The following is a 55,719-nucleotide window of genomic DNA, read 5'->3' on the forward strand; positions in this document are numbered from 1 at the left end:
GGGCTGCAGAGCAGCCCCGGCGATTTCTGCTTTCACGCTGAAATCCTGGGGCCGCGCTGCGGCCCTTTCGCGACACAAGGCCGCTCCTACAAAGACAGTCGCTCCGACGCTGCCCATTCATGCGTGGGAGCGGGCTTGCCCCGCGATTGGCTCATGCACCGAGAGAGGGACCGACGCACCAACGGGTGGCACGCCTTGACTGTTTCGACATATGATTCATATACGTTTCATATATACGGATGACTTAGCCATGGGCATCGTCAAGATCAACGACGAACTCCACGAAGACCTGCGCATCGCCAGCGCCGCCCTGTCGCGCTCGATCAACGCCCAGGCCGAACACTGGATCCGCCTCGGCATGCTCGCCGAGCTGCACCCCCAGGCCACTTACCAGGAACTGCTGCGCCAGCTGCTGCGTCAGGAACAAGCCAACCTCAAGGAATTGCTGCAATGAGCAAGGTGATACTCAAGGACGCCGCCCAGCTGGCACTGATGCGCCGCGCCGGGCAATTGCTGGCCCAGGTGTTCGCCGACCTCGACGGGTTCATCCGCCCTGGCGTGACCACGATGCAGATCAACGACCGCGCCGAAGCCTTCATCGTCGAAACCCTCAAGGCACGCCCGGCGAGCAAGGGCCAGTACGACTTCCCCTATGCGCTGAACACCTCGGTGGACCATGTGGTGTGCCACGGCATGCCCAAGGTCGACGAGGTGCTCAAGGAAGGCTCTATCGTCAACGTCGACATCACCCTGGAACAGGGCGGCTATATCGCCGACTCGTCGAAAATGTACTGCCTGGGGCAGATCAGCGCAGACGCCCGGCGGCTGGTCGACACCACCTACGCCGCGCTCTGGAAAGGCATCGAACAGGTCCGCCCGGGCGCGACCCTGGGCGATATCGGCCACGCCATCCAGGCCCATGCCGAGGCCGCTGGCTACAGCGTGGTGCGCGAATACTGCGGGCATGGCATCGGCCAGCAGATGCACGAGGCGCCCGAGGTGCTGCACTTCGGCCAGCCCGGTTTTGGCCTGAAGCTGCAGCCCGGGATGGTGTTCACCATCGAGCCGATGATCAACCAGGGCGGGCGCGGCACCCGCAGCCTGCGCGATGGCTGGACGGTGATCACCCGCGACCACAGCTTGTCGGCGCAGTGGGAACATACCGTGGCGGTGACCGAGAGTGGCTATGAAGTCTTGACCCTGCGCGCGGAAGAACAGCGCCACTGAGCCCTCAAGTCAACGCTCCTACAAGGGACTGCACAGGCCTGAAAGCGCAACCCCACGCCGCCAGCCATTGCATTACAATCCGCGCCAGTTCCCCCGAGCCTCAGGACCGACTTTCATGGAAGAATCCGCACAGCGCTGGCTGTTTGCCCTCTCTGCGCCCATGGCCGCGCTCAACGGCGCCAGCTACACTGCCGCCGAATACTACGAAGGCGAGGACCAGTCCGACCTGGAACGCTGGTGGGGCATCAGCAACCGTGCGCAACTGCTGGACATGCTCGGCATGGCCGACACCGGCCACGCCACCGAGGTGAGCGAGGCCTATTGGCAATACCAGCGCTGCCTGCCCAGCCAGTGGCAGGCGCTGCTCGACGGGCTCAGCCCACGTGAGCGCATCCGCCACGAATTCGCCGCACGCACCTTCCCCGACTGCGGCCCCGGCGGCACCCGCGCCTGGGACCTGGGGCGCATGAGCTTTTTGCTACGTGCCGGGGTCAAGAACGACTTGGTCAGCCGCGACGAAAGCCTCTACCTGCACTACCGCCTGGCCCTGCGCGCCCGTCATTATTACAACCGCTGGGACACCTACCTGGCCGGCTACCTGTTCGGCAAGGCGTTGTGGAACGTCAGCGACAGCAGCGACGAGACCTTCGCCGCCAACCTCGAACGCCAGGGCAGCGAGCACTGGAACCGCTGCATCCTGCTCAACCTGCGCCACGGCGCCCATGAACTGCTCGCCGGCCTGCCCTGGGACCTGCAACTGCCCGAACCGGAACGCCCCAACACGCTGGAAGAGGATTGCTGGTCATGAGCTGCTGGATTCGTCTGGGAATCGACCCCACCAACGACCTCGACGCCATCCGCCTGGCCTACCGTGGCCGGCTGCCAGCCCACCACCCCGAAACCGACCCGGAAGGTTTCAAGGCCCTGCGCGCGGCCTATGACGAAGCCTTGCGCCTGGCCCGCGAGCAAGAGGCCACGGCAGTTGATGACAGCGAGCAGCCGGCCGAGGAAGCCGCCGCGCACCCGGCGCTGCTCAGCTTCCACACCCTGCTCGAGGAGCCGGCCCTGCGCTTCGACCCGCAGGCCTGGCAGCGCTACATCGCCGAGCTGGACGAGCTGCCGCTGGACGAGCTGGACGAGCTGAGCTGGCAATTGCTGCGTGCCCTGTACGATTGCGGCCCGCTGTCACACCAGTGCGCAGGCATGCTGGCCCGCCGCCTGGCCTGGGACCAGCAGCTGCTGCGCCTGGAAAACCCGCAACCGGTGGAAGCCTTCCTGCGCCGGCTGGACGAACCGGATCCGTTCGATACCGGGCTGATGCGTGACTGGCCACCGACTGCGCAAATGGAAACCCTGTGGTACCTGCGCAGCCTGGAGCACTGCTTCACCCAGCGCCCGCTGTTCGAATACGAGCAGTTCGCCAGTGTGCACACCTGCCTGGCGATGCCCAATGACCAAGCCCTGGTAGAACGCCTGATGGTGCAGTTCAGCCAGGCCGGCATTGCCAGCAGCACCTTCCATGGCCTGCTGCAGGAGCGCTTGCAGCAAGCGCCCGACGACGCCGACCTGCTCTACCTGCTGGCCCGCCAGGCCGATGCCCTGGGCGCCGAACAACAGGCCCTGTACTGCTGGCTGCGGCTGTACCGTGAGCATCGGCATCCACAGGCCGAACGCTGGTTGCTCGACCTGTGCGCGCGCCATCAACCCCAGCGCCTGCCGCTGCTGATCCAGGCCTTCGACCTGCAACACACGCCTGCCGCCTGGCCCGCCGAGCTGGCCGACCCGGCCCAGGCCTGGGGAAGCCCGGGGCAAGCGCCGCAGACGTTGGCGCGCTGGGCCGAAGCGGCGCGCCTTGAGCTGGGCGGCATCGCCGCCACCTTCGTCGACTGGCGCCTGGACGGCGACGACGAGCTGCCATTGCTGGCCTGGCTACTGCAAGAGCAGCCCGAGCGCGAACTGCACCGCCTGTACTGGCAGGCCTGGGCCCTGCAACGCGGTGAGGCCGGGCTGTTGCGCCTGATCGTTGACCAACCGATCAGCGCAGACCCCCTCGACGCGTTGATTCTCGAAGGTTTCCAGCGCCAGGCCAGGCAACAACTGCACTGGCTGGAGCACTCGCCGGTGGTCCAGGCGCTGGTGCAGTTCTGCGCCAGCGACGACCCGGCGGTAACGCTGCCATATGCCTTGAGCGAGGCCGCTGTGCACCCGGTATGCCGCGAATGGTTGCGGCGCATGCGCGTGTATTCGGCCCAGTCGCTGCATGAGCTGAACAGCCATTTCGAACTGCGGCGCATGTTCACCGTGCCGTTCGCCGTGCAACTGCAGGCCAACCTGGCCGAGGACGGCGTGCTGTTACCGCCGCAACCGCAAGGCGAGGAGCTGTGGGACTGGCACCGTCAGCAGCTGTTCATGCTGGCCCTGGTCGACCAGCCCGCGCGCTGGCTGGCCCTGATCGACCCGGCGCTGCCTAGGCAGTTGCAGTACCCGAGTGAGCACCCGTTCGCCCAACTGCACGCCTTGCTGCAAGCCAGCGCCGAAGGCGGCAGTGGCCTGCTCGGCAGCCTGGATACCCGCGACCCGCTGCAACGCGCCGTGGCCAGCCGCCTGCTCAGCCTCAAGCAGGCGCTCGACAGCGCCCGCCTGCCCAGCGCCGCGCAACTGGCGGCCTGCCTGGACAACGACGACGGCGACCTGCTCAACGACTCCACCCTGGGCTACCTGCTGTTCTGCGCGGTGCTCTACCACGACCGCTCACTGGATGAGGAACAGCGCACGCGCCTGCGCAACCGCCTGGAGGCCGTGGACCTGCACGGTGCGTGGTTCGAGCCGCTGCGCCGCGGCCTGGTGGACGGTAAGGTCAAGTCGCCAGCCGCCGAGTACGTGGCCGCGCAAGGCGTCGAGAGCCGCGCCTTCAAGCAGGCGCTGGATGCCCTCGACAGCCTGCTCAATGATTGCACCCCGCCCAAGGTTCGGGTGCTGCGCGCATTGCAAAAGGTCAAGGACGACCCGCAGCAGGATCTCGGCCTGCGCTGCGCGACCACCGCGCTGCTGGGCTGGTCCGAGCGCATGCTGCGCAACGATCTGCAGCAGAAGCCGGCGCCGTTCTGGGCGGTGTGGAAACTCAACAGCCGGCTGAACCGCTCAGGCTTCGGCCTGCACCTGGTCGCCATCACCCTGTGCTACAGCCTCATGCTGACGATGCCGGCGCTGATCCTGGTAGTCATCGGGCTGGTGATCAGCGCCCTGCTCAGGCGCCTGCACGACCTCAATCGCGGCATCCCCTCGCTGATCATGCTGGTGGTGATCAGCCGCCTGCTGCCGATCCTGCCCCTGCTGCTGCTGGGCCTGCCCGGCGACCGGCTGCCGAACCGCTATGGCTCGGCGCCGGGGCAGCCGGGGCTGCTGGACGACAGCCTGCAGGCCACCCTGCGGCGCCTCAACGGTCAGTAGCGCAGTTCGTCGAGCGCCTGGCTCAAGGCCTGGCGCTCGCGGTTGATCTCACTGGCCTGCTGGCGGGCCAGCACGTTGTTGAAGGCATCCAGCCAGCCGCCAATCAGCTCGCGTTCATCGCCCAGGCTCTGCATCCAGGCGCGCTCAAGGCGAGCCAGCAGGGTGCGGTTGGGCAGGGTGTCGCGCGGGTGGATCTTCAGCTTGACCAGGCGCTCCTGGCTGGCCTGGCGTGCGTCAGCATCTAGCCCGGTGGGGCTGCGGTCGATGCTGTGGCTGTGCTTCTGGCCGCTTTCGAGGAAGGTCACGTCCACTTCCAGCAGGCCATTGATGTCGTAGCTGAAACGCACGTCCAGCGACTGGATCTGGCCGGTCTGCTGCAGCGGGATTTCGAAACTGTCGACCAGGATGTTGTCGCGCACCCACGGCCGCTCGCCCTGGTACACGGCAATACGGACGAATTTCTGCTCGGCATGGCTACTGTAGAAGCGCTGCACCTTGGAGGTGGGGATCACCGTATTGCGTTCGATGATCGGCGAGAACGCGCCGGTGACGTCTTCGCCGCGTGAAGAAGCAATACCCAGGGTGTAGGGGCATACATCGGTCAGGATCAGTTCGTCGATGGCCGCGTCACGGGCCTTGCAGGCGGCCTGGCTGGCGGCGCCGAGGGCGACGATGGTATCCGGGTCCAGGTGCCGGTACGGCAGGCGGCCGAACAGCTTGGCCACCAGTTGCTGCACCTGCGGCATGCGCGTGGCGCCGCCGACCAGCACCAGGCTGTCCAGCTCGCGCGGGCTCAGCCGGGCATCGCGCAGGGCCTGCTCGATGGGGGTACGCACCCGCGCCAGCAACGGCGCCCAGATGGCTTGCAGCTTGAGTTCGTCGAGCACCCATTCGCGGGCCTGGCCGTCACCATTCCAGTTCAGTGTGCAGCTGCCCTCGCCCGCTTCGCGTTTGAGCTGTTCGATGGCGTCGCGCAGGCTGGCCAGGGCCTGGCCTTCGAGGTCTTCGAGGGCGAGGTTCCAGTCGCGCAGGCAGGCCAGCAGCAAGGCCTCGGTGAAGTCTTCACCGCCCAGGTAGTTGTCGCCGGTGGAAGCATGCACCTCGATCAGCGGCAGCGCGTACTCCAGCACGGTGACGTCGAAGGTGCCGCCGCCCAGGTCGAACACCAGGGTGCGCTCGAATTTCTGCTCGTGCAGGCCGTAGGCCATGGCGGCGGCTGTCGGCTCGTTGATCAGGCGTTGCACGGTCAAACCGGCCAGCTCGGCGGCGAACAGCGTGCGCTTGCGTTGCTCGTCGCTGAAATAGGCTGGCACCGAGATCACCGCCTCGCTCACCGGGCAACCCAGGTAGGCTTCGGCATCCTGCTTCAGTGCGCCCAGCACCAGGGCCGACAACTCTTCCGGGGTGAAGTGGTGCTCGCCGAGCGCATAGCGCTTGTCACTGCCCATGAAGCGCTTGAACGCTGCGGCGGTCAGCTGTGGGTGAGTGGTCAGGCGCGCCCGCGCGGCCTGCCCGACAAGGATGCTGCCATCCTCATCGATGCTCACCACCGACGGGGTCAGCACATCGCCAAGGGCGTTGGGGATCAGTTGTGCGGCACCATCGCGCCAGACGGCAATCAGGCTGTTGGTGGTACCAAGGTCGATACCGAGTAGGGGCGCGGCTTGGGTCGCGGAGGGAGAGAGGCTGGCATCCTGCATGGTCGGTCTCGTGCTGGCGATAAGAACCGGCGCACGGCCTGCTGGCCACTTGCGGCGGACAGGGGATTCTGACCGGTCCGGCGCACCGGCGAAGGCCAGAAACAAAAAAAGCGACCCTAAGGTCGCTTTCTCTGTTGCTTCAGGGTGTTCAGTGGGCCCTGAAGCTAAATATGGCGCGGCGGACGGGACTCGAACCCGCGACCCCCGGCGTGACAGGCCGGTATTCTAACCGACTGAACTACCGCCGCGCTATACATCGAGTGGTGGGTGATGACGGGATCGAACCGCCGACCCTCTGCTTGTAAGGCAGATGCTCTCCCGGCTGAGCTAATCACCCTTCGTCTCGGTGTGGTGCGCATTCTACGGAGGAGCCTGTACCCTGGCAAGCACTTTTTTAATTTTTTTTGAATAATTTTCAAGGACCTAGCGCAGCCGCTGTTTTCTTCCTTTATAGGGTCGTGCTGGCCCTCTGACAGGGTTGGCCTGAACCCACCGCTCGGAGAATAATGCCCGCCTTATGTATTGAGGAGAGATTGCCCCCCATGTGGTTCAAGAACCTGCTGACCTACCGCCTGACCCAGGATGTCCCGTTCGAGCCTGAAGCACTGGAAGCTGCCCTGGCCAGCAAGCCGGCCCGCCCCTGCGCCAGCCAGGAACTGACCACTTATGGTTTCGTCGCCCCGTTCGGCAAGGGCGAGGACGCACCACTGGTGCACGTCAGCGGCGAGTTCATGCTGATCGCCGCGCGTAAAGAAGAACGCATCCTGCCCAGCAGCGTGGTCAACGATGCGGTGAAGGAGAAAGTCGAAGAGATCGAGACCGAGCAAATGCGCAAGGTCTACAAGAAGGAACGCGACCAGATCAAGGACGAGATCATCCAGGCCTTCCTGCCGCGCGCCTTTATCCGACGCTCGATGATCTTCGCCGCCATCGCCCCGCGCCAGGGCCTGATCCTGGTCAACTCGGCCAGCGCCAAGCGCGCCGAAGACCTGCTGTCGACCCTGCGTGAAGTGATGGGCTCGCTGCCGGTGCGCCCCGTGAGCGTCAAGATCGCCCCGGTCGCGACCATGACCGACTGGGTCAAGGCCCAGGCGCCGGCTGCGGACTTCTATGTGCTCGACGAATGCGAGCTGCGCGACCAGGCCGAGGACGGCGGCATCGTGCGGTGCAAACGCCAGGACCTGACCGGCGAGGAAATCCAGCTGCACCTGAGCACCGGCAAGGTGGTCACGCAACTGGCCCTGGCCTGGCAGGACAAGCTGTCGTTCGTGCTCGACGACAAGACCGTGATCAAGCGCCTGAAGTTCGAGGAGCTGCTGCAGGAGCAGGCCGAGCAGGACGGCGGTGACGAAGCCCAGCAACAGTTCGATGCCAGCTTCCTGCTGATGATGATGACCTTCAACGAGTTCCTGCCGGCGCTGTTCGAGGCGCTGGGTGGCGAGGAGATTCCGCAGGGGGTCTAAGCTATCCCGCATGCCGGTGCGGGTCCGGAGACGATCCCGATCTGCACCGCTCGACAACCTGCTACTTAGCCTTTTCACGGCCTTTCCCCCTCTGCAACACCGTTGCCGGGTGCGCAGCTGGATGCCTTCCATGTCAGCGTCAACCTGCGGCACGCAAGCACCGCTCCAATCCTGACGGTTTATCCTCCTTTCTCGCTCATCCAAGAAGGTAACGCCCCCATCAGAGGACGAGCTTCCTACTGCGCCCGCTCGACACCACTACGTAGGCTGACCTCACTTGAACGTGCCATACAACTACACCTTCAGAGGGCATAACCATGAGTAGTCCTACACTCGTCAACGAAAAATCATTTACCGCCCAAGTCTATATTCTCGACGGCGACATCAAACGCCCGATACGCATCGACGATGCCGGCTGGCTGTCGGTGCTCAATGGCAGCATCTTGCCCACAACCCTTTGGTTCGCATGCTATGAGGAAAACGGCCAACAGACCTACCTCATCAAGGAGCACACCAACGGCGCAAGCTCGAATGGTCCTGCCCTCAGCCTCAGTGCCAATGATTACCTGGGCCTTTACAAGAATGCGACGAGGCGCTGGATGGTACTTAAAGCAGACGGAAGCACGCTGCAAAAACAAGACCCAGCAGACGTCCAGGTGACGATCCGTACAATTGGTGGCAGGAACTGGAAGGTCAACGACAACTTCCTTAAGGTGCGTGAGGGCACAGGCAGTCGTATCCAGCTACACATCCTCAAATGGGGTGTCAGTCAGTTCTAGGTGTTCGGTGCCGCGCCTCGCGGTCGAGGGTTGTGGTGCTTTGACAGGCGGCTTGCCCGTCAGCCTTGATATGTGCATTATAGTGCGCACTGTGAGGACGACCTCACGACGCTGCGCGTGATCGTATCGGGGACGGCCCCATCATTAATAGATGGAGACACACCATGTCCTGGATCATCCTGTTCTTCGCCGGCCTGTTCGAAGTTGGCTGGGCTGTCGGCCTCAAGTACACCGACGGCTTTACCCGCCCCCTGCCCACCGTGCTGACCGTCGGCGCCATGGTCATCAGCCTCGGCTTGCTGGGCCTGGCCATGAAAGAGCTGCCGCTGGGTACCGCCTACGCCATCTGGACCGGCGTTGGCGCCGTGGGTACCGTCATCGCCGGGATCATCCTGTTCGGTGAATCCATGGCGTTGATCCGCCTAGCCAGTGTTGCCCTGATCATCACCGGCCTGGTCGGCCTGAAGGTCAGCGCCAGCTGACCTTGCGCCTTATCCCTTCCTAACGCACATCGCCGCGCAGCAGGCTCACCTGCTCGCGCAGCGCTTCAGGCTGCGCCGCTTCCACCGGGATGGCGGCGCCTGCCACGAGGGTCACCCGCGACCACAGGCGCTTGAAAAAGCCCTTGTTCGGGTCGCGACTGAAGAAACTGCCCCACAGCCCCTGCAATGCCAGCGGTATCACCGGCACTGGCGTTTCCGAAAGGATCCGGCTGACCCCACCCTTGAACACATCGATCTCGCCGTCGGCACTGAGCTTGCCCTCGGGGAAGATGCACACCAGCTCGCCCTCGGCCAGGTACTGCTTGATGCGGGCGAAGGCACGTTCATAGATCGCCTCATCCTCGCCACGCCCGGCGATGGGGATGGTGCCGGCGGTGCGGAAGATGAAATTGAGCACCGGCAGGTTGTAGATCTTGTAGTACATGACGAAGCGGATCGGCCGGCGAATGGCGCCGCCAATCAGCAGCGCATCGACAAACGACACGTGGTTGCACACCAGCAATGCCGCCCCTTCATCGGGAATACGCTCAAGCTCGCGGTGCTGCACCCGGTACATCGAGTGGCTGAGCAGCCAGATCAGGAAGCGCATGGTGAATTCCGGCACGATGCGGAAGATGTAGGCGTTGACCGCGATGTTGAGCAGCGACACCACCAGGAACAGCTGCGGGATGCTCAGCTTGGCCAGGCTCAACAGGACGATGGTGACGATCGCCGACACCACCATGAACAACGCATTGAGGATGTTGTTGGCGGCGATCACCCGGGCCCGCTCGCCTTCGGCGGTACGCGCCTGGATCAAGGCATACAGCGGCACGATATAGAAGCCGCCGAAGATACCCAGGCCGACGATCGAGGCCATGATCCACCAGGCCTGGCTCATGCCCAGCAAGTCCAGCCAACTGTGCGGCGCCGCGCCTGCCGGCACATCGCCCGAATGCCACCACCAGAGCAGGCCGAACAAGGTCAGGCCGAACGAGCCGAACGGCACCAGGCCGATTTCCACCTTGCGCCCGCTGAGGCGTTCGCACAGCAGCGAGCCCACCGCGATGCCCACCGAGAACAGGGTCAGCACCAGGGTTACCACGGTCTCGTCGCCGTGCAGCCAGTCCTTGGCGTAGGCCGGGATCTGCGTGAGGTAGATGGCGCCGACGAACCAGAACCACGAGTTGCCGACGATCGAGCGCGACACCGCCGGGGTCTGCCCCAGGCCCAAGCGCAGGGTGGCCCAGGACTGCTTGAAGATGTTCCAGTCGAGTTTCATTTCCGGTGCCGCTGCCGCCGCCCGGGGGATCCAGCGGCTGGCCAGGTAGCCGAGCACGGCAGTGCCGACCACCCCGCCGGCCACCACCGTGGCGTAGCTGGAAGCCGACATCATCACCCCGGCGCCGATGGTGCCGGCGAGGATCGCCAGGAAGGTGCCCATCTCCACCAGGCCGTTGCCGCCCACCAGTTCTTCTTCACGCAGGGCCTGGGGCAGGATCGAGTACTTCACCGGGCCGAACAGCGCCGAGTGGGTACCCATGGCGAACAGCGTCAGCAGCATGAGCTCCAGATGGCTGGTGATGAAACCGACGGCACCGATGGCCATGATCACGATCTCGGCCAGCTTGATCGCGCGGATCAGCCGGTCCTTGGCGAACTTCTCGCCGAACTGCCCCGCCAGCGCCGAGAACAGGAAGAACGGCAGGATGAACAGCAAGGCGCAGAGGTTGACCCAGATCGAGCGGTCGCCTTCCAGGCTCAGCTTATAGAGGATCGCCAGGATCAACGACTGCTTGAACAGGTTGTCGTTGAACGCGCCCAGCGACTGGGTAATGAAGAACGGCAAAAAGCGCCGCTTGCCGAGCAGGGTGAATTGCGAGGGGTGACTCATCGTCCGTGTACCTGTTTGGGCTTTGTCATTGGAGGCACGTTCAGCGCATAAAGCCACAAATCTGCACGGGAATGGACGATGAAGGCAAGCCCGTTGGCCGGCACGATGGAACGGCAACCGCGAAGCTGGCAGACTGCCGCCCCTCACCAACACGGAAGGTGCGCCCCTTGGGGCCGAACTGAACAGGGATGAAGGCCAGCCATTGATTCAATTGAATACCCACAACGCCCGGCTCAAGCGCACGCTGCAGGCGGCCAGCCACACCGCACGCACGGCCACGACCAAGCAGCAACTGCTGGCCGCCGTGGACGCCATGGCCGCCTTTTACGGCAACATGCAGTTCGACAACCGCTTGCCCTGGCTGATTGCCCTGCTCTGTGGGCCCCTGGCCATTGCCAGCATCGCAGGCTACTTGCAGGCCTACGAGCCGCTGCTGGCGCCGCTGGCCAAGCTGCTGGGCCAGAGCCTGCCGCAGCTGGCGTCCAACCTCACGCTCGGCCTGCTCGGCGCCGCTGCGTTCAGCCTGATCGTCCTTTACCAGCGCAGGAAGCTCATCCCTAATCTTGCCCACGACCTGGCCGAGCGCTCCAGCCTGATCACCGCCGGCCTGCAGGAAATCCCGGTGACCGACAGCCAGTTGCTTGAGGGCCTGCAAGCCGAGTTTCGCGACTATGTGCGCGGCAACCACAAACGCTTCCTGCGCCGCGCCGTGCAGGGCCACTATCAAGGCCGGCTGCACAGCTTCGACTACCGCTGGTACCACCTGCATTACGTGGACAAGCAGACCCACCAGGAAACCGAGTCCGATGGCAAAGGCGGCACTACCTCGAAAACCGTGACCACCTATCAGGAATACGATCGCTACAGCCTGGTGATCGACTTCCCTTGGGTGCAGGGCATCGCCCTGGGCGGCGGTAGCGGCGGCCGCTCATCCATGGTCGACATGGAGTACCCCTTCAAGACCGCATCGAGCGACTTCGACAGCGCCTTCAGCCTCACCGGCAGCTCGGCCATGGCCTGCGCCCGCTTCGCCAAGCCGGTGACGGTGCTGCACCTGCTCGACCTGCATCGCCAGCTTGATACGCCCAACCTGGAGTTTTCGCAGCACGGGCGCCTGTGCCTGAGCAGCAACGACAACCCGCTCGCTTTCAAGCTCACATGCGAGCTGACCCGCGCGAGCGATTTTCGCTTGCTGATCGACCACGGCGTGCACCTGCCACAGCTCAGCGCCCTGCTCGACGCCGTGCACACCCTGGCCGAGCAGCACGACGACAACTTCACAATGCCTACCCCGGCACAGCTACAGACGGAGCACTGACATGGACCTTTTCGCCCTTATCCTGTTGGCCGTGCTGATCGGCGTGCCGCTGATCGTCATCAGCCTGTACAACGGCATCGTCGGCAACCATAACCGGGTCAAACGCGCCTGGGCCGATGTGCTGACCTATGAAAGGCAGAAGACCAAGCTGCTCGATGCGCTGCAAGAGCAGGCCGGCCTGTACCGCGACCATGAACAAGGCGTGCTGGCTGGGATCACCCGCCTGCGCAGCGCCATTGCCGAGCTGCCTGTCGAGGCGGACGGCAAGCCCCTGGCCAAGGCCGAGGACGCCACCCGCTCGCTGCTCGGTGGGCTGCGCGTGGCCTTCGAGGCCTACCCCGAGCTCAAGGCCTCGGAGCTGATGAACAACCTCATGCGTGAAATCGCCGAGCAGCAACAGAACGTCGGCGCGGCCATCGTGATCTTCAACGGCGAAGTGGAGCGCTTCAACAACGGCATCCAGATGTTCCCAGGCTCCTTGGTCAACAGCGTGATGAACAAGCATGCGGCCGTCACCCCGTTCACCGATATCCAGGCCGCCGGCGCCTTCGACTACACACCCAACCTGTAAGACCGGTCAGCGCTGGGCAATGCACGGCGACACGAACAGCTCGCCGCGCCACGCCCCGCGCAAGGTGCGGCTGGCCACCAGGGCCCAGAGCATGGCCAGCGCCACCACCAGCACCTGACCGAACACGCTGAAGAAGCCGAGCTGCAGCCAGGCCGCCAGTTTCAACGTGGCCAGGCAATACACCCCCAGCGGGAAGGTGAAGCCCCACCAGCCCAGGTTGAACGGCATGCCCTGGCGCATGTAGCGCAGGGTGATCAGCACCGCCGTCAGCAACCACCACAACCCCGCGCCCCACAGCACGATACCGGCCACCAGCCCCAGGCCACGGGCCACCTCGCCCAGGCTGCCCAGGCCATTGGCGGCGAACACCGCCGGCGCGTCACCACCGAGCACCAGCATGCCCAGCGCACCGGTGCCGATCGGGCCCAGGGCCAGCCAGCTGGAGGCCGCCATGTTGGCCGGCGGCAGTTTGTGCAAGGCCATGCGCAGCATGAGGATGGTGAGGATGCTGAACGCTACCGGCAGCGACACCGCCCACATCACATAGCTGGTGATGACCACCAGGTACTGTGCGTGAGCGTCCGCCAGGTGCGGCGCCAGCAGCCCGCCGCTGGCGGCGGCGACTTCGGCAGCCACCACCGGCAGCAGCCACACCGCGGTCATCTGGTCGATGCTGTGCTCCTGGCGGGTGAACATCAGGTAGGGGATGGCCACCCCGCACAGCAGCGCCAGGCCCACATCCAACCACCACAGGCCCTCGACCCACGGCACCACCGCCTCGCCCCAACGCGCCAGGCCGAACACCAGCGCGCCATTGAGGATGGTGGCCAGCCCCATGGGGATGGTGCCGAAGAACATCGACACGGTGGAGTGGGCGAAAATCCGCCGGGCCTCGTCGAAGAACAGCACCCAGCGGGCGCCATACAAGACACAGAACAAGACGAACAGGCCAATGGTCAGCCACCACAGCCCTTCGGCCAGGCTGTCCAGCAGCGGGATGTGCAACTGGTGAAAGGCCAGTGCCAGCACGCCGGTACCCATGGTCGCGGCGAACCAGTTGGGGGTGAACTGGCGGATCACCTCGCGAGGATGGGCCAATTGGCTGAACGGGCGCCATGAAGGTGCGCGGGTCTGGGTGCATGGCATGGGCTGTCTCCTGGCCTTGTGTAAGGTGGATTCATCTTATGCCTTTGAAGAATATCTATATAACGGGTAATTTCTCTATCTGTTATCGATTTTAAAGATATAGCCCATGGCATGCCGCCTGGCATATGCTTGGCCGCTAACAAAGACAAGGATCCGTCGATGCTGCGCGCCCTTAAAAGCTACCCTGCCGCCGTCCGCCTGCTGCTGTTCACCACCTTCACCCTGACCACGGCCCGGGCGATCACCCTGCCCTACCTGGTGGTTTACCTGTCCGCGCACATGGCCCTGTCGATCGGCCAGACGGGCCTGCTGGTCGGTGGCGCGATGTTCCTGGCCTCGTTGCTGAGCCTGTATGGCGGACACCTGGTCGACACCCTGCGCAGCCACACGCTGATCGTGGCGAGCGCGCTGGTGTTCGCCCTGGCCATCGCGGGGATGGTGGCGAGTACCTCGGCAGTGCTGTTCTTCTGTTTCCTGGTGGTGGCCAACCTGGCCCAGACCGTGGTCGACATTGCCGCCAAGGCGGGGTTCTGCGCCTTGCTGCCCGAAGACCAGCGTGGCGAGGTGTTCGCCATCAAATACACCTTCAACAACATTGCCTGGGCCGCCGGGCCCATGCTCGGGGTGCTGCTGATCGAGGCCGACGACCACCTGCCGTTCCTGGTATCGGCACTGGTTGGCCTGGGCCTGAGCCTGGTTTATCAGCGCCTGGGCGAACGCGGCCTGTCGAGCCAGGGTGAGCACGCGCCGGCGACAGGCTTCATCCAGGTCGCCCTGGGCATGCTGCGCGACCGGCGTTTGGTGTGCTTCACCCTGGGCGGCGTGCTCAGCGCCGTGGTGTTCGGGCAGTTCACCGCCTACCTGTCGCAGTACCTGGTGGTGAGCATCCACGACCCCGCCGAAGTGGCGCGGCTGGTGGGCTACCTGGTGACCACCAACGCCCTCACGGTGATCGCCCTGCAGTACCTGATCGGCCGGCGCATGGCCCGCCAGCACCTGATGCCCTGGTTGATGGCCGGCATGGCCATGTTCATCGCCGGGCTGCTGGGTTTTTCCCTGGCCGGCTCGGCAGCGGCCTGGTGCCTGGCCATGCTGGTGTTCACCTTGGGCGAAATCATCGTCATTCCCGCCGAATTCATGTTCATCGACCTGATCGCGCCGGAACATCTGCGTGGGATCTACTACGGCGCGCAGAACCTCTCCAACCTGGGCGCGGGGCTGGGGCCGATGCTGGTGGGCCTGGCCCTGGGGTACATGGCGCCGGCGTCGGTGTTCTATCTGCTGATCGGGTCTGTGCTGCTGGCGGCGGTGTTCTACTGGTTGGGCACGCGCGGGGCGCAACAGCTGTAGGAGCGGCCTTGTGTCGCGATAGGGCTGCAAAGCAGCCCCAGAAATTCGCATGTGACACACAAGGCCGCTCCTACAAGGACCGAGCTGGGCGTGAGCCTGCGACGTCCTGCCACTGCGACCAACGTCGGCGCTGACGAACCCGCCCCTGCGTGCCAGACTGATTGATCGTGACCGCGTTTCATTTTTTGCTCCGGAGTTTGCATGTCGTTGTCCAGCGGGCTGATCGCCGTGGTCGCCCTGGCCTATATGGCCATCATGTTCGCCATCGCCTTCTACGGCGACCGCCGCAGCACCCCGTTGCCGCCGAAGCTGCGTGCCTGGGTGTACAGCCTGTCGCTGGCGGTGTACTGCACCAGCTGGACCTTCTTCGGCGCGGTCGGCCAGGCCGCCGAGCAACTGTGGGCGTTCCTGCCGATCTACCTGGGCCCGGTGCTGCTGCTGATCTTCGCGCCCTGGGTGCTGCAGAAGATGGTGCTGATCAGCAAGCAGCAGAACATCACCTCGATCGCCGACTTCATCGCCGCCCGCTACGGCAAGTCGCAAACCCTCGCCGTGGTGGTGGCGCTGATCTGCCTGGTCGGGGTGCTGCCCTACATTGCCCTGCAGCTCAAGGGCATCGTGCTGGGGGTCAACCTTCTGATCGGCGCCAATGCCGATGCCACCGGCAGCCGGGTGCAGGACACCGCGCTGGTGGTGTCGCTGGTGCTGGCGCTGTTCGCCATCGTCTTCGGCACGCGCAGCCTTGACGTCACCGAGCACCACCGTGGCATGGTCCTGGCGATCGCCTTCGAGTCGCTGGTCAAGCTGCTGGCGTTCCTCGCCGTGGGCGCCTTCGTGGTGTTCAACCTGTATGACGGTTTCGACGACCTGTTCACCCAGGCGCGCCAATCGGTACACCTGGAAAGCTACTGGCAGGAGACCATCAACTGGCCGTCGATGGTGGTGCAGACCGCCGTGGCGATGATGGCGATCATCTGCCTGCCCCGGCAGTTCCACGTCACCGTGGTGGAGAATATCGAGCCCCAGGACATGCGCCTGGCACGCTGGGTGTTCCCGCTGTACCTGGCCCTGGCCGCGCTGTTCGTCGTACCCATCGCCCTGGCCGGGCAGATGCTGCTGCCGGGCACGGTGATCTCCGACTCGTTCGTGATCAGCCTGCCGTTGGCCGAAGCCCACCCAAGCCTGGCGCTGCTGGCCTTCATCGGCGGCGCCTCGGCGGCCACCGGCATGGTCATCGTCGAGGCCGTGGCGCTGTCGACCATGGTCTCCAACGACATGCTGCTGCCTTGGCTGCTGCGCCGCAACAACGCCGAGCGGCCGTTCGAAGCGTTCCGCCACTGGATGCTCTCGGTGCGCCGGGTGACCATCGTGGTGATCCTGCTACTGGCCTATGTGAGCTACCGCTTGCTCGGCTCCACCGCCAGCCTGGCGACCATCGGCCAGATCGCCTTCGCCGCCGTGACCCAGCTCACCCCGGCCATGCTCGGCGCGCTGTACTGGAAACAGGCCAACCGCCGCGGCGTGTTTGCAGGCCTGGCCGCCGGCATCTTCCTGTGGTTCTACACCCTGGTGCTGCCGATCGCCGCCCACAGCCTGGGCTGGTCGCTGTCGCTGTTCCCGGGGCTGGCCTGGCTGCACGGCAACCCGCTGGACCTGCCGATCACCCCGCTCACCCAAGGCGTGGTGCTGTCGCTGGCGGGCAACTTCACCCTGTTCGCCTGGGTCTCGATCCTGTCGCGCACGCGGGTCTCGGAACACTGGCAGGCCGGGCGCTTCATCGGCCAGCAGACCAGCGCCCGCCCCAGCAGCAAACCGCTGCTGGCCGTGCAGATCGACGACCTGCTCAACCTGGCCGCGCGCTTCGTCGGCGAAGAGCGTGCCCGGCAGAGCTTCATCCGCTTCGCCTACCGCCAGGGCAAGGGCTTCAACCCCAACCAGAACGCCGACGGTGACTGGATCGAACACACCGAGCGCCTGCTCGCCGGGGTACTCGGCAGCTCTTCGACCCGCGCAGTGGTCAAGGCGGCCATCGAAGGCCGCGAGATGCAGCTCGAGGATGTGGTGCGCATCGCCGACGAGGCCAGCGAGGTGCTGCAGTTCAACCGTGCGCTGCTGCAGGGCGCCATCGAGAACATCAACCAGGGCATCAGCGTGGTCGACCAGAACCTGCACCTGGTGGCCTGGAACCGGCGCTACCTGGAGCTGTTCAACTACCCTGACGGGCTGATCAGCGTCGGCCGGCCGATTGCCGACATCATCCGCTACAACGCCGAGCGTGGCCTGTGCGGCCCGGGCGAAGCGCAGGTCCATGTGGCCCGGCGCCTGCACTGGATGCGCCAGGGCCGCGCGCACTCCTCCGAGCGGCTGTTCCCCAATGGCCGGGTGATCGAGCTGATCGGCAACCCGATGCCCGGCGGTGGTTTCGTCATGAGCTTCACCGACATCACCCCGTTCCGCGAAGCCGAGCAGGCCCTGCGTGACGCCAACGAAGGCCTGGAGCAGCGGGTGGCCGAGCGCACCCACGAGCTGTCGCAGCTCAACCAGGCGCTCACCGAGGCCAAGAGCCGCGCTGAGGCCGTCAGCCAGTCCAAGACCCGCTTCCTCGCTGCCGTCAGCCACGACCTGATGCAGCCGCTCAATGCCGCGCGGCTGTTCTCCGCCGCGCTGTCGCAGCAGGCCGAGGGCATGAACGATGAAGCCCGACAACTGGTGCAGCACATGGACAGCTCGCTGCGCTCGGCCGAAGAGCTGATCAGCGACCTGCTGGACATCTCGCGCCTGGAAAACGGCAAGGTCACCCCCGACGTCAAAGCCTTTGCCCTCAACGAGCTGTTCGACACCCTCGGTGCCGAGTTCAAGCTGCTGGCCGCCGAAAAAGGCCTGGCGTTCCGCCTGCGCGGCAGCCGCCTGCGGGTGGAAAGCGACATGAAGCTGCTGCGCCGGGTGCTGCAGAACTTCCTCACCAACGCCCTGCGCTATGGCAAGGGCCCGATCCTGCTGGGCGTGCGGCGCCAGGGCGAGCGCCTGTGGCTGGAGGTGTGGGACCGCGGCCCGGGCATCGCCGACGACAAGCTGGCGGTGATCTTCCAGGAATTCAAACGCCTGGACAGCCACCAGACCCGCGCCGAAAAAGGCCTGGGCCTGGGCCTGGCGATTGCCGATGGCTTGTGCCGGGTACTGGGCCATCGGCTGGAAGTCCGCTCCTGGCCGGGCAAGGGCAGCGTGTTCCGGGTCAGCGTGCCGATTGCCCGCAGCGCCGCACCGGCGACGCCGGCACCGATGGAGCAGCCAGGCCAACCACTGGCCGGGCTGCAGGTGCTGTGCGTGGACAACGAAGACAGCATCCTGATCGGCATGAACAGCCTGCTCAGCCGCTGGGGCTGCCAGGTGTGGACCGCCCGCAACCAGGCCGAATGCGAGGCGCTGCTGACCAAGGGACTGCGCCCGCACCTGGCGCTGGTGGACTACCACCTGGACGATGGCGAGACCGGCACCGGGCTGATGGGCTGGCTACGGGCGCGCCTGGGCGAGCCGGTACCGGGGGTGGTGATCAGTGCCGACGGGCGCAACGAGACCATCGCCATGGTCCATGCCGCCGGCCTGGACTACCTGGCAAAGCCGGTCAAGCCCGCAGCGCTGCGCGCCCTGCTCAATCGGCATCTGAGCCTGGTTCAGTAACGGCTTCGTCGCTTAAGGCGCGCTCGATCAATTCGGCCGGCAGGCTCTTGCTGGTCCGGGCGCCGAGCAGCTTGAGCTGCTCGCTGCGGCTGACCAGGTTGCCGCGCCCTTCGCAGAGCTTGTTGCGCGCTGCGGCGTAGGCCTTGTCGACCTGTTGCAGGCGGGCGCCGAGTTCGTCCAGGTCCTGGATGAACAACACGAACTTGTCGTACAGCCAGCCAGCGCGCTCGGCGATCTCGCGGGCGTTCTGGGTTTGCCGCTCTTGCTTCCACAGGCTGTCGATCACCCGCAGGGTGGCCAGCAGGGTGGTCGGGCTGACGATCACGATCTGCCGGTCGAAGGCTTCCTGGAACAGGTTCGGCTCAGCCTGCAGCGCCGCCGAGAACGCTGCCTCGATCGGCACGAACAGCAGCACGAAATCGAGGCTGTGCAGGCCATCGAGGCGGTTGTAATCCTTGCTCGACAGGCCTTTGACATGGTTGCGCAGCGACAGCACATGCTGCTTGAGCGCGGCTTCGTCGTTGTTGCTGACGAACTGCTGGTAGGCGGTAAGGCTGACCTTGGCATCGACCACCACCTGCTTGTCGCCCGGCAGCATGATCAGCACATCGGGCTGGAAACGCTCGCCATCGGCGCTCTTGAGGCTGACCTGGGTCTGGTATTCGCGGCCCTTTTCCAGGCCTGCGTGCTCCAGCACCCGCTCAAGGATCAGCTCACCCCAATTGCCCTGGGTTTTCTGGCCCTTGAGCGCCTGGGTGAGGTTGGTGGCTTCGTCGGACAGGCGCAGGTTGAGCTGCTGCAGGCGCTCGAGCTCCTTGCCCAGCGAGAAGCGCTCGCGGGCCTCCTGCTGATAACTTTCCTCGACGCGTTTCTCGAACGCCTGGATGCGCTCCTTGAGCGGGTCGAGCAACTGGCCCATTTGCTGCTGGCTGGTCTGGGCGAAGCGCTGCTCGCGCTCGTCGAAGATCTTCGTGGCCATTTCGGCGAACTGGGCGCGCAGGGTGTCACGCGCTTGCTGCAGGTCTTCCAGGCGCTGTTGGTGGCTTTCCTGCTGCTCACGCAATTCGGCCTCCAGGCGAGCCGCCTGCGCTTCAAAGCGGCGCAGCTCGGCTTCACGGTTGGCACGCTCCAGGCTCCAGGCGTGGGCGGCGTCGCGGGCATTGTCGCGGTCGATCTGCAAGAGCTCCAGCTCGCGCCCCTGGGCGGCCAACTGGGCCTGCTTGACGGTGTTGGCTTCGCTCAGATCGCTGATCTCGTCACGGCCGGCGTCAAGCTGGGCCTGCAGGCCTTCGTGGGCCAGCTGGGCACTACTCAGGCGCTCTTCGAGCAAGGCCCGTTCTGCGTCCCGGGCACCCTGGCGGCGCTGAACCTGCATGACCCATCCCAGGCAGGGCAAGGCACCCGCCACCAACCCCAGCAGAATGCTGGTCAGATCCACTGCCATGGTTACCCCAAACGATCTTTTGCGAATGCTGCGCAGCTTATCAGCAGCTTGATCAGCTTGCCTGCGAGGCCTCATCGCAGGGCAAGCCTGCACCCACAGTGCGCAGCGCGATCAGCTGTCACCCCACTGGCGCAACAACCGTCGCGCCTCCTGTGAGCCCTGCCCCGCCGCCAGCTCCAGCCAGTAACGGGCCTGCTCGGGCTCCTGGGCCTGACATGCACGCCCGTACTCCAGCTGTGCGCGGCGATCACCGGCACGTGCAGCCTGGCGCAGCAGCTCGTGGCCGATGCGCCGGTCGCGGGCGTTGCCACAGTCGCGGCACAGCATCTGCCCCAGGCGGCTCTGGGCCACCACCACACCCTGGCGGGCCGGCTGTTTGAGCATACGCCCGGCCAGGTGCTTGACGCTGGGCTTGTCGCCCAGGCGCGGGCTGTCGAGCAGCCACAAGGCAACTTTCAGGGAAAAGTGTTTTTTGGGGGGCAACGATGTATCCGGACTGGCGAGGTGTTTACCGCGAAACTTCATGACCGACAGCGTAGGTGACTCAAGAGGCGCGCCACTCTACTCTTTTTTTTTCGCTACGGCCCGGCAGACTTTCGGCCAGGATCGATTTTTTTTCATGTTTTTTTCTTGACGTTTTTGCGAGGCGTATCTCCACCCCCGCTGCACCACCCCGATTGTCGGACACTTGCTGAAACTGCTGGCACGCCCGTGCTAGAGCAAGTGCTCGTGACAATCCACAGAAGCTGTGGATAACTCGGTGGACAACCCCCTCATGAAGCCCGCAAACCCCTATGAACCGGGGCTTACAGTCAAACTGTCGATTTTTTCACCAGTAAAAATTAGTGTTTTTTTTCATTGACTTAAGCTTGCAGTCAAGTCATTGGCGAAGCGTTTGCAGCCTGTTGCACGGGGCTAACAGCCACTGTCTCAAATGTGTACAAGTGCACCATCAAACGGCATGGGCGTGCTCGAAAACAGGCCATCCAGGCATTCAATGGGGCAGTTCCCCTCTTCACAGCACCGACAAGAATCGACATAATGGCCGGCTTCGCTGAAAACAACTGGATGCTTGCCAACCCTCGAACATTCGTGTAGGGTGCGCCCTGTTAGTACCCAGCTGAAAGTCAATTCCGGCCACACAGTCCTCGCATACGCCCTCGACCACGAGCAGGCAATGCCCCATCAGGACCGGCCCATTCGATGATCCACTTGGCAGCCAACGCTGCTCAAGCACGAATCACGTCTCAGATTGATCAGGATCTTCCCCGGTGCCTCGAACCCTGGCCCCGGTGTGCTGCCTGCCTTTTGTCGTACCTACCAGTCAGCCCAGCGCCCACCTTTGCTTGCGCCACTCTGGCTGCCCTGTTCCAGTCAGGTTCTGCGTCTCCTTAATAAAGACGTCACTGGAACGTTTCTATTGTGCACGGATCAAACACCGTGTCTTACGCAGGAACATCCAACAATATGAGTAACCATCATCAAATTCAGGTTGCCGCTGGCACCCTCTCCAAAGCCTTCGCTCCACTGAAGTGCCTGATCGTAGCGCCCCGCAAGGGCAGCTTCAGCTTCACCCTGGTCGACGAGTATGGCGTCGCTTGCCACTCCGAGCGCCTGTACCCGGACCAGTACACCCGCGCCGAGCCCTTGCAGGCAGTGATCGAGCGCACCCGCCAGTCGCTGGTTGCATGAATGAATGGCGCGCGATTCATGCCATGAATCCATGCCCATGCAAGCTGCCTGACGGTTCTTGGCTTAATTGCCAGCGGGCATATGCCCCGCAACCTCAGGCAGCAATCGATTTAAAAACAGCCCTTTACACCATGCTTATCACACTACACTTCAACTCGAGCGGCCGTGGTCGCTTCCGACGGGCCTGACCACTCACCAGCTGCCAAGCTCCAGCGCCCGTCGGTCCTGATCTGTTCGAGGGCACCATGGGCATCGCTGCGAACGAGTTGAGTCGATACGTGATCCGGCCAACGCTGATCTACCTGAACCGCCACTGCGAAAGCGCCGAAGCATTGTTACTGGGCGTTGCCGCCAGCCAGTCGGCACTGGGCTCCGCCTTGCACGACCGGCGCGGTCACGGCCTTTACCGCATTGCCGAGCACCGCCACCGCTGCCTGTGGGACCAATTCCTCGCCCGTGACCCCGAGCTGGCCAGCCTGGTCCGTGGCCTGGCCAGCCAGCACGCCTTCCTCGGCGGGCCGCATCTGGAACTCACGGTAAACCTGCGTTACGCCACCGCCATTGCCTGGATGCTCATCGAGGAGCAGGCCACCCCGCTACCCGCCGCCGACGACCTGTTGGGGCTGGCGCGTATCTGGCGCCAGACCTTCAACCCCCAGGGCCGCTTGCGTGACTTCGCCAGGGCCTGGCAGCACTGCATCGAACCCGTTGCGACAGAACCGTTCTGAGAGTCGTTCTCGTATACACCCCGGAAAAAAGGAATTTTGGTCGGATTGTCCTACAAAACCGCTCTATCTCCCGCGATACAGCCTATAGCGTGGAGCGAGATTTGTTGGTAGCTTTCCGCCCCGGAGATCCCAAGGAGTTTCTAATAATGAAAAAAGCAATGCTCAAAACCTCCCTCGGTATTGCCGTTGCCCTCGCTTCCAGCCACTTGCTCGCCAGCGGTTTCGCGCTGAACGAACAAAGTGTCAGCGGCATGGGGACAGGTTTCGCGGGTCGTTCTTCTTCTGCCGAAGATGCCAGCACCGTGTACGGCAACCCGGCGGGCATGGCGCGCCTCAAGCGCGAACAAATCACCGTGGGTGGCGCAGCCATCTTTGCAAAATCCGACATTTCCGGCCGTGGCAGCAACCTCGGGGGGGAAACCGACGGTGACATGGTCCCGGTCGTCGGCGTGCCGATGGGTTACTACGTCAAGCCAATCGACGATAACTGGAGCGTCGGCTTCGGTGTATACGTACCGTTCGGCCTGGTTACCGACTATGGCAGCGGCGACGCCGCACGCTACTGGGGCAAGAAGAGCCACGTCGAAGTGGTGACCTTCCAGCCCACCATCAGCTATGCCTTCAACGACAAGGTGTCGATCGGCTTCGGTCCGACCATCAACCGCATCAAGGGCGAACTGGGCTCTAACACCGTCAACCCGTTCACCCCTGGCCGCAATGACGGCGAAGTGAAGATCAAGGGCGACGACACCGCCGTCGGCTACAACATCGGCATCATGGTCCAGGCCACCGACCGCACCCGCATCGGCCTGACCTACCACTCGATGGTCGACTACAAGCTTGAAGGCGATACCAAGGTCAACAACGCGCTCCTCGGCCCGTTCAGCGGCAGCAAGTTCGACGCCGAACTGAAGATCAAGACGCCGGAGTCGGCCGACTTCTCGATCACTCACGAGCTGGATGACCAGTGGACCCTGTACGCAGGCACCACCTTCACCCGCTGGAGCCGCCTGAAAGACATCACCGTCACCAACGAGCTGCCGGCACAGGTTGCCGCCAGCCCGGTCGGGCGCGGGCTGGGCACCATCACCGAGGAGCAGAACTGGCATGACACCTGGGCTGGCGCCATCGGTGCGGCCTACAAGGTGAACAAGGAGTGGACCCTGCGCACAGGCTTCTCCATGGACCAGTCGCCGACCAACAACCAGGACCGCTCGCCGCGCATTCCTACTGGCGATCGCAAGATCTTCAGCCTGGGCGCCGGCTACAGCCCGACCGACGACATGACCATCGACGTGGCCTACTCCTACCTGTGGGAGGAAGACACCAAGGTCAACCTGGCAAGCCCGACCAAGGGCACCTATCAGGCCAAGTACGAAAACAGTGCCCACGGTATCGGTGCATCCCTCACCTACCGCTTCTGAGTCACTGCCGCAGCATGAAGAAACCGCCCTCGTGGCGGTTTTTTCATGCCTGCACGTGCCAGCTGTCGCCCAGACAGTCCTGCAGATACGCCATGAAGGCACGCACCTTGGTGGTCATGGCATGGCGGTCCGCCAGGCACAGGTAGACATCCATCGGCTCGGTCTGGGCGTAGGCCTGGGCCCTGTCACTGAACTCGAACAACGGCACCAGCCGCCCGGCGTCCAGATGCGGTCGCGTGATGAACTCGGCCAGGCGGGTGATACCGCCATCGTTCAGTGCCATCTGGGTCAGGGCATCGATGTCGTCACTGATCAGTACCGGTCCGAACTGCGCCTCGAAACGCAGGCCATCGCGCATGAACCCCCAGGGCAGGAAGCGCCCGTCCACCGGGTAGCGGAACACCAGGCAGCGGTGCTCGCGCAGCGCCTCAGGCGTAGCCGGCCAGCCGTTGGCAGCCAGGTAACCGGGCGAGGCGCAGCAGATGAAGGGAATACGCGCGATATGCCGGGCCAGCAGATGATCTTCAAGCTGCGGGGTGATGCGCAGGCTGACGTCGACGTCCTCGCGGGCATGATTGACCTTGCGGTCAGTCATCACCAACTCTATCGAAAGCTGCGGATAGCGCGCGGCAAACGCCGGGATCAGCGGCGCCAGCACATGCCGACCAAAGGCCGAACTCGAGGCAATGCACAACCTGCCCTGCGGTTCGCTGTCAGGCGTGGCCACGGCTTGCTCGGCCAGGGCAAGGTCACGCTCGATATGGCTCACCCGCGCGTAGTACAGGCTGCCTGCCGGTGTAAGCGCCATACTGCGGGTGGTACGCGACAGCAGGCGGACCTGCAGGTGAGCCTCCAGGCGCGCCAGGTTCTGGCTGACTGCTGCCGGGCTAAGCCCCAGCACGCGGGCGCCCCCGGCAATGCTGCCGGCCTCGACCACCTTGATGAAACTGCGGATGGCGTTGAGCAGGTCCATGGCGTGCCCTTCGGATTCGTAAGAATCTCTTTATAAAGAACACACTGGGCAAGGTCTACAGGCGCCTGGGCAGTCATTGCTAACCTGCGCCCTCACCTTTCGCACAGGACTAGCCATGAACGAGCCCCTTACACTGCGCAACCGACGCAAGCTGCACCCAGCTGCGACACCCTATGTCTTTGCCTTTTTCATGTCGGGGATCATGGCCATGCTGATGTGCTTCGTGATCACCGCAGCCACCGCCGGGGTAGGTGACGATTACCTGAGCAAGGTGCTCAAGGCCTACCAGCTGGCGATGCCGGTGGCCTTTGTTTGTGTGCTGATGGTACGGCCACTGGTTGTGCGCCTGGTGGCGCTGACGGTGCACCCTTATTCAGGCCAGCTCACGGCTGCGACGCAATCGCCTTCTCGATCGCCGCAGTAAACGCCGGATCATCCGGCTTGGTCAGGCTGGAGAAATTGCCGATGACCTTGCCCTTGCGGTCCACCACGTACTTGTAGAAGTTCCACTTCGGTGCGCTGCTCTGATGCGCCAGCTCGACGAACAGCGGGATCGCATCCTTGCCGCGTACCGGCTGGGTCTTGGTCATGGTGAAGGTCACACCGTAGTTGGCGTAGCAGACCTTGGCTGTCTTCTCGCTGTCGGCGTCTTCCTGCTTGAAGTCGTTGGACGGCACGCCCAGCATCTCAAGCCCTTGGCCGTGGTAGGCCTTGTAGGTCGTTTCCAGCCCTTCGAACTGCGGGGCGAAGCCGCAATAGCTGGCGGTATTGATCACCACCAGCGGCTTGCCGGCAAAGCGCTGGCACAGGTCGATCTGCTCCTTGCCACGCAGTTCGGGCAGGCTGCCCTGCAGCAGCGCCGGGCAGTCAGCAGCCCAGCTAGAAGTCGCGGCGGCCAGGGCCAGCAAGGGTAAGGTCAGCCAGCGTGCATGCATCAAGAGGTGCTCCTGCAGGAAAATGCTTCTTGCAGGGTAGCGCCTAACACAGGCTCATGCCCAGTTGCATGAGCGCCAGCCCGCCCTTGTGCCAGCCCCACCACACCAAGGCCAGCAACAGCAGCCCGGCCAGGGCCAGCAGGCTGCGCGCCAGTTGCCGGTTCATGCCGCCTGCGCCTGCAACCGGGCCACCGGGCGCTCGCGCACCGGCCAGTTGAGTGCAGCGGCCAGCAGGCTGAGCAGGATCGAGATCTGCCAGACCAGGTCGTAGCTGCCGGTCTGGTCATACACCACACCGCCCAGCCAGCCCCCCAGGAACGCCCCCAGCTGATGGAACAGGAACACGATACCCCCGAGCATGGACAGGTTGCGCACACCGAACAGCGTGGCCACGGTGCCATTGGTCAGTGGCACCGTCGACAGCCACAGCAGGCCCATGGCGATGCCGAACAGGTAGGCGCTGACCTGGGTCACCGGCGCCCACAGGAACAGCACGATCACCACCGCCCGCAAAAGGTACAACGCGGTCAGCAGGCGCGGCTTGGACATGCGCCCGCCCAGCCAGCCGGCGGTGTAGGTACCGACGATGTTGAACAGCCCGACCAGCGCCAGCACCGTGGTACCGGTAATGGCCGGCAAGTGCTGGTCGACCAGGTAGGCCGGCAGGTGCACGCCGATGAAAACCACCTGGAAGCCGCAGACGAAGAAGCCCAGGGCAAGCAACCAGAAACCCGAATGCGAGCAGGCCTCGCGCAACGCCTGGCCAAGGCTCTGATCGGCGCCCTGGGCAGGCATCGGGTTGTCGCGCAAAAGGCCCACCAGCGGCACGATCAGCGCCACCATCAGGCCCAGCACCAGCAGCGCCGCCGACCAGCCCAGCCACTGGATCAGGCCGAGGGTGCCGGGCAGCATGGCGAACTGCCCGAACGAACCCGCCGCGCTGGCGATGCCCATGGCCATGCTGCGCTTTTCCGGCGGCACGGCACGGCCGACCACGCCGAGAATCACCGAGAACGACGTGCCAGACAGCCCGATACCGATCAACAGGCCGGCACTGAGCGACAGCGACCAGAGCGAGTCGGCCATGCCCATCAGCACCAGCCCCGTGGCGTACAGGATGCCGCCGATGATCACCACCTTCGCCGCGCCCAGCCGGTCGGCCAGCGCGCCGGAGAACGGCTGGGCCAGGCCCCAGATCAGGTTCTGCAGGGCGATGGCGAAGGCGAACACCTCGCGGCCCCAGCCGAAATCGGCGCTCATCGGCGCCAGGAACAGGCCGAAGCCATGCCGCACACCCAATGACAGCGCAAGGATCAGCGCCGCCCCCAGAAGCACCCAACCGCTGGTCCGCCATACGGAAGTCATTGTCGTTGTCTCCAGCACATCGCAAGGTTTATGCGGGTATATACCCGCTTATGATCGTAATGAATCAAGCCAGCCGCTCCAGCAGGCGCACCAGTTCGTCGCGCTGGCCTTCGCCCAGTTGTTCCACCAGTTGCTGCTGGGCCTGCTGCCAGGCCGGGTGCGCCGCTTCAAGCCGCGCCTTGCCCGCCTCGCTCAACAGCACCAGCCGATTGCGTTGGTCATCGCCGTCGGCCAGGCACACCAGCCCCTCAGCCTCCAGCACCCGCAGATTGCGGCCCAAGGTGCTGCGCTCAAGGCCCATGGCCTCGGCCAGGCTGGTGATGCTCGGCCGGTCGAGCCGCTGCACATGGCGCAGCAGGGAAAACTGGGCGACATTGATGCCGAAGCCGGCAAGGGCCTCGTCGTAGTGTCGGCTCACCCCACGGGCAGCACGACGCAGGTGGGTACAGATGCATTCACTGGTCAGCATGGTTACGTGTATATACCCGCAATATGGATGTTGCAAGAAGTTTCATTGCCGCCGTCACGGCTGCAGGCGCCGGCGGATCGGCTCGAATTCCCGTGTGGCCTTGCGTGGCAGCGGGTCCGGCGCTCCCTGTTCGATCGCCTGCCAATACCGCCAAGGCACCTTGGCCGCACCCAGTTCGTAGTCCATGCCGTCCCAGCTGTCTTCACGGAAGCTGTAGAACGCCCAATGCAACTGCTGGCGGTCGAGCACCGTCAGCACGTCCTCCAGATACTGCCGACACCCAGGCAGGCGGCGCATGCAGCCGAACTCCCCGACCACCAGCCGCGAGCGCGGCAGCCCGACCGACGCGGCCCAGTTCAATGGCTGCTGCAGGTACCGCGCGACCCGTTCGCCATCCCACTGCTGCACCTGCCCGGCGAACGGCACCGGCCCCGGGTAGGCCAACGGCTGCAGACGGGCCATGTTCGGCGCACTGGTGGCGGCATAAGGCTCATACATGTGCACGCTATACAGCACGCGGGGGTCGTCCGGTATCGACGGCCAGTAATCGAAAGCATCAGCGGCGGCGTACCAACCGGCATCGAGCATGACCGGCGTCTTTTCGTCGACGTCGCGTATGGCCGCCAGCAGTTGCCGGTAAAGAGCCGGCAGGTCGCGCGCAGTGCCCTGCTGGCCCAGATACCACTGCTTCATCTGCGCCGCAGTGGCGTGCTCGGCCAGGCCACCGTGTTTTTCCGGCGCGGGCTCGTTGATGAGGTTGTAGGCGGCGATGGCCGGGTGGTCCCTGAGCGCCAGTGCCAGGTCACGCCAGAACCGTGCGGACTGGTCCCAGAAGCGCTTGTCCTGCCACAGGCGGTCATCGAAATGCCCCTGGTTGTTCTGCGCCCAACGCATGCCCGGTAGCGACAAGGGCGTGATCACGACTTTGAGGCCCGCCGTATGGGCACGGTCAAGGACTTCCAACAACTGTTGCAGATCGGCCTGCGCCAACCCTTGATAGTCATCCGCCGTGCCCAGGAGGAAATCGCGTGCCGACGGCCGCCACTTGTCATAGGAAAGCCGCACCCAACTGGCCCCATAGCCCTTGAGCGCATTGAAGTAGGCCTGGTCGGGGGGCAGTCGATTGAAGCTATTGCCGCCGTGGCGCGGCAGGCTCCAGAAGTCGACCAGGTCGGCGGCGCCCGCGGGCAGGCCGCTCAGGGCCAGCAGGCAGGCGAGGATCCAGTGGCGCATGTGCGCTCCTTGCGAGGGTGGAGCTGCCGAGGATATGTCAGCCCATCAAAGGAAATTTCCGCGACAACCGCAGGAAAATTCACACGCTGACAACCCGCTCAGCGCATCACCGCCAGCGCCACCACCACCGTCAATTCGAGCAGTTCCAGCAGTGCGCCAGCGGTGTCGCCCGTGGTGCCCCCCAGCCGCCGGCACATCAATTGGCGCAGCCAGCCGAATACCAGCAGTGCAGCCAGCAAAGCCGCCATCACTGCCCAGCTGCCCGCCATGCCCAAGGCCCCGGCGCAGCCCAGCAGTATCCAGCCAGCGGCCCGGCGCGGCAGATGCTCGGCCAATGCTGTGCCCAGTCCACCCGGGCGCACATAGGGCGTGGTCAGGAACAGTCCGAGCATCGCCGCCCGCCCGACTATCGGCGCCACCACCAGCAGGCCGCCTGCGCCGTCCTCCACCAGTACCCACAAAGCGCAGAACTTGAGCAGCAGCACCAGCACCAGGGTGACCACGGCAATCGGCCCGCTACGCGGGTCCTTCATGATCTGCAAGGTGCGTTCGCGGTCGCCGAAGCCGCCCAGCCAGGCGTCGGCGCTGTCCGCCAGGCCGTCCAGGTGCAGGGCGCCGCTGAGCAGCACCCACAAGGCCAGCAACAGCGCAGCGTGCAAGGGCGCCGCCGTACCCTGGAGCAGATGGCTGGCCAGCCACAGCAGCAGGCCGAACAGCAGCCCGACCGCGGGATAAAACAGCACCGAGCGCCCCATCTGGGCAGGCGTCGGCATACCTGGCAGGCTCACCGGCAGGCTGCTGAGAAACTGCAGGGCAATCCAGAACGGCAGCATCTCAGCCAACCTCGCGCAAATGGCCATCAAGGCTGGCCTCAAGGCGCATCAACGCCCCATGGCCGACCTCGACTTGCAGCAGCTGCTCACGGGGCAAGCCACGCGCCCTTGCCAGCAACAGGCGCATGACCCCGCCGTGGGTGACCAGCAGCACGCGCTTGCCGGCATGCGCGCGGGCCAGGCGTTCGACCGCTGCCACCACTCGCTCGGCAAACGCCAGCACCGGCTCGCCGGCTGGCGGCGTGAAGGCGTAGGGGTCGTTCCAGAACAGCCCCAGGGCATCGGCTTCGGTCTGCATGATCTGCGCCGCGCTGCGGCCTTCCCAGTCGCCAAAGTGCAGCTCGCGCACATCCGCCTCGCGCTGCACCGGCAAGCCCAGGCGCGCGCCCAGCTCGTCGGCGAACAGCGCGCAGCGTTGCAGCGGTGAGCTGACCACGATGTCCCAGGGGCCTGCCTGTGCCACGGCCTGGCGCATCTGGGCCCAGCCGGTAGCGGTCAGAGCATCGTCCAGGCTGCCGCGCAGGCCGCCACCCAGTTCGGTCTCGCCGTGGCGCAGCAGGTCGAGGATCATGCCGGGCGGTCCGCCACCGCCGCTTCGGCGAAGGTTGCCATTTGCCCGTGCAGGGCACAGGCCAGGCGCAGCAGTGGCACAGCCAGCGCCGCACCGCTGCCTTCGCCCAGGCGCAGGCCCAGGGCCAGCAGTGGCTCGGCCTGCAACGCGGCCAGCAGCATCTTGTGGCCCGGCTCGGCGCCCTGGTGGGCGAACAGCAGCCAAGGGCGGCATTGCGGGTTGAGGCGTACCGCCACCAGGGCGGCGACGCTGCAGATGAAGCCATCGACCAGCACCGCCACGCCGTGCTGGGCACAAGCCAGGTAGGCGCCGGCCAGCGCGGCGATCTCGAAACCACCGACACAGGCCAGGGCCTGCAGCGGTTGGTCGGCGCGCAACCCGTGCAGTACCAGCGCCGCCTCGATCACTTCGGCCTTGTGCCGCACACCGGCACTGTCCAGGCCGGTGCCCGGCCCGCTCAGCTCACGCGCCGGGCAGCTCAGCAAGGTGCTGGCCAGGGCCGCTGCCGCCGTGGTGTTGCCAATGCCCATCTCGCCGCCGATGAACAGCTGGGCGCCGTCCTCGACCGCACGCAGGGCGCTGTCGCGACCGGCCTGCAGGGCGGCGGCCAGCTGGGTGTCGGTCATCGCCGGCTGGCGGGCGAAGTTGGCCGTGCCCGCGCCCAGGCGCAGGTGGTGCACGCCGGGCAGTTCGAGAGACGGATCGACGGTGCCGAGGTCGACCACCTCCAGACCTGCGTCCAGCTGGCGGGCCAGCACGCTGATTGCCGCGCCGCCGCCGACGAAGTTGCGCAGCATCTGCCCGGTCACGGCTTGCGGGTAGGCGGAGATGCCCTCCTCCACCACCCCGTGGTCGCCGGCGAAGATGCTGATCGCAACCTTGTCCACGCTGGGCCGCTCGCGCCCCTGCAAGGCGGCCAGGTGAATCGCCAGGCCTTCGAGCTGGCCGAGGGAACCGGCAGGCTTGGTCAGTTGCTGCTGACGGGCGCGGGCCTGGTCCATGGCGGCGGTGTCGAGGGATTGGCAGGCATCACGCCACCACATCTGGGTCATAGAGCGGGTCCTTTGAGCATGAGAGGGAGGCCGGCCACGGTCAGCACCACGCGCTGACAGCGTTCGGCCACGGCCTGGTGCAACAGCCCGGCGTGGTCGACGTAGCGGCGGGTCAGTTCGCCCATGGGCACCACGCCCAGGCCGGTTTCGTTGCTGACCAGGATGATCGTGCCCGGCAATTGCTCAAGACACGCCAGCAGCGCATCGCGCTCCTGCACCAGGCGTTGCTCGTCGTCGAGCATCAGCAGGTTGGTCAGCCACAGCGTCAGACAGTCCACCAGCAGGCAACGCCCTGCGCCGGCTTCGGCACGCAGCACCTTGGCCAGGGCCAAGGGTTCTTCGATCAGCCCCCAGTCGGCCGGGCGGCGTTCACGGTGCAGGCGTACCCGTTCGTTCATCTCGCCATCCAACGGCTCGCTGGTGGCGATGTAGGTCACCGGCAGGCCGCTGCTGCTGGCCAGTTGCTCAGCCAGGCGGCTCTTGCCCGAGCGGGCGCCGCCGAGGATCAGGTTACGCATGGGCAGTGATTCCACACAGCTGGCGCAGGTGCGCGGTGTCCAGGTGCTGCTCGACCAGGTCGGCCAGGCGTTCGATATCGCGCTCGCGCAGGGCCTCGTAGTCGATGGCCTGTACATCGGCAAGCCCGGCCCAACGCAGCAGTGCCGCGCACGACTGGCTGCCTTCGAACAGGCCGTGCAGATAGGTGGCGAGAATCTGCCCGTCGGCACTGATGGCCCCGTCGCAGCGGCCGTCTTGCAGTTGCACGGCAGGATGCTCGAGGGCCGGGCCACGGCTGACTCCGGCGTGAATTTCGTAGCCCGCTATCGGTGACTGCTCCAAGGCCAGCGTGCCGCTGACGTTGCGCAGTTGCTTCTCGGCCTCAAGCACCGTCTCGTAGTCCAGCAGGCCAAGCCCGGCACTGGAGCCGGCCGGGCCTTCCAGGCCGAGCGGATCGTGAACGTCGCGGCCCAGCATCTGCAACCCGCCGCAAATGCCGATCAGCTTGCCGCCGTAGCGCAAGTGCCGGGCGATGGCCGTGTCCCAGCCACGCGCGCGCAACTGCGCCAGGTCACCGCGCACGCTCTTGGAGCCGGGCAGGATGATCAGGTCGGCGGGCGGGATCGGCTGGCCTGGGCCGATGAATTGCAGGTCGACCTGCGGGTGCAGGCGCAGCGGGTCGAAATCGGTGTGGTTGCTGATGCGCGGCAGCACCGGGACTATCACCTTGAGCAGCCGTTCGCCCTTGACCGCCTGGCGCATGTCGATGCCGTCCTCGGCCTCCAGGTGCAGGTCGGTGACAAAGGGCAGCACGCCAAGCACCGGCTTGCCGGTGCGCTGCTCCAGCCAGTCCAGGCCCGGTTGCAGCAAGGCGATATCGCCACGGAAGCGGTTGATGACGAAGCCTTCGACCCGCGCCTGCTCGCTCGGCGAGAGCAGCTCCAGGGTACCGACCAGATGGGCGAACACCCCGCCACGGTTGATATCGGCCACCAGGATCACCGGGCAGTCGACCGCTTCGGCAAAGCCCATGTTGGCGATGTCGCCGGCGCGCAGGTTGATCTCGGCAGGGGAGCCTGCGCCTTCGACCATCACCACTTGATAGGCCTGCTCAAGCCGCTCGTGGGAAGCCAGCACCGCCTGCATGGCGATGGCTTTGTAGCCGTGATAGGCCACGGCGTTCATGCTGGTGACCGCGCGCCCATGGATGATCACCTGGGCACCGGTGTCGCTGTTGGGCTTGAGCAGCACCGGGTTCATGTCGGTGTGCGGCGCCAGCCGGCAGGCTTGGGCCTGCACCGCCTGGGCGCGGCCGATTTCGCCACCGTCGGCGGTCACAGCGCTGTTGAGCGCCATGTTCTGCGGTTTGAACGGCACCACTGCTACGCCTTGGCGCAGCAGCCAGCGGCACAGGGCGGTAACCAGCGTGCTTTTGCCGGCATCGGAAGTGGTGCCTTGCACCATCAGGGTGGTCATGCCGATTCCTTTTGATAATCCAGCAGCGCCTCGCGCAGGCGCTGCTCCTGCGCCGCATTGGCCGGCAGGCCGAAGCGCAGCGCCGCCGGTTGCTCGAACAGGCGCACGAGGATGCCGCGCCGGGCGAGGTATTCATATAGTTGCGCCGCACGCTCGGTGGCCACGTACTGGAACAGGTCGCAGCCCCCGGTCGGCGCCAGGCCGGCTTCGCCCAGCAACGCCACCAGCCGCGCGCGGGCCTTGGCGCAGCGGTCGATCTGCATCAGGTGGGCCAGTTCATCGGCCAGGCACACCTTGCCCAGCACTCGGGTCGGGCCGCTCACCGTCCAGGGCCCCAGCAGCTCGGCCAGCGCCTGCAGCAGTGCCGGCTGCGCCATCACGAAGCCTAGCCGCACCCCCGCCAGGCCGAAGAACTTGCCGAACGAGCGCAACACGATCAGCCCAGGCCGATCCACATGGCCGCACAGGCTAAGCCCCGGGGTGTTGTCGATGAACGCTTCGTCGACCACCAGCCAACCGCCGCGCTCTGCCAGCCGGGCATGCCAGGCCAACAGGCGCTCACGGGGGATCAGCCGGCCGGTGGGGTTGTTGGGGTTGACCAGCACCAGCACGTCGAGGCTGTCGATTGCCTCATCGACCTGCTCGTCAGCCAGCTCGACCAGCGTATGCCCCGCACGCTGCCAAGCGTGTGGATGCTCGGCGTAACAGGGTGTCAGCACCCCGACCCGCCCAGGCGCGCGCAGCTGCGGCAGGGCCTGGATCGCCGCCTGGGAACCGGCCACTGCCAGCAACAGATTGGCGTGATAGTAGGTGCGCGCCGCCTGCTCCAGGCCGTCCTCGGTTTCCGGCAGTCGCGCCCAGGCCTCCTGGGGAATCGACGGCACGGCATAGGGCCAGGGCGCGATGCCGCTGGACAGGTCGAGCCAACGCTCGCGGGCAATTGCGTACTGCGCCACCGCCCGCAGCAGGCGGCCACCGTGTTCAAGCATTCAGGTAACTCCCCAGGCAGATCACCAGCAACCATAGCCATACCCCGCGCTGCACCAGGCTCCAGCCGCGCTCGATGGCGTCGGCGTCGGCCATCGGCCCCTCGCCCAGGCGCGGCCGCTCGTGCAGCTCACCGTGGTACACCGCAGGCCCTCCCAACTCCACAGCCAGCGCACCAGCACCGGCGGCCATCACCGGGCCGGCGTTGGGGCTGTCCCACAGCGGCCCCTGCTGGCGCCAACAGCGCAGCGCCAGGCGGGTCTTGCCGAGCACAGCGTAGGTCAGCGCCACCAGGCGCGCGGGAATGTAGTTGAGCACGTCGTCGATGCGCGCCGCGCACCAGCCGAAGCGTTCGAAACGTTCGTTGCGATAACCCCACATGGCATCGAGGGTATTGCTCAGGCGATACAGCACCACCCCCGGCGCACCGGCCACGGCGAACCAGAACAGCGCGGCGAACACTGCATCGCTGCCGTTCTCCAGCACCGATTCGGTGGCTGCCCGGGCTACCGCGGGCTCGTCCAGCTCGCGGGTTTCGCGGCTGACCAGGTAACCGACGCGGCGCCGCGCTTCGTCCAGGTCACCCTGACGCAGGGCCTGGGCCACCGGCAGCACATGCTCGCCGAGGCTGCGCAGGCCCAGCGCGCAGTAAAGCGCCAGCACATCGACCAGCCAGCCAACGTACGGCAGCCAGGACAGGATCAGCGCCAGCAGGGTCAGTGGCACCACGGCGAGGAACCAGGCGCTGACACCATGGCTGCGCCAGCCACGGCCACCGGCGTTCAGGCGCCGCTCCAGGTTCGCCGCCAGGTTGCCGAAGCCCACCAACGGGTGCCGGCGTTGCGGCTCGCCGAGCAAGGCGTCCAGGGCCACGCCCGCGACAGTCAGCAAGGCCACGCTCATGGCCGGTCTCCCCAATGGTTCTCGTACAGCATTTCGCTCAGGGGCCGTTGCTCGGCCCAGTTTTCCAGCACCAGCATCGGCGCCGGGTAGAACTCGATCACCGGCCCCAGGCACAGCACCGCCACCGGCTTGGCCCCGGCGGGCATGCCCAGCAGCTCGGCCAACGCCTGTGGCTCGAACAGCGACACCCAGCCCATGCCCAGGCCCTCGGCACGCGCCGCCAACCAGAGGTTCTGGATGGCACAGGCCAGCGAGGCCAGGTCCATTTCCGGCAGGGTGCGACGGCCGAAGATGTGCGGCTCGCGGTTGTCCATCAACGCCGCCACCCACAGTTCGGCGCAGTCGTTGATGCCCTCGACCTTGAGCTTCATGAATTCATCGGAGCGCTCGTTCAAGGCGTCGGCGGTGCGTACCCGCTCGTCCTCGACCAGCGCCTGGATACGCGTGCGCAGCTCGGTGCGGGTAATGCGGATGAAACGCCACGGCTGCATCAGGCCGACGCTCGGCGCCTGGTGCGCGGCGGCAAGCAGGCGTGCCAGCAGCTCCGGCGCCACCTCGCCACCGGCGAAATGGCGCATGTCGCGGCGCTCACCGATGGCCCGGTAGACGGCCGCGCGCTCGGCGTCGCTGTAGGCGTGGTCGCTCATGGTCGCAGCAGCGCCGCCGCCGCGTCGGGGTTGGAGGGGAAGTAGAAATGCACGTAGGAGGCGGTCAGCCGGCCCAGGCGGTACACCGCTTCGTTGCCACGGCCGCCGTTGGGGCTCAGGCCGCGGGCGATCGGTTCCAGCGCGGTGCTGGTCAGCGAGTGGTGGTAGGTGTGCCCGCGCAGGGTGCCTTCCGGCAGTTCGACCGCCTGCAAGGCCAGGGCGGCCAGGCGCTTCTGCATGGTCGCCTCGCCCGGCAGCAGGCCGAGCAGCGCGGCACGTTCGCCGGCCACGTCGGTCAGGGCATCGAGCAGGTAGAGCATGCCGCCGCATTCGGCCAGCAAGGGCTTGCCCTGGGCATGGTGGGCGCGGATCGCCTCCAGCATCGGCGCGTTGGCGGCCAGTGCGTGGTGGTGCAGCTCCGGGTAGCCACCGGGCAGGTACAGGCTATCCACCGCAGGCAATTCGCGGTCATGCAGCGGCGAGAAGAATTCGAGGTGCGCGCCGAGGTTGCGCAGCAGCTCCAGGTTGGCGCCGTAGGTGAAGGCGAAGGCTTCGTCACGGGCCACGCCGATGCGCACACCCTTGAGCGAAGTCGCAAGCGCTGCAGGCGCTGGCGCAGCAAAGCTCACCGCTGGCGGCAGTGCCGCATCGCAACTGGCGGCGAGTGCTTCGGCGGCGGCGTCCAGGCGCGCATCCAGGTCATTCAGCTCGCTGGCCTGGACCAGCCCGAGGTGGCGGCTGGGCAGCTCGATGCCGCGCTCGCGGGACAGCCCGCCGTACCAGCGCAGGCCTTCGGTCAGGCTGCCTTCGAGCAGTTGCGCGTGGCGCAAGGTGCCGACGCGGTTGGCCAGCACACCGGCAAACGGCAGGTCCGGCTGGTAGCGCGCCAGGCCCAGGGCCAGGGCGCCGAAGGTCTGGGCCATGGCCGTGCCGTCGATCACGGCCAGCACCGGCACGCCGAAGTGGCGCGCAAGGTCGGCACTCGACGGGGTGCCGTCGAACAGCCCCATCACCCCTTCGATCAGGATCAGGTCGGCATCGCGGGCCGCTTCCCACAGCAGACGACGGCTCTCATCGGCACCGATCATCCACAGGTCCAGCTGGTACACCGGCGCGCCGCTGGCACGCTCGAGGATCATCGGGTCGAGGAAGTCCGGGCCGCACTTGAACACCCGCACCTTGCGCCCGAGATTGCGGTGCAGGCGCGCAAGGGCGGCGGTGACGGTGGTCTTGCCCTGGCCGGAGGCTGGGGCTGCGATCAGCACCGCCGGGCACTGACGTGCTTCACTCACAGTTCAACGCCCTTCTGTGCGCGGATACCGGCCTGGAACGCATGTTTGAGCATGCCCATCTCGGTGACGGTATCGGCCAGTTCGACCATCTCGGGCTTGGCCGCACGGCCGGTGACGATCACGTGCTGCATCGGCGGGCGGGCCTGGATATCGCTGAGCACCTGGTCGAGGTCGAGGTAGCCGTGCTTGAGGGCGATGTTCAGCTCATCGAGCACGACGAACTGGATCGCTGGGTCCTGCAGCAACTGGCGCGACACGGCCCAGGCGGCCTCGGCAGCGGCGATGTCGCGCTGGCGGTCCTGGGTTTCCCAGGTGAAGCCCTCGCCCATCACGTGGTAGCTCACCTGCTCGGGAAAGCGCCGGAAGAACAGTTCCTCGCCGGTGCTGTTGCGGCCCTTGATGAACTGCACCACGCCGCACTGCATGCCGTGCCCCATGGCCCGGGCGAGCATGCCGAAGGCCGAGCTGCTCTTGCCCTTGCCGTTGCCGGTGAGTACCAGCAGCAAGCCGCATTCGTTCGGGGAGTTGGCGATGCGCTCGTCGATGAGCGCCTTCTTGCGCTGCATGCGCGCCAGGTGGCGTTCGTCGCGTTCGGGGGATTCGCTCATCAGGGTTCTCCGCAGCTGTCGCAGCCAGGCGACAGGTAAAAGGCGGGCAGACGGAGAACGCGCAGGGGCCGTGGCCTGGGCCACATCGCACTGCGCATCACCCTCCGTGATGCCGTTGGCAGTTCCAGGCCGGTCTCCGGGCTCGTGAGCGGGCACCTGGCCCTTGCCTGCGCGCCTTCCCGGGTGCTTGCACCCAGTGGCCCTGCGCGGTTTTGCACTCACTTACCGTTGCGGGGGCAGCGCCGGAATCGCGCCTTGTGGCGCTCACCGGCTTCCCAGTTTCACTCTGCCAAACCACGGTTCGCAGGGCACCTGAAACACGCCGCGAAGGTTAGAGGGTTGCACCGGGAGCGTCAATCGAACGTGGGCCGAACTGGCCTGGATCAATGGCCAATCCGTCGGCTTGTGCCACACTGATGGCAGTGATATCACTTAGCCATCAATCTCGCTGACCTCAATGACAATGACAAGGAGCGCCCAGCATGCAAGGCCTGATCATCAACAATACCCACTTCGAATTCCTGCGCCCGGCGCTGGAGCGCTGGGTCGACTGCATCGATCGTTTCAACCAGCTGCAAGGGGACGCTGACGCGCCCTACTGGCATGGCAGCGCCGCCAACGTCGGCATGCTCGCGGCAGCGGCCTGGCAAGGCGAGCTGGTGGCACTGCAGCAGTACCAGAGCAAGAAGCAACGCGACGAGGGTGAGCGCGAGGGGCGATGCGACCTGTCGATCAGCAACGCCGAAGCCTCTGTGCACCTGCATGCCGGCCAGCGCTGGCCACGTATCGCCCGCCTCGACCTGGCCTCGGCGCTGCAGGAAACCGCCGCCCAGGCCAAGCACATCGGTTATGCCAGCCAGCTGAAGGCCGGCGCGTTGTTCGTCACTCCCTGGAAAGCCGGCCAGCACGCCAGCCCCGAAGAGCTTCAGGACCTGGTCGACGACCTGCAGAAGCACACCGCCTGCGCCATCGCCTGGTATTTCCCCTACGCCTACCGCAAGCTGCACAACGAGCTGGGGCAGTACTACCCGGGGGTGGCGCTGCTGCTCAAGCAAGCCTGAGCGGCCGGTTCAGGCCGGACTCACGCTGGCAGCGGGGCTATCAGCCGCAAAGAAGCGCTGCGCAAGCCCCGGCGTCTTGAAGCGTGCCTCGTAGGCCAGGGCGTCGAACTCCAGCCCCGTGCGCAGATCGTAGAGGCTCCCCGAAGCAGGTTTGGGGATCTGTTGCAGGGTCACATGGATAAAGCGGTAGTGTTCACCGTAAACCTGCTCCAGCTTGACGATTCGAAAGTAGCGCCCCGGCAGGAACAGTGTCTCGCTTTCATCCCAGTAAAGGGAAAATGCGCTGATCGGCGTGCCGTCCTGGTACCAACCGGCCGGCAACTCGAACACCACCGAACTGTCGTCGAACAATCCCGGCAGGTTCCCCGGCGCGCTCACGGCCGATCGCGATGCGAACTCGGCAACCATGAAGGGGTTCTCGGTGAATGAGGTCAGGTCAGTATTGACCAGCACATCCCCTACCCTGATCTGGCCGTTTCGATAATTCCCTCCACCCGTGCCGCGCGAGGCATTGCCTCCGCGGTAGAGGCTGGCCCCGTTGTTTCTGGGCAAGCGCTCGAGACTGTCGGCAAGCGCCTGAATGTAGTCGTCCTCGTCCCCATAGCGATAGCTACCCGAACGGAACACATCATTCACCCTGGATTCGTCGCTGGTGTAGTACTCGATCAGGGAGTTGTAGAATTCGCGGCCCGAGCGGTACGAGTAACGCGTCTGGCCCTCGACCCGCACACAATCCAGGCCTCGCTCGTCCAGATCAGGGGCTTGGCCGGGGGCCAGCCGTGGTACTTCGCTGGTATCAAGCAACGCTTTATGGCGACGCAACACCTGGGCGGCAACCAGCTTGCTCCGCGTTTCTTCGATGACCATGTGGCTGTCCCAGAAGCGCGAGGTGACGCTGGGCATGCCATCCACGGCAGGCGGCGCTCCGCCAGCCAGCTTCGGCGGCACCAGCAGCTCCCAATCCCCGGCGGCGCTCAGGCGCACCGGATACAGCGGGCTGAAAGCGAAGGGGTTATGAGCAGGCACGATCTGCCAGACGTGCAGGTCGTGGTTGTAGCGCACGCGATAGGACAGGCCATCGAGTTCGATCCAGCAACCGCCATCGGTTGTGACCCTGATACCGCGCAAACGCCCGTCGCTGACCAAATCGCCACTGACGATTTGATTGGATTCGAGGTGTTCCATCGGCTGCGGGGCGGCCTGTGCCACCTGCCAGCGATTCAGATCGATATCCGCCTCGCCGACAGATGATTCATAGGTCAGCGACGCATAACTCGATTGGAACCCCAGATCGACCATGTTCAATGCCGCGAATACCGAGTCGAGCATGGCGTTGCGTAGCGCCGCCTTGCGGCTCTGCTCGTCCGCCGCATGCAGGGACGCATCGACGTCCAGACCCAGCTTGGCGAGACTGGCGCCCAGCAACATCAGGGTCATGGGCCAACCGAGGGGGGCGAAGCCACCGAACACCTTGATGAACGCCGCGAGATAACCGCTCCACATCGCCTTGCGCAACTCGGCGTTGCCGATGATCGCCGACGCGTTGTCACTCATCTCGGTTGTGGCCTGGTTAGCCAGGTGGCTGAAGATATCGGGGCTGACGGTTCGCTTCATGAAGCCGAGCAGGTGCAGGGCCGCCTGGTCGCTCGCGCTGCTGGCGATACTCTGCAGGTGAGTCCTGACCGCCTGGGCGCGTGACGGGTCACGCGCGTCGGTATGGGCCGCCAGCACATGGTGAGCCAAGGTGTCGCGGTCCTGCAGCTGCGTACGCAACCAACCTGCCATGGCCAATTCCGAAGCAAAGCCGATGAGCGCTTGCGAGGCCCATGGACGGTAAAGCAGGGTGCGACCGCTGGCCACCGTAAAACTGTAGAGGCAGCCGCGGTCGCCTTGGTCAAGCACATAGCGGTTGACGGAAAAGGGGTGCGTGGTGCTGTCCTGCTCGAGTTTGGCCAGCGTCGGCAGCTCGCCATCGGCCAGGTCGTCAGCGGCCATCGCACGCAACAACGCCCAGTCGCTACGGTTGATGCGTCCTGCTCTCAACGCGCTGGCCCCCTGCCCCAGCACATTCACCTTCGCCAGTGCGCGAAAGTGCCCGGAATAGTTGGCCCAGAAACGCGTGACTGCATCGCGATAGGCCACCGCGAAGTCCAGTGCCCACAAATCCTGCTGGACCTTGCTGCCCAGCATCGCCACTTCATTACGCTCATCGAAGTGGCTGGCGTGTGGCCCTTGGCGATAAAAGCCGCCATAAAGATCAAGCTCGTCCGGTGCCTCCTGAAACCGAGCATCGAAACGATTGATCAGCAACTCGACCAGGTGCATCGATTTGCGCGGCGGCCCGCTGTGCCGCCACCCCGTGAAGCTGTGGCTGCTGCTGGTGGCCCCGTCAAACTGGTGCCACCAGACGAAACGCGGATCGATGGCCTTCCCCGTATGCTTGAGCAGAATGCGCTGCGCATGCTGGCTCGCCAGTACGTACGGGTCGGGATACTCGCGAATCACCTCGTCCACCAGGCGAACCAACGGCCGCCCCGCCTCCACCGCGTCGAGGCTCTGTTCCACGCGCTCCTTGATACTGCTGCTCATAACCCCACTCCTTGATGTCGTGATCGAACACGCATCCTGGCTGGGCGATGAACCTCGGGGGCGGTAGGTATGTACCTGCGCACTTGTGCCCGAGTTACCCACGATGCCGGGCACAAGTGGCTAGACGCGCCGAAGCGCGTCAGTCAGGGAAGAATCGGTTAGCCAGCTCCGCGCTACCCAGCCGGGCAGCGTAGGCGGCCTTGTCGAATAGCTCGCCGGTACGCAGCTCATAGACCTCGCCGCTGGCCGGTCTCGGCACCTCTCTGAGCCTGACACTGACGAAATGGTAATCGCCACCGCGGATTTCCTTGAGCGCCTCGACGCGGAAATACGAACCAGGCAGGAACAGGGTTTCCGCCTCGTTCGGATGGCTGGAGAACGGACTGATGGGGGTGCCGTGCTGATAGCTGCCGGCAGGCAGCTCGAACACCACCGAGCTGTCGTCGAAAACGCCTTCCACCCCGCTGCCCGCCAACAGATCGTTGTCGGCGGCGAACAGGCGCACGATATAGGGGTTTTCAGTGAAGGAGGTCAGGTCGGTGTTGACCAGCACATCGCCCACCTTGAACTTCCCGCTGCGAAAATGCGTACCACTGGTACTGCGTGCGCCGTGGCCTCCGCGATACAGCGGCACTTCGTTGTTGAACGGTAGCTTCTCCAGGTCGTCGGTGAGGTTGTCGAGGTACTCGACCTCGTCGCCGTAATCGAACTCACGCACGCCCTCACGCAGGAATCGGTTGATCCGGGCACCGTCCTCCTCGGTATAGATCAGGATCCGGTGATTCTGGTACTCACCGCCATGACGAAAGGTGTATACGTGCTCTCCCTCAATATCGATGAAGTCGAACCCATCCTCGTCAACCAGCGGCTCCTGCCCATCGTCCAGCACCTCGATGTCTCGCCCCAGCATCAGCGCCCGCTGGCGTGCGCGCGCAGCATCCGAAAGCGCAAGGCTACGCGCTTCGTCCGTGCGCATGTACTCATCCCAGAACGCCGAGGGCTCACAGGCCAGGCCGTCGGTCGGTGTCCCGCCCAGCAGGCGTGGCGCAGTCAACAGTTGCCACTTGCCCGAAAGCCCCATGCGCACCGGACGCAATGGACCGAAAGCGAAGGGGTTTTCCGGGGGCACTATCAGCCAGGACGACAGCTCCGGGCTGAAGCGCACCCGGTAGGGCAATCCTTCCAGCTCGATCCAGCAACTGCCGTCCGTGCCAAGCCGAATCCCCTGCAGGCGGCCGCTTCCCATTGGCTTGCCGTCAAGCAGCTCGTTGGCCTCATCCCCCTCGAGGTTCAACGTGGGCTCCGGCTCGACCTCCCATTCGACCAACGATGCGTCCAGTTCATGAAACGGCGCCCGGTAGGCCAGGAACGCGTGGCTGCTGCCAAAGCCCACGTCCACCATGTTCAAGGCGCCGAAGATCGAATCGAGGATGGCCGCGCGCATCGCCGCCTTGCGCTCCTGGGCGTTGCGGGCGTGCACCGCACCGTCCACATCCAGGCCGACCTTAGCCAGAGTGGCGCCGAGCAGCACCAGCGACACCGGCCAGCCCAACGGCACGAAGCCACCGAACACTCTCAGGAAGGCACCCAGGTAGCCTCGCCACAGGGCCTTGCGCAGTTGGCTGTTGTCGACGAGGCGGCCAGCGGTGTGCTGCATGTCCTGACGAGCGTGGTCCGCCAGCGCCTCGAAGAGGTGCTCGACAGTGCTGCGCTGCTGCTCGAGCACTGCCAACGCGGCCGCGTCACTCGTGCTCTCGGCCAGCGCTTGCAGTGCCTGTTGCACCGCCTGCACAGCCTCGAGATCCTGCGGGTCGGCAATCAACCCCTGCTGGAAGGCTGCCCGGTCCTGGGTCGTGGCCAGGTGCTCGCGCAACCAGCCTGCCATTTCCCGCAGGTTGCCGAAGCCTCGCAGCGCCTGTTCGGCCCAGGGGCAGTACAACAGGACCCTGGTACCGGGCCCCTGGATCGCATACAACGCTGCCCCACCGGCGACACCCAGCCCATAGCCGCTTGCTCGCAGCTCGACACTCGACTGTTCACGCAGCTGTGCCAGCGACGGCGCCCGCTCCCCGGCCAACAGCCCCGGCACCACATAAGCGCGCAACTGCGCCGCATCCGCGTTGTCGATGAGCCCGTCCTGTTCGGCACGGGCACACTGGCCCAGCAGGTTGACCTTGACCAGGAGCCTGAAGTCATCTTGGTGCGCGGCCCAGAATGCCGATACTTGGCGCCGGTACAACTGGGCGAAATCCAGCGCCCAGAAATCCTGTTGGACATCGCGGGCCAACATCGGCACTTCGTTGCGCTCATCGTAGGTGTTCGCATGAGGCCCCTGGCGATAGAAGCCGCCATACAAATCGAGCGAGTCGATGGCTTCCTGGAAATCGGGGTCGAAGCGCTCGACCATCAATTCGGTGAAGCGCAGCGACTTGACTGGCGGGCCACTGTGCGCCCACCCCGTAAAGCTGCGATGGCTGGAGCTGGCACGACTGAATTGATGCCACCAGATCTGCCGAGGGTCCCAGTCCTTGCCTGTATGCTTGCGCAGGATGATCGACGCCTGGGTCACGGCCAACTGGTATGGATCGGGATAAGCGCTCAGGACCTTGTCGGCCAGGCGGGCCAGCTCACGGCCGGTACCCAGTAAGGTCAGGTTGTGTTGCAGTGCGACTTCGACGGTGCTCATGTCGGTGCCTTGGCAATGAAAGGAGCACGCATCTTCCCGAGCCGGGAAAACCATCTGCGGTAGATATGCCACACCCCTCGAATGAACCTCCGGGCCGGCGCGTCGCTCTCACTTCATGTAGGCCATCTTGCGAGGATGTTTGCCATGCACAGCTTGCGCACTGCACTAGTCCTGGCGCTGTGCGCCAGCCTCGGCGCCTGCGGCGAGTCAGCGCGCCTGAAGGTCAGCGATGGCACCGGCCCCACCCCACAGTTGCCCGCGCCCAACCGCACGCTGCTCCCCACCGTGAACATCGCCCCCGCGATCGGCTGGCCCCAGGGCGCCAAGCCCAAGGCGGCCACCGGCACCGCGGTGACCGCCTTCGCCAGCGGCCTCGAACACCCGCGCTGGCTGTACGTGCTGCCCAATGGCGACGTGCTGGTGGCCGAAACCAACGCTCCGCCCAAACCCGATGATGGCAAGGGCCTGCGCGGTTGGGTGATGAGCAAGGCAATGAAGCGCGCCGGGGCTACAGTGCCAAGCGCCAATCGCATCACCCTGCTGCGCGATGCCGATCACGACGGAGTGGCCGAAATGCGCCTGCCCTTCATCGAGGGGCTTGCCTCGCCATTCGGCATGGCGCTGGTGGGCAAGGACCTGTATGTCGCCGACACCGACAAGCTGCTGCGTTTCCATTACGAACCCGGCGCGATGGAGATCCGTGAGCCTGGGCAGAAAGTGGTGGAGCTGCCCGGCGGGCGCCTTAACCACCACTGGACCAAGAACGTGATCGCCAGCGCCGATGGCCGCAAGCTGTATGTCACCGTCGGTTCCAACAGCAACGTCGGCGAGAACGGCATGGACGCCGAGGCCGGGCGCGCGGCGATCTGGGAGGTCGACCCGGCCAGCGGCCAGCACCGCATCTTCGCTTCCGGGCTGCGCAACCCCAACGGCCTGGCTTGGGAGCCCAACAGCGGTGCGCTGTGGACCGCCGTGAACGAACGTGACGAGATCGGCAGCGACCTGGTGCCGGACTACATCACCTCGGTCAAGGACGGCGGTTTCTACGGCTGGCCCTACAGCTACTACGGCCAGTATGTGGATGTGCGAGTAGAACCACAAGACCCCGCCAAGGTGGCGGCAGCCATCGTGCCCGACTACGCCGTCGGCCCGCACACTGCCTCGCTAGGGCTGGCATTCATCCCGGCCGGGCTGTTACCCGCGCCGTTCGGCCAAGGCGCAGTCGTCGGCCAGCATGGTTCGTGGAACCGCAAGCCGCACAGTGGCTACAAGGTAATCTTCGTGGCTTTCGATGGCCAAGGCAGGCCGACGGGCCAGCCCCTGGAACTGCTGACCGGCTTCCTCGACGACCACGGCAAGGCCATGGGGCGCCCGGTGGGCGTGGCCACCGACGCGCGTGGCGGAGTGTTGGTGGCGGACGATGTGGGCAACGTTATTTGGCGAGTCAGTCGAGCGCCTTGACGGCGGCGCTCAGGGATTCTGCGCCAGATGCCCAGGTGGCAATACCCGCTTGGCCTGCAGATAGGCCTTGGCCCAGTAACTGCTGGAGAGATAGTCCAGGCGCACCGTGCCGCCGGTAGACGGCGCATGGACGAAACGCCCTTCGCCGACATAGATACCGGCATGACTGACCTGTGCCCCGCCATTGGTGGCAAAGAACACAAGGTCGCCGGACTGCAAGGCATTGATGTCCACGCTTGGCGCACGCATGACGATCATGTCGCGCGTGGTGCGTGGCAGGCTGATGCCCGCAGCATCACGGTACACGTAGCCGATCAGGCCGCTGCAATCGAACCCCGAATCAGGGGTGTTGCCGCCCCAACGATACGGCGTGCCGACCAGGCCGATCGCGCGGAACAGCACATCCTCCGCCGCAGGCGATGCCGCCGGTTGCTGGCTGAAGACCATGGGCTGCTTGACCGGCGCCGGGGCAGGTGCACGGCTGGAGCAGGCAGCAAGCAATGCCGCCAGGGAGAGAAATGCGAAGCGCGCCAACATCGCCATGATGCGAACGTCCTGTCAGACAAGCCTCGGCCACGGCCGAAGATGAAAATAGGTGAGAAATTAGATTAGACGCTTTCTGTAAATGCGCACGGCGGCGAGCTTTTCAGCTACGCCGCCGCGGCAGGGTACAGCATTTTGATATCAAATCAATTGCGCGAAATGGTGGTCGGTGCCATGGCCAGCGCGCGCTTGGCTTCGATGAAGGTCTTGCTCCAGTAGCGATCGCCAAGGCTGTCGATGCGCACACCACCGCTGCGGCGGCTGCTGGAGTGGATGAACTGGTTGTCGCCCAGGTAGATGCCGGCGTGGCTGACGCGGCCGCGACCATTGGTGCTGAAGAACAGCAGGTCGCCTGGCTTGAGCTTGTTACGCGCGACTTTGGGGGCGTCGACGTTGATCATCTCGCGGGTCGAGCGCGGCAGGTTCATGCCGGCCTCTTCGCGGAACAGATAACCAATGAAACCGCTGCAGTCGAAGCCTTGTTCGGTGGTGCCGCCAAAGCGGTAACGGGTACCGATCAGCGCCATGCCACGCTCGAGGATGCTGTCGGCCAGCACCGGGAGCTGATAGGGCTTGCTGCTGGAAAAGGCATTCAGGTCATCGTCGCTGGCCAGCTCTTCCTCGGTGAATACGGAAGAAGCGGAAGCCTTGGCCTTGAGCGATTGCTCGGCGACCGGGCGATGATCCTGGGATTGAGTGGCCGGGCCATGAGCGGCGCAACCAAACAGGAAGGTGGCAAGTGCAAGTGGCACGAGGGGTGCGAAGCGCTTCAGCATGGGCACGACCGTGTCTGTAGTCCTTTAGAAGGGGGAAACTATGCCTTCTATCAGAACCATTTGCAAATTTTATCGAAAAACATGTGACTTTTCTGTTTTGCCGCTCTGGCCCCGTGTTTTCAGGGGGTCACCAACCCAGGGTTTCCTTGAGGAACGGGATGGTCAGCTTGCGTTGCGCCTGCAGCGAAGCTTGGTCAAGGCGTTCGAGCAGGTCGAACAGCGCACTCATGCTGCGTGTGCCACGGGTGAGGATGAAGTGGCCGACTTCGTCGGTCAGGTGCAGGCCGCGCCGCGAGGCACGCAGCTGCAGGGCGCGCAGCTTGTCCTCGTCGGACATGCCGCGCATCTGGAAAATCAGGGCCAGGGTCAGCCGCGACTTGAGGTCCGCCAGTTTGATCGGCAGTTCGCGGGGCGAGCTGGAAGCGGCCAGCAGCAGCCGTCGGCCACTGTCGCGCAGGCGGTTGAACAGGTGGAACATGGCCTCTTCCCAGTCCGCCTTGCCGGCGATCACGTGCAGGTCATCGATGCACACCAGTTCGTATTGCTCGAGGTGGTCAAGCAACTCGACGCCGCGCTCCAGCAGTTGCGCCAGCGGCAGGTAGACGGCGGGCTCGCCGCGCTGCTGGAAACGCTGGGTAGCGGCTTGCAGCAGGTGGGTACGGCCAACGCCCTGCTTGCCCCACAGGTAGATGAGGCTCTCGGTCCAGCCGGCGTCGGCTTCGCATAGCCGCTCGACGTAGCCCAATGCCGCGGCATTGGCGCCCGGATAGTAGTTGATGAAGGTGGCGTCATCACGGAGACGCACACCCAGGGGCAACTGGATCGGTTTCATGCTCGCGGGCGGTCGCGGGGACCACAGGGGGCCTTTGGTGAAGAGTGTGCAAAGTCTATACCCGCAACGCGGGCGGCACAATCCGGCAGGGGAAGAGCACAAGTAAAATCAAGCAGTTGCGATGTTCACGAGACCCTGTGGGAGCGGGTTTACCCGCGAAGATGACACCTCGGTGCCTGGCACGGGCTATGCCCGTGTTCGCGGGTGAACCCGCTCCCACAGGTATCGCGCAGTTGACGCGGTCACTTACAGGTCCGGGTCGATCGCCTCGCCATACATGTCCGACTCCTTGTAAAGGTCATGCACATGCCGCAACAGCACCATGATCACCGCCGCCACCGGCAGCGCCAGCAGCACCCCGGTGAAGCCGAACAGCTCACCACCGGCAAGGATGGCGAAGATCACCGCCACCGGATGCAGGCCAATGCGGTCGCCCACCAGCATGGGCGTCAGTACCATGCCTTCCAGCGCCTGGCCAACCATGAACACCGCGACAATCCCCAGCATCGGATACAAATCGCCGCTGAACTGGAACAACCCGGCCACCAGGGCCGCGCCGATGCCGATGATGAAGCCCATATACGGGACGATTGCCGCCAACCCCGCCAACATGCCGATCAGCAGGCCCAGTTCCAGGCCCACCAGCATCAGCCCGGTGGAATAGATGACGCCCAGGGCGAGCATCACCAGCAACTGGCCACGCACGAACGCCCCCAGCACTTCATGGCACTCACCGGCCAACCCCACCACCTGCTCTTCGCGCTGGCGCGGCAACAGGCTGCGCAGCTTGGCCATCATCAGGTCCCAGTCGCGCAACAGGTAGAACCCCACCACCGGGATCAGCACCAGGTTGGCCAGCCAGCCGATCAGGGCCAGGCTCGACGCGGTGGCCTGGGACAGCAGTACACCGACGATGTCGGTGGTCTGGCCCATGTGCGCGCCGATGGCGGCCTTGATCTTGTCGAACTTCCAGAAGCCATCGGCCAGGCCCAGGCGGCTTTGCACCCAAGGCAGGGCCACATGCTGCAGCCAGTCGAGCATCTGCGGCGCCAGCTCGTACAAGCGCACCAGCTGCTTGGCCAACATGGGGATCAGCACCAGCAGCAGGGCCATGAACAGCAGGGTGAACAAGCTGAAGACCACCACCACGCCCCAGGTCCGCGACAGCCCGGCCCGTTCGAGGCGGTCGACCAGCGGGTCGGCCAGGTAGGCCAGCAGAATCCCCACCAGGAAGGGGGAAAGAATGTTGTGCAGCAGGTACAGCAGCACGGCGATCAGCAAGGCGGCGCCCAGCCCGATCCAACGACGCATATCAATCATGTCCAAGCCCCCTTACCAGCGAAAACGCAAGCCATCGAACGGCTTGGCTGCAGTGGTAGGGGGTGTCGCGCCCGGCTCGCCCTGGGGCGCAGGTGCCGGCGTGGCCTCGGCAGGCAACTCCTGCAACTTGGCCAGGCCCAGTTGCGCCCGCAGCTGCTCACGGTTGCCGGTGACGCCGTAGGTCAGGGTGGCGCCATCGGCCATCTGCAAACGGGCGCCGTAAGGTTCAAGCACGCGGCTCAGTTCGGCATAGCGCTGCAAGTTCATGCCCTGCACCTGCACCTGCAGGTCACTGCTGGCGCCGGGCCGGGTGACATAGCGCGGCGCCAGGCGGTTGCTCACGGCCAGCAGCACGGCATCGGCCAGGGCGGCCTGGTCGGCACCTTCGGCGTTGCCCTGCTCACGCTGGTCGCCCAGCCACAGTTGCCACTTGCCTTGCCACTTGCCGTCGGCCTCATGGGCATGCACCGCCAGCAAGGCATTGGCGCCGTAACGCTCGGACGCCTCGCGCAGCGGCGCAGGGTCATTGCCCTCGAGCTGTTTGGCGTTGGCCACCAATTGCTCCTGCAGGTCGGCCAGCGGCAGGCGCAGCGGCAAGCCACGGTGCTGGGCGGCACGGCGCAGCGGTTCGGCGGCGGCCTGGCCATCGCCGACCAGGTTGCTGCCCTCGACACTGTCGTAGAGCCACCAGCCGATGATCGACGGCCGGTTGTTGCCCCACAGCGCCAGGCCCGCCTGGCGCAGCGCGCGTTCAGTGCTGCCGGGGTCGAACTCGACCAGCAGCGCCTCGGGCGGCCCGGCCTCGGTGCCGACCTGATTGATGATTTGCTGGGGATCCTTGCGCAGGGCTGCCAAGGCCGGGCTCTGCGCCGCCTTGGGGTCGCCGGTCAGGCGCAGCACCAAGGTGTCCAGGGCCTTGCCGGTAGCCTGGGCGCGGGCATCGGCGCCCTGCCCTTCGACAGGTTCGCGGACCTGATACAGCCCGGTGACGGTTTCGGCCTGCGCCGCAGCGCCGACCAGCACCAGGCACCCGGCCGCGATGTAATTGAAAAGACGCATTGAGGATTCCTGTCCAGATGACCACGAGCGACGAGCCCGGACCTGCCGGTTGTGACCGCGCAACGCAGAGAAATGCTCCGCTGCCGCGGCCCATTGAGCTCGTCACGATGCCTATACCTTATACAGGCACCGCCGCGGCAACCAGTCGCGCACCGTGAAAGCGCTTTTTTGCCCAGATTTCCGGCCTGCCCGTCGGCCTGAGGATGGCCGCTTCGGGGCAACCCTGATAAAATCGCGCGCCTTCGCAGACCAGTGACGTACAGGCAGCCGCCGCTTTTGAAGCCGGCCTTGGCCGTCCCGGTCGTTTTCCAAGAATCCCTCCCTCTTAAAGGCCTGGATCAATGAGCAAGCAACCCTCCCTGAGCTACAAGGACGCCGGTGTAGACATCGACGCCGGCGAAGCACTGGTCGAACGCATCAAGGGCGTCGCCAAGCGCACCGCACGCCCTGAAGTCATGGGTGGCCTGGGCGGCTTCGGCGCCCTCTGCGAGATCCCGGCCGGCTACAAACAGCCGGTACTGGTCTCCGGCACCGACGGTGTCGGCACCAAGCTGCGCCTGGCACTGAACCTGAACAAGCACGACAGCATCGGCCAGGACCTGGTCGCCATGTGCGTCAACGACCTGGTGGTGTGCGGCGCCGAGCCGCTGTTCTTCCTCGACTACTACGCCACTGGCAAGCTCAATGTCGACGTGGCCGCCACCGTGGTTACCGGCATCGGCGCCGGTTGCGAACTGGCCGGCTGCTCGCTGGTCGGTGGTGAAACCGCCGAAATGCCAGGCATGTACGAAGGCGAAGACTACGACCTGGCCGGCTTCTGCGTCGGCGTGGTGGAAAAAGCCGAAATCATCGACGGCTCGAAAGTCGCCACCGGCGACGCCCTGCTCGCCCTGCCTTCCTCCGGCCCGCACTCCAACGGCTACTCGCTGATCCGCAAGATCCTCGAAGTGTCCGGCACTGACATCGAAAACACCCAGCTCGACGGCAAACCGCTGACCGACCTGCTGATGGCGCCGACCCGCATCTACGTCAAGCCGCTGCTGCAACTGATCAAGAACACCGGCGCGGTCAAGGCCATGGCCCACATCACCGGCGGCGGCCTGCTGGACAACATCCCGCGCGTACTGCCGAAAAACGCCCAGGCCGTGGTCGATGTGGCCAGCTGGCAGCGGCCGGCGGTGTTCGACTTCCTGCAGGAAAAAGGCAACGTCGACGAGCACGAGATGCACCGCGTACTGAACTGCGGCGTTGGCATGGTCATCTGTGTCGCCCAGGATCAGGTCGAAGCTGCCCTGAACGAACTGCGCGCCGCCGGTGAGCAGCCTTGGGTGATCGGCCACATCGCCGAAGCCGCCGAAGGCGCCGCTCAGGTCGAGCTGCAGAACCTCAAGGCACACTGATGCCGAGCAAGACCTGCAACGTCGTGGTATTGCTGTCGGGCTCCGGCAGCAACCTGCAAGCGCTGATCGACAACACCAGCGCCAGTGACAGCCCGGTACGCATCCGCGCGGTGATTTCCAACCGCGCCGATGCCTACGGCCTGGAACGTGCCAAGGCAGCCGGTATCGACACCGCGCTGCTCGAGCACCAGGGTTTCGACGGCCGCGAAGCCTTCGATGCGGCGCTGATGGCGCTGATCGACGGCTTCGAGCCCGACCTGGTGGTACTGGCCGGTTTCATGCGCATTCTCAGTGGCGGCTTTGTACGCCACTACCAGGGCCGCCTGCTCAACATACATCCGTCACTGTTGCCCAGGTATAAAGGCCTGCACACCCACCGGCGCGCGCTGGAGGCTGGCGATGCCGAGCACGGCTGCAGCGTGCACTTCGTCACCGAGGAACTCGACGGCGGGCCTTTGGTCGTACAGGCTGTGGTTCCGGTTGCAACGGACGACACCGAGCAGTCGCTCGCCCAGCGCGTGCACCTGCAGGAACACCAGATCTACCCGCTGGCGGTGCGCTGGTTCGGCGAAGGACGCTTGCGTCTGGGCGAACAGGGTGCATTACTGGATGGCCAGCCGCTGGCGGCCAGCGGTCACTTGATTCGATCCTAGGAGAATTTATGCGTCGCGCCCTGCTCTTGGCTCTCGCCGTGCTCGCCCTGCCCCTCCAGGCAGCTGATCTGAAGCCTTTCGCGGCCAGCTACACGGCTGACTGGAAGCAGCTGCCCATGAGCGGCACTGCCGAGCGCAGCCTGGTGAAGAACGCCAACGGTACCTGGGACCTTAATTTCAAGGCTTCCATGATGATCGCCAGCCTCACCGAGCAAAGCACCCTCAAGCTCGACAACGACACCCTGCTGCCGCAGAAGTACCACTTCGAGCGCGGCGGCCTGGGCAAGGCGAAGAAAGTCGACCTCAGCTTCGACTGGAACGGCAAGAAGGTCACCGGCAGCGACCGTGGCGACGCGATCAACCTGCCGCTCAACCGCGGCGTGCTGGACAAGTCGTCCTACCAATTGGCGCTGCAGCATGACGTGGCCGCCGGCAAGAAGAGCATGACCTACCAGGTGGTCGACGGTGACGAGATCGACACCTACGACTTCCGCGTGCTGGGCACCGAGAAGGTGGCGACCAAGGCTGGCCAGGTCGATGCGATCAAGGTCGAGCGCGTACGTGACCCAAGCCAGAGCAAGCGCATCACCGAGCTGTGGTTCGCCAAGAACTGGGACTACCTGCTGGTGCAACTGCGCCAGGTCGAGACCGACGGCAAGGAGTACGTGATCGTGCTGCAGGACGGCACGGTCGATGGCAAGGCGGTCAAGGGCAACTGATCGCTGCCCCAGTGACACCGGAAGCCCCGCCTTGTGCGGGGCTTTTTTTTGCGACGAACACCGCCTCCTGTAGGAGCGGCCTTGTGTGGCGAAAGGGGCGCCAAGCGGCCCCGGCGATATCTTAGGCGGAGCTGAAATAGTGGGGCCGCTGCGCGCCCCCACGCGACACAAGGCCGCTCCTAACAACGGCATGCGTTGCGTTTCATGAAACTTGTTTAATCGCCGTTTAATTTACTTAGCCTGCTAACAAATTCTATAAAGAAGGCCTGCGACACAGTGCCGCAGCCCATCAAGCAGTGGAGTTTGACGATGACAGTTCAAGTAACCGAACGCGACGAATCGAAAATGTCCCACGAAGGCCTGGCCGCTGGCGTGCGGATCTGGGACGTGCACCAACAGGGCCAACTGGTCGGCATGTTCCACGAAGAACACCTGGCCCAGCAATACCGCAGCGAACTGGAAATCCTGGAAAACCAGCGCACCACCCAGTGACACCGCCTTCAAACAAAAAAACCCGCCTAGGTTAATGCCGGTCAGTTAAGCCAATTGGGGCCGCTTTGCGGCCCTTCGCGGGTAAACCCGCTCCCACAGGTTTCGCGCCAGTTTCAAGCATTGCGCAATCCTGTGGGAGCGGGTTTACCCGCGAAGGACTACAAAACAGCCCCATGAGTGTCGATGAAAGGTTAACTGACTGACATTACCGCCTAGGCGGGGTTTTTCATGCTTACCACATCAGATCGTCAGGGATCTTGTAAGCGGCGTACGGATCATCCTCGTCCGCCTCTTCGACATGGGTGTTGAGCAGCAGGATACGCTGCGGGTCGCGTTCCTGGATCTTCACTGCCGCTTCACGCGGGATCACTTCGTAGCCGCCGGCATGGCCAACGATCGCCAGCGCACCGTTGCTCAACTTGCTGCGCATCAGGGCATTGACGGCGATGCGCTTGACCTTCTTGTCATCGACGAAGTTGAAATAGTCCTCGGTGCTGAGCTTGGGCAGGCGGGTGGCCTCGATCAACTGCTTGATCTGCGCGGCGCGGGCTTTCTGCTCGGCCTTTTCCTGGACCTGGCGGTTCAGCTCCTGGTCTTTCCTGGCCTTTTCGGCCAGGGCTTCCTTGGCCAGGCGTTGCTGGCTGTCGTCCACCTCGACCTGGCCTTTGTGCTCCAGGCGCTTCTGTTTTTTCTCAGCCTTGTTGGTCTGGGAAACCTGTTTCTGGTTGACCAGGCCGGCTTTGAGCAACTGGTCGCGAAGGGAAAGGCTCATGGGTGTCTTTACTCACTTATGCATCGGCTCAGCCGCAGCTGGGCAGGTTCTTTTCCTGACGCTTGGCCTCGCCCCACAGGGCGTCCAGCTCGTCGAGGGTACGATCTTGGATGTTCAGGCCCTGCTCGCGCAATGCCTGTTCGATAAAACGGAAACGCCGCTCGAATTTGCGGTTGGCGCGGCGCAGGGCGTTTTCCGGGTCGTGCTTGAGGTGCCGGGCCAGGTTGACGGTGGCGAACAGCAGGTCGCCCAGTTCGTCCTCCAGCGCATCGCTGTCACCATCGGCCATCGCCTGCAGCACTTCGTCGAGCTCTTCGCGCACCTTGTCCAGCACCGGCAGCGCGTCGGGCCAGTCGAAGCCGACCGTGGCCGCGCGCTTTTGCAGCTTGGCGGCGCGGGACAGTGCCGGCAGTGCGGCCGGCACATCGTCGAGCAGCGACAATTGCTCGGGCTCGCTGTTTTCGGCACGTTCTTCGGCCTTGATCTCTTCCCAGCGCGACTTGACCTGGGCCTCGCTCAACGAGGGCGTATCGACCGGAGCATAGAGCTCGCCGGTGGGGAACACATGGGGGTGGCGACGAACCAGCTTGCGGGTAATCGAGTCGACCACGCCGGAGAACTCAAAACGCCCTTCTTCCCGCGCCAGCTGGCTGTAGTAGACCACCTGGAACAGCAAGTCGCCCAGCTCACCCTGCAGGTGGGCGAAATCACCCCGCTCGATGGTATCGGCGACTTCGTAGGCTTCTTCGATGGTGTGCTGGACGATGCTGGCGTAGTCCTGCTTGAGGTCCCACGGGCAGCCATATTGCGGGTCGCGCAGGCGGGCCATGAGGTGCAGCAGGTCATCGAGGGTGTAGGTCATGAATGCAGGTCCTTCGGCGGCGCCTGCTTCGCGGGTAAACCCGCTCCCACAGAGGTTTGCGACCTACCTGTGGGAGCGGGTTTACCCGCGAAGAAGCCACCTCGTTCTCAAGGGGTACGGTTACGCCGCGTCTCGATGATGTTCGGCAACTGCGAGATCCTGCCGAGCAGGCGCCCGAGGGCATCCAGGCCGGGGATCTCGATGGTCAGCGACATCAAGGCGGTGTTGTCTTCCTTGTTCGAGCGGGTGTTGACCGCCAGCACGTTGATCTTCTCGTTGAGCAGCACCTGCGACACGTCGCGCAGC

General features: G+C 64.9%; 52 protein-coding genes, 2 tRNA genes and 1 riboswitch (1 of these 55 only partly in view). Of the genes, 21 read left to right on the top strand and 33 right to left on the bottom strand.

Translation table 11 applies throughout. The features are described 5' to 3' along the window. Positions 1-250 precede the first annotated feature (250 nt). The 4 genes from ABE459_RS11425 (at position 251) to ABE459_RS11440 (ending at position 4,677) form a co-directional block, all read left to right on the top strand. Positions 251-454 carry a ParD-like family protein gene (locus tag ABE459_RS11425; RefSeq protein ID WP_110993070.1) on the top strand — a complete coding sequence of 68 codons (204 nt, stop codon included), beginning with the start codon at positions 251-253 and terminating at the stop codon, positions 452-454. Further along, positions 451-1,227 carry a type I methionyl aminopeptidase gene (map, locus tag ABE459_RS11430; protein WP_125463022.1) on the top strand — a complete coding sequence of 259 codons (777 nt, stop codon included), beginning with the start codon at positions 451-453 and terminating at the stop codon, positions 1,225-1,227. Before ABE459_RS11425 ends, map begins: the two co-directional genes overlap by 4 nt. 115 nt (positions 1,228-1,342) lie before the next feature. Next, positions 1,343-2,035, top strand: coding sequence for a DUF1266 domain-containing protein (locus tag ABE459_RS11435; RefSeq protein ID WP_323831536.1), 693 nt, complete (start codon positions 1,343-1,345; stop codon positions 2,033-2,035). Next, positions 2,032-4,677, top strand: coding sequence for a DUF805 domain-containing protein (locus ABE459_RS11440; protein WP_323831538.1), 2,646 nt, complete (start codon positions 2,032-2,034; stop codon positions 4,675-4,677). The genes ABE459_RS11435 and ABE459_RS11440 overlap by 4 nt, the downstream gene beginning before the upstream one ends. Here ABE459_RS11440 and ABE459_RS11445 read toward each other — a convergent pair. From ABE459_RS11445 to ABE459_RS11455, 3 genes are all read right to left on the bottom strand, one after another. Next, positions 4,671-6,377, bottom strand: coding sequence for a molecular chaperone HscC (locus tag ABE459_RS11445; protein ID WP_323831540.1), 1,707 nt, complete (start codon positions 6,375-6,377; stop codon positions 4,671-4,673). The genes ABE459_RS11440 and ABE459_RS11445 overlap by 7 nt on opposite strands. 171 nt (positions 6,378-6,548) lie before the next feature. Next, positions 6,549-6,625, bottom strand: a tRNA-Asp gene (locus ABE459_RS11450). Positions 6,626-6,638: 13 nt separating this feature from the next. After that, a tRNA-Val gene (locus tag ABE459_RS11455) sits at positions 6,639-6,714 on the bottom strand. A gap of 205 nt (positions 6,715-6,919) precedes the next feature. Between ABE459_RS11455 and rdgC the strand changes: the two genes are divergently transcribed. The 3 genes from rdgC to sugE all read left to right on the top strand — a co-directional run bounded on the left by rdgC (position 6,920) and on the right by sugE (position 9,101). Then, positions 6,920-7,840 carry a recombination-associated protein RdgC gene (gene rdgC, locus ABE459_RS11460; RefSeq protein ID WP_110993065.1) on the top strand — a complete coding sequence of 307 codons (921 nt, stop codon included), beginning with the start codon at positions 6,920-6,922 and terminating at the stop codon, positions 7,838-7,840. Between the two features lie 317 nt (positions 7,841-8,157). Next, on the top strand, positions 8,158-8,619 hold the full coding sequence (locus ABE459_RS11465; RefSeq protein ID WP_323831542.1) for a hypothetical protein: 462 nt from the start codon (positions 8,158-8,160) through the stop codon (positions 8,617-8,619). 164 nt (positions 8,620-8,783) lie between these two features. Continuing rightward, positions 8,784-9,101 (top strand): quaternary ammonium compound efflux SMR transporter SugE, encoded by a 318-nt coding sequence (sugE, locus tag ABE459_RS11470; RefSeq protein ID WP_023631604.1) that lies wholly within the window; start codon positions 8,784-8,786, stop codon positions 9,099-9,101. Positions 9,102-9,120: 19 nt separating this feature from the next. On the opposite strand, the gene ABE459_RS11475 is transcribed toward sugE, so the two are convergent. After that, positions 9,121-10,995 carry an MFS transporter gene (locus ABE459_RS11475; protein ID WP_323831551.1) on the bottom strand — a complete coding sequence of 625 codons (1,875 nt, stop codon included), beginning with the start codon at positions 10,993-10,995 and terminating at the stop codon, positions 9,121-9,123. Between the two features lie 202 nt (positions 10,996-11,197). On the opposite strand from ABE459_RS11475, the gene ABE459_RS11480 reads away from it, so the two are divergent. Together ABE459_RS11480 and ABE459_RS11485 are read left to right on the top strand one after the other, a co-directional pair. After that, positions 11,198-12,313 (top strand): hypothetical protein, encoded by a 1,116-nt coding sequence (locus tag ABE459_RS11480; RefSeq protein WP_323831553.1) that lies wholly within the window; start codon positions 11,198-11,200, stop codon positions 12,311-12,313. A 1-nt stretch (position 12,314) separates the two neighbouring features. Beyond that, positions 12,315-12,884 carry a LemA family protein gene (locus ABE459_RS11485; protein WP_323831555.1) on the top strand — a complete coding sequence of 190 codons (570 nt, stop codon included), beginning with the start codon at positions 12,315-12,317 and terminating at the stop codon, positions 12,882-12,884. Positions 12,885-12,890: 6 nt separating this feature from the next. Here the strand turns inward: ABE459_RS11485 and ABE459_RS11490 are convergent, their stop codons facing one another. Next, complete coding sequence (locus ABE459_RS11490) at positions 12,891-14,030, bottom strand: TDT family transporter (protein WP_323831557.1); 1,140 nt, start codon at positions 14,028-14,030, stop codon at positions 12,891-12,893. A 159-nt stretch (positions 14,031-14,189) separates the two neighbouring features. On the opposite strand from ABE459_RS11490, the gene ABE459_RS11495 reads away from it, so the two are divergent. Beyond that, positions 14,190-15,380: an MFS transporter gene (locus tag ABE459_RS11495; RefSeq protein WP_258705884.1), complete on the top strand. Its 1,191-nt coding sequence runs from the start codon at positions 14,190-14,192 to the stop codon at positions 15,378-15,380. A gap of 201 nt (positions 15,381-15,581) precedes the next feature. Beyond that, complete coding sequence (locus tag ABE459_RS11500) at positions 15,582-19,058, top strand: PAS domain-containing hybrid sensor histidine kinase/response regulator (RefSeq protein WP_125463012.1); 3,477 nt, start codon at positions 15,582-15,584, stop codon at positions 19,056-19,058. Here ABE459_RS11500 and rmuC read toward each other — a convergent pair. Together rmuC and ABE459_RS11510 are read right to left on the bottom strand one after the other, a co-directional pair. Further along, positions 19,030-20,388 carry a DNA recombination protein RmuC gene (gene rmuC, locus ABE459_RS11505; protein WP_346648031.1) on the bottom strand — a complete coding sequence of 453 codons (1,359 nt, stop codon included), beginning with the start codon at positions 20,386-20,388 and terminating at the stop codon, positions 19,030-19,032. The genes ABE459_RS11500 and rmuC overlap by 29 nt on opposite strands. Before the next feature lie 225 nt (positions 20,389-20,613). Further along, positions 20,614-21,027, bottom strand: coding sequence for a sel1 repeat family protein (locus tag ABE459_RS11510; RefSeq protein ID WP_125463010.1), 414 nt, complete (start codon positions 21,025-21,027; stop codon positions 20,614-20,616). 942 nt (positions 21,028-21,969) lie between these two features. On the opposite strand from ABE459_RS11510, the gene ABE459_RS11515 reads away from it, so the two are divergent. The 3 genes from ABE459_RS11515 (at position 21,970) to ABE459_RS11525 (ending at position 24,346) form a co-directional block, all read left to right on the top strand. Beyond that, on the top strand, positions 21,970-22,194 hold the full coding sequence (locus ABE459_RS11515; RefSeq protein WP_125463009.1) for a hypothetical protein: 225 nt from the start codon (positions 21,970-21,972) through the stop codon (positions 22,192-22,194). A gap of 245 nt (positions 22,195-22,439) precedes the next feature. Then, positions 22,440-22,922, top strand: coding sequence for a hypothetical protein (locus tag ABE459_RS11520; protein ID WP_125463008.1), 483 nt, complete (start codon positions 22,440-22,442; stop codon positions 22,920-22,922). Between the two features lie 146 nt (positions 22,923-23,068). After that, positions 23,069-24,346, top strand: coding sequence for an outer membrane protein transport protein (locus tag ABE459_RS11525; RefSeq protein ID WP_125463007.1), 1,278 nt, complete (start codon positions 23,069-23,071; stop codon positions 24,344-24,346). A 43-nt stretch (positions 24,347-24,389) separates the two neighbouring features. Here the strand turns inward: ABE459_RS11525 and ABE459_RS11530 are convergent, their stop codons facing one another. Beyond that, positions 24,390-25,319 carry a LysR family transcriptional regulator gene (locus ABE459_RS11530; protein ID WP_258705883.1) on the bottom strand — a complete coding sequence of 310 codons (930 nt, stop codon included), beginning with the start codon at positions 25,317-25,319 and terminating at the stop codon, positions 24,390-24,392. A gap of 115 nt (positions 25,320-25,434) precedes the next feature. Here ABE459_RS11530 and ABE459_RS11535 point away from each other — a divergent pair, with 115 nt between their 5' ends. Beyond that, complete coding sequence (locus ABE459_RS11535; protein ID WP_125463005.1) at positions 25,435-25,743, top strand: DUF2798 domain-containing protein; 309 nt, start codon at positions 25,435-25,437, stop codon at positions 25,741-25,743. Here ABE459_RS11535 and ABE459_RS11540 read toward each other — a convergent pair. The 15 genes from ABE459_RS11540 to cobO all read right to left on the bottom strand — a co-directional run bounded on the left by ABE459_RS11540 (position 25,703) and on the right by cobO (position 38,188). Further along, positions 25,703-26,254 (bottom strand): glutathione peroxidase, encoded by a 552-nt coding sequence (locus ABE459_RS11540; RefSeq protein WP_125463004.1) that lies wholly within the window; start codon positions 26,252-26,254, stop codon positions 25,703-25,705. The genes ABE459_RS11535 and ABE459_RS11540 overlap by 41 nt on opposite strands. 43 nt (positions 26,255-26,297) lie before the next feature. After that, complete coding sequence (locus tag ABE459_RS11545; RefSeq protein WP_258645338.1) at positions 26,298-26,420, bottom strand: hypothetical protein; 123 nt, start codon at positions 26,418-26,420, stop codon at positions 26,298-26,300. Further along, positions 26,417-27,619: an MFS transporter gene (locus tag ABE459_RS11550; RefSeq protein ID WP_258705881.1), complete on the bottom strand. Its 1,203-nt coding sequence runs from the start codon at positions 27,617-27,619 to the stop codon at positions 26,417-26,419. The genes ABE459_RS11545 and ABE459_RS11550 overlap by 4 nt, the downstream gene beginning before the upstream one ends. A 64-nt stretch (positions 27,620-27,683) precedes the next feature. Next, complete coding sequence (locus ABE459_RS11555; protein ID WP_125463002.1) at positions 27,684-28,088, bottom strand: MarR family winged helix-turn-helix transcriptional regulator; 405 nt, start codon at positions 28,086-28,088, stop codon at positions 27,684-27,686. A gap of 54 nt (positions 28,089-28,142) precedes the next feature. Next, positions 28,143-29,321, bottom strand: coding sequence for a cellulase family glycosylhydrolase (locus tag ABE459_RS11560; RefSeq protein WP_323831567.1), 1,179 nt, complete (start codon positions 29,319-29,321; stop codon positions 28,143-28,145). Positions 29,322-29,419: 98 nt separating this feature from the next. Then, positions 29,420-30,154 (bottom strand): adenosylcobinamide-GDP ribazoletransferase, encoded by a 735-nt coding sequence (locus ABE459_RS11565; RefSeq protein WP_258645332.1) that lies wholly within the window; start codon positions 30,152-30,154, stop codon positions 29,420-29,422. Between the two features lies 1 nt (position 30,155). Beyond that, complete coding sequence (gene cobC, locus ABE459_RS11570; RefSeq protein WP_125462999.1) at positions 30,156-30,725, bottom strand: alpha-ribazole phosphatase family protein; 570 nt, start codon at positions 30,723-30,725, stop codon at positions 30,156-30,158. Beyond that, complete coding sequence (cobT, locus tag ABE459_RS11575) at positions 30,722-31,777, bottom strand: nicotinate-nucleotide--dimethylbenzimidazole phosphoribosyltransferase (protein ID WP_125462998.1); 1,056 nt, start codon at positions 31,775-31,777, stop codon at positions 30,722-30,724. The genes cobC and cobT overlap by 4 nt, the downstream gene beginning before the upstream one ends. Further along, entirely contained in the window at positions 31,774-32,295 is a 522-nt protein-coding gene (gene cobU / locus ABE459_RS11580; protein WP_125462997.1) for a bifunctional adenosylcobinamide kinase/adenosylcobinamide-phosphate guanylyltransferase, read from the bottom strand. The genes cobT and cobU overlap by 4 nt, the downstream gene beginning before the upstream one ends. Beyond that, a complete protein-coding gene (locus ABE459_RS11585; protein ID WP_323831569.1) occupies positions 32,288-33,751 on the bottom strand; it encodes a cobyric acid synthase in 1,464 nt (487 codons plus the stop codon). The genes cobU and ABE459_RS11585 overlap by 8 nt, the downstream gene beginning before the upstream one ends. Continuing rightward, positions 33,748-34,740, bottom strand: a complete 993-nt coding sequence (gene cobD / locus ABE459_RS11590; protein WP_125462995.1) for a threonine-phosphate decarboxylase CobD — start codon at positions 34,738-34,740, stop codon at positions 33,748-33,750. The genes ABE459_RS11585 and cobD overlap by 4 nt, the downstream gene beginning before the upstream one ends. Beyond that, positions 34,733-35,641, bottom strand: coding sequence for an adenosylcobinamide-phosphate synthase CbiB (gene cbiB / locus ABE459_RS11595; RefSeq protein WP_258705876.1), 909 nt, complete (start codon positions 35,639-35,641; stop codon positions 34,733-34,735). The genes cobD and cbiB overlap by 8 nt, the downstream gene beginning before the upstream one ends. Continuing rightward, positions 35,638-36,288 carry a 5,6-dimethylbenzimidazole synthase gene (bluB, locus tag ABE459_RS11600; RefSeq protein WP_125462993.1) on the bottom strand — a complete coding sequence of 217 codons (651 nt, stop codon included), beginning with the start codon at positions 36,286-36,288 and terminating at the stop codon, positions 35,638-35,640. The genes cbiB and bluB overlap by 4 nt, the downstream gene beginning before the upstream one ends. Then, positions 36,285-37,580: a cobyrinate a,c-diamide synthase gene (locus ABE459_RS11605; RefSeq protein ID WP_258645317.1), complete on the bottom strand. Its 1,296-nt coding sequence runs from the start codon at positions 37,578-37,580 to the stop codon at positions 36,285-36,287. The genes bluB and ABE459_RS11605 overlap by 4 nt, the downstream gene beginning before the upstream one ends. Continuing rightward, the gene (gene cobO, locus ABE459_RS11610) at positions 37,577-38,188 is read right to left on the bottom strand and encodes a cob(I)yrinic acid a,c-diamide adenosyltransferase (protein WP_125857728.1); all 612 of its coding nucleotides are present in this window, start codon (positions 38,186-38,188) and stop codon (positions 37,577-37,579) included. Before cobO ends, ABE459_RS11605 begins: the two co-directional genes overlap by 4 nt. 109 nt (positions 38,189-38,297) lie before the next feature. Next, positions 38,298-38,519: riboswitch (cobalamin riboswitch) on the bottom strand. A gap of 151 nt (positions 38,520-38,670) precedes the next feature. Here cobO and ABE459_RS11615 point away from each other — a divergent pair. After that, positions 38,671-39,249, top strand: a complete 579-nt coding sequence (locus ABE459_RS11615; RefSeq protein ID WP_125462990.1) for a hypothetical protein — start codon at positions 38,671-38,673, stop codon at positions 39,247-39,249. A 9-nt stretch (positions 39,250-39,258) separates the two neighbouring features. Here ABE459_RS11615 and ABE459_RS11620 read toward each other — a convergent pair whose 3' ends face one another. After that, complete coding sequence (locus tag ABE459_RS11620; protein WP_323831575.1) at positions 39,259-41,838, bottom strand: DUF6543 domain-containing protein; 2,580 nt, start codon at positions 41,836-41,838, stop codon at positions 39,259-39,261. Positions 41,839-41,977: 139 nt separating this feature from the next. Beyond that, a complete protein-coding gene (locus tag ABE459_RS11625; protein ID WP_323831577.1) occupies positions 41,978-44,524 on the bottom strand; it encodes a DUF6543 domain-containing protein in 2,547 nt (848 codons plus the stop codon). 144 nt (positions 44,525-44,668) lie between these two features. On the opposite strand from ABE459_RS11625, the gene ABE459_RS11630 reads away from it, so the two are divergent. Further along, a complete protein-coding gene (locus ABE459_RS11630) occupies positions 44,669-45,985 on the top strand; it encodes a sorbosone dehydrogenase family protein (protein WP_323831579.1) in 1,317 nt (438 codons plus the stop codon). 9 nt (positions 45,986-45,994) lie between these two features. On the opposite strand, the gene ABE459_RS11635 is transcribed toward ABE459_RS11630, so the two are convergent. From ABE459_RS11635 to ABE459_RS11655, 5 genes are all read right to left on the bottom strand, one after another. Further along, entirely contained in the window at positions 45,995-46,528 is a 534-nt protein-coding gene (locus tag ABE459_RS11635) for a C40 family peptidase (RefSeq protein WP_125462987.1), read from the bottom strand. A 146-nt stretch (positions 46,529-46,674) separates the two neighbouring features. Further along, on the bottom strand, positions 46,675-47,304 hold the full coding sequence (locus ABE459_RS11640; protein WP_125462986.1) for an NlpC/P60 family protein: 630 nt from the start codon (positions 47,302-47,304) through the stop codon (positions 46,675-46,677). A 127-nt stretch (positions 47,305-47,431) separates the two neighbouring features. Beyond that, positions 47,432-48,136, bottom strand: coding sequence for a DnaA regulatory inactivator Hda (gene hda / locus ABE459_RS11645; protein WP_110993035.1), 705 nt, complete (start codon positions 48,134-48,136; stop codon positions 47,432-47,434). Between the two features lie 246 nt (positions 48,137-48,382). Next, positions 48,383-49,456, bottom strand: coding sequence for an AI-2E family transporter (locus ABE459_RS11650; protein ID WP_125462985.1), 1,074 nt, complete (start codon positions 49,454-49,456; stop codon positions 48,383-48,385). Between the two features lie 12 nt (positions 49,457-49,468). Next, the gene (locus ABE459_RS11655) at positions 49,469-50,515 is read right to left on the bottom strand and encodes a DUF2066 domain-containing protein (protein WP_323831581.1); all 1,047 of its coding nucleotides are present in this window, start codon (positions 50,513-50,515) and stop codon (positions 49,469-49,471) included. Between the two features lie 341 nt (positions 50,516-50,856). Between ABE459_RS11655 and purM the strand changes: the two genes are divergently transcribed. From purM to ABE459_RS11675, 4 genes are all read left to right on the top strand, one after another. Next, positions 50,857-51,915: a phosphoribosylformylglycinamidine cyclo-ligase gene (purM, locus tag ABE459_RS11660; protein WP_110993032.1), complete on the top strand. Its 1,059-nt coding sequence runs from the start codon at positions 50,857-50,859 to the stop codon at positions 51,913-51,915. Then, a complete protein-coding gene (gene purN / locus ABE459_RS11665; protein WP_110993031.1) occupies positions 51,915-52,568 on the top strand; it encodes a phosphoribosylglycinamide formyltransferase in 654 nt (217 codons plus the stop codon). Before purM ends, purN begins: the two co-directional genes overlap by 1 nt. Before the next feature lie 8 nt (positions 52,569-52,576). Beyond that, on the top strand, positions 52,577-53,287 hold the full coding sequence (locus ABE459_RS11670) for a DUF3108 domain-containing protein (protein WP_125462983.1): 711 nt from the start codon (positions 52,577-52,579) through the stop codon (positions 53,285-53,287). Positions 53,288-53,596: 309 nt separating this feature from the next. Beyond that, on the top strand, positions 53,597-53,779 hold the full coding sequence (locus ABE459_RS11675) for a hypothetical protein (protein WP_125857720.1): 183 nt from the start codon (positions 53,597-53,599) through the stop codon (positions 53,777-53,779). A 232-nt stretch (positions 53,780-54,011) separates the two neighbouring features. Here ABE459_RS11675 and ABE459_RS11680 read toward each other — a convergent pair whose 3' ends face one another. The 3 genes from ABE459_RS11680 to relA form a co-directional block, all read right to left on the bottom strand. Further along, a complete protein-coding gene (locus ABE459_RS11680; protein ID WP_323831583.1) occupies positions 54,012-54,551 on the bottom strand; it encodes a DUF2058 domain-containing protein in 540 nt (179 codons plus the stop codon). Between the two features lie 28 nt (positions 54,552-54,579). Next, entirely contained in the window at positions 54,580-55,413 is an 834-nt protein-coding gene (mazG, locus tag ABE459_RS11685) for a nucleoside triphosphate pyrophosphohydrolase (protein WP_125462980.1), read from the bottom strand. A gap of 107 nt (positions 55,414-55,520) precedes the next feature. Then, positions 55,521-55,719, bottom strand: the end of a protein-coding gene (gene relA, locus ABE459_RS11690) for a GTP diphosphokinase (protein WP_125462979.1). The gene runs 2,042 nt beyond the window's last position; 199 of the gene's 2,241 nt are visible here — the last part of the coding sequence; its start codon lies off the right edge, out of view — the gene reads right to left on this strand; its stop codon occupies positions 55,521-55,523.

This window comes from Pseudomonas sp. TWI923, assembly GCF_039673365.1.
GTDB classification, from domain to species: domain Bacteria; phylum Pseudomonadota; class Gammaproteobacteria; order Pseudomonadales; family Pseudomonadaceae; genus Aquipseudomonas; species Aquipseudomonas sichuanensis.

Excerpts from the sequence above, each read along its gene's own strand:
- ABE459_RS11425 (WP_110993070.1), top strand. The coding sequence starts at position 251 with ATGGGCATCGTCAAGATCAACGACGAACTCCACGAAGACCTGCGCATC.
- map (WP_125463022.1), top strand. The coding sequence starts at position 451 with ATGAGCAAGGTGATACTCAAGGACGCCGCCCAGCTGGCACTGATGCGC.
- ABE459_RS11435 (WP_323831536.1), top strand. The coding sequence starts at position 1,343 with ATGGAAGAATCCGCACAGCGCTGGCTGTTTGCCCTCTCTGCGCCCATG.
- ABE459_RS11440 (WP_323831538.1), top strand. The coding sequence starts at position 2,032 with ATGAGCTGCTGGATTCGTCTGGGAATCGACCCCACCAACGACCTCGAC.
- ABE459_RS11445 (WP_323831540.1), bottom strand. The coding sequence starts at position 6,377 with ATGCAGGATGCCAGCCTCTCTCCCTCCGCGACCCAAGCCGCGCCCCTA.
- rdgC (WP_110993065.1), top strand. The coding sequence starts at position 6,920 with ATGTGGTTCAAGAACCTGCTGACCTACCGCCTGACCCAGGATGTCCCG.
- ABE459_RS11465 (WP_323831542.1), top strand. The coding sequence starts at position 8,158 with ATGAGTAGTCCTACACTCGTCAACGAAAAATCATTTACCGCCCAAGTC.
- sugE (WP_023631604.1), top strand. The coding sequence starts at position 8,784 with ATGTCCTGGATCATCCTGTTCTTCGCCGGCCTGTTCGAAGTTGGCTGG.
- ABE459_RS11475 (WP_323831551.1), bottom strand. The coding sequence starts at position 10,995 with ATGAGTCACCCCTCGCAATTCACCCTGCTCGGCAAGCGGCGCTTTTTG.
- ABE459_RS11485 (WP_323831555.1), top strand. The coding sequence starts at position 12,315 with ATGGACCTTTTCGCCCTTATCCTGTTGGCCGTGCTGATCGGCGTGCCG.
- ABE459_RS11490 (WP_323831557.1), bottom strand. The coding sequence starts at position 14,030 with ATGCCATGCACCCAGACCCGCGCACCTTCATGGCGCCCGTTCAGCCAA.
- ABE459_RS11495 (WP_258705884.1), top strand. The coding sequence starts at position 14,190 with ATGCTGCGCGCCCTTAAAAGCTACCCTGCCGCCGTCCGCCTGCTGCTG.
- ABE459_RS11500 (WP_125463012.1), top strand. The coding sequence starts at position 15,582 with ATGTCGTTGTCCAGCGGGCTGATCGCCGTGGTCGCCCTGGCCTATATG.
- ABE459_RS11510 (WP_125463010.1), bottom strand. The coding sequence starts at position 21,027 with ATGAAGTTTCGCGGTAAACACCTCGCCAGTCCGGATACATCGTTGCCC.
- ABE459_RS11515 (WP_125463009.1), top strand. The coding sequence starts at position 21,970 with ATGAGTAACCATCATCAAATTCAGGTTGCCGCTGGCACCCTCTCCAAA.
- ABE459_RS11520 (WP_125463008.1), top strand. The coding sequence starts at position 22,440 with ATGGGCATCGCTGCGAACGAGTTGAGTCGATACGTGATCCGGCCAACG.
- ABE459_RS11525 (WP_125463007.1), top strand. The coding sequence starts at position 23,069 with ATGAAAAAAGCAATGCTCAAAACCTCCCTCGGTATTGCCGTTGCCCTC.
- ABE459_RS11530 (WP_258705883.1), bottom strand. The coding sequence starts at position 25,319 with ATGGACCTGCTCAACGCCATCCGCAGTTTCATCAAGGTGGTCGAGGCC.
- ABE459_RS11535 (WP_125463005.1), top strand. The coding sequence starts at position 25,435 with ATGAACGAGCCCCTTACACTGCGCAACCGACGCAAGCTGCACCCAGCT.
- ABE459_RS11540 (WP_125463004.1), bottom strand. The coding sequence starts at position 26,254 with ATGCATGCACGCTGGCTGACCTTACCCTTGCTGGCCCTGGCCGCCGCG.
- ABE459_RS11545 (WP_258645338.1), bottom strand. The coding sequence starts at position 26,420 with ATGAACCGGCAACTGGCGCGCAGCCTGCTGGCCCTGGCCGGGCTGCTG.
- ABE459_RS11550 (WP_258705881.1), bottom strand. The coding sequence starts at position 27,619 with ATGACTTCCGTATGGCGGACCAGCGGTTGGGTGCTTCTGGGGGCGGCG.
- ABE459_RS11555 (WP_125463002.1), bottom strand. The coding sequence starts at position 28,088 with ATGCTGACCAGTGAATGCATCTGTACCCACCTGCGTCGTGCTGCCCGT.
- ABE459_RS11560 (WP_323831567.1), bottom strand. The coding sequence starts at position 29,321 with ATGCGCCACTGGATCCTCGCCTGCCTGCTGGCCCTGAGCGGCCTGCCC.
- ABE459_RS11565 (WP_258645332.1), bottom strand. The coding sequence starts at position 30,154 with ATGCTGCCGTTCTGGATTGCCCTGCAGTTTCTCAGCAGCCTGCCGGTG.
- cobC (WP_125462999.1), bottom strand. The coding sequence starts at position 30,725 with ATGATCCTCGACCTGCTGCGCCACGGCGAGACCGAACTGGGTGGCGGC.
- cobT (WP_125462998.1), bottom strand. The coding sequence starts at position 31,777 with ATGACCCAGATGTGGTGGCGTGATGCCTGCCAATCCCTCGACACCGCC.
- cobU (WP_125462997.1), bottom strand. The coding sequence starts at position 32,295 with ATGCGTAACCTGATCCTCGGCGGCGCCCGCTCGGGCAAGAGCCGCCTG.
- ABE459_RS11585 (WP_323831569.1), bottom strand. The coding sequence starts at position 33,751 with ATGACCACCCTGATGGTGCAAGGCACCACTTCCGATGCCGGCAAAAGC.
- cobD (WP_125462995.1), bottom strand. The coding sequence starts at position 34,740 with ATGCTTGAACACGGTGGCCGCCTGCTGCGGGCGGTGGCGCAGTACGCA.
- cbiB (WP_258705876.1), bottom strand. The coding sequence starts at position 35,641 with ATGAGCGTGGCCTTGCTGACTGTCGCGGGCGTGGCCCTGGACGCCTTG.
- bluB (WP_125462993.1), bottom strand. The coding sequence starts at position 36,288 with ATGAGCGACCACGCCTACAGCGACGCCGAGCGCGCGGCCGTCTACCGG.
- cobO (WP_125857728.1), bottom strand. The coding sequence starts at position 38,188 with ATGAGCGAATCCCCCGAACGCGACGAACGCCACCTGGCGCGCATGCAG.
- ABE459_RS11615 (WP_125462990.1), top strand. The coding sequence starts at position 38,671 with ATGCAAGGCCTGATCATCAACAATACCCACTTCGAATTCCTGCGCCCG.
- ABE459_RS11620 (WP_323831575.1), bottom strand. The coding sequence starts at position 41,838 with ATGAGCAGCAGTATCAAGGAGCGCGTGGAACAGAGCCTCGACGCGGTG.
- ABE459_RS11625 (WP_323831577.1), bottom strand. The coding sequence starts at position 44,524 with ATGAGCACCGTCGAAGTCGCACTGCAACACAACCTGACCTTACTGGGT.
- ABE459_RS11630 (WP_323831579.1), top strand. The coding sequence starts at position 44,669 with ATGCACAGCTTGCGCACTGCACTAGTCCTGGCGCTGTGCGCCAGCCTC.
- ABE459_RS11635 (WP_125462987.1), bottom strand. The coding sequence starts at position 46,528 with ATGGCGATGTTGGCGCGCTTCGCATTTCTCTCCCTGGCGGCATTGCTT.
- ABE459_RS11640 (WP_125462986.1), bottom strand. The coding sequence starts at position 47,304 with ATGCTGAAGCGCTTCGCACCCCTCGTGCCACTTGCACTTGCCACCTTC.
- hda (WP_110993035.1), bottom strand. The coding sequence starts at position 48,136 with ATGAAACCGATCCAGTTGCCCCTGGGTGTGCGTCTCCGTGATGACGCC.
- ABE459_RS11650 (WP_125462985.1), bottom strand. The coding sequence starts at position 49,456 with ATGATTGATATGCGTCGTTGGATCGGGCTGGGCGCCGCCTTGCTGATC.
- ABE459_RS11655 (WP_323831581.1), bottom strand. The coding sequence starts at position 50,515 with ATGCGTCTTTTCAATTACATCGCGGCCGGGTGCCTGGTGCTGGTCGGC.
- purM (WP_110993032.1), top strand. The coding sequence starts at position 50,857 with ATGAGCAAGCAACCCTCCCTGAGCTACAAGGACGCCGGTGTAGACATC.
- purN (WP_110993031.1), top strand. The coding sequence starts at position 51,915 with ATGCCGAGCAAGACCTGCAACGTCGTGGTATTGCTGTCGGGCTCCGGC.
- ABE459_RS11670 (WP_125462983.1), top strand. The coding sequence starts at position 52,577 with ATGCGTCGCGCCCTGCTCTTGGCTCTCGCCGTGCTCGCCCTGCCCCTC.
- ABE459_RS11675 (WP_125857720.1), top strand. The coding sequence starts at position 53,597 with ATGACAGTTCAAGTAACCGAACGCGACGAATCGAAAATGTCCCACGAA.
- ABE459_RS11680 (WP_323831583.1), bottom strand. The coding sequence starts at position 54,551 with ATGAGCCTTTCCCTTCGCGACCAGTTGCTCAAAGCCGGCCTGGTCAAC.
- mazG (WP_125462980.1), bottom strand. The coding sequence starts at position 55,413 with ATGACCTACACCCTCGATGACCTGCTGCACCTCATGGCCCGCCTGCGC.